This window comes from Streptomyces sp. NPDC046870, from assembly GCF_040704595.1.
GTDB lineage: Bacteria > Actinomycetota > Actinomycetes > Streptomycetales > Streptomycetaceae > Streptomyces > Streptomyces argyrophylli.
Map to the genome: position 1 here is coordinate 384,310 of NZ_JBEYXM010000006.1, position 57,033 is coordinate 441,342.

General features: G+C 73.5%; 50 protein-coding genes and 1 riboswitch (2 of these 51 cut by a window edge). Of the genes, 32 read left to right on the plus strand and 18 right to left on the minus strand.

What is annotated here, in order from left to right; genetic code table 11:
* Positions 1 to 395, minus strand: the 5' end (the start) of a protein-coding gene (locus AB0946_RS17220) for an MFS transporter (protein WP_366761402.1). The gene continues 817 nt to the left of window position 1, outside the view; the window shows 395 of its 1,212 coding nt (coding positions 1-395); the start codon lies at positions 393 to 395; its stop codon lies off the left edge, out of view.
* Between the two features lie 139 nt (positions 396 to 534).
* On the opposite strand from AB0946_RS17220, the gene AB0946_RS17225 reads away from it, so the two are divergent.
* A complete protein-coding gene (locus AB0946_RS17225) occupies positions 535 to 2,031 on the plus strand; it encodes an ROK family transcriptional regulator (RefSeq protein WP_366761403.1) in 1,497 nt (498 codons plus the stop codon).
* Between the two features lie 71 nt (positions 2,032 to 2,102).
* On the opposite strand, the gene AB0946_RS17230 is transcribed toward AB0946_RS17225, so the two are convergent.
* Positions 2,103 to 2,423: a hypothetical protein gene (locus tag AB0946_RS17230; protein WP_366761404.1), complete on the minus strand. Its 321-nt coding sequence runs from the start codon at positions 2,421 to 2,423 to the stop codon at positions 2,103 to 2,105.
* A 202-nt stretch (positions 2,424 to 2,625) separates the two neighbouring features.
* Positions 2,626 to 2,756: riboswitch (FMN riboswitch) on the plus strand.
* 163 nt (positions 2,757 to 2,919) lie between these two features.
* On the opposite strand from AB0946_RS17230, the gene AB0946_RS17235 reads away from it, so the two are divergent.
* The 9 genes from AB0946_RS17235 (at position 2,920) to AB0946_RS17275 (ending at position 10,244) form a co-directional block, all read left to right on the plus strand.
* Entirely contained in the window at positions 2,920 to 3,525 is a 606-nt protein-coding gene (locus AB0946_RS17235; protein ID WP_366761405.1) for a riboflavin synthase, read from the plus strand.
* The gene (locus tag AB0946_RS17240) at positions 3,522 to 4,163 is read left to right on the plus strand and encodes a nicotinamide mononucleotide transporter family protein (protein ID WP_366761406.1); all 642 of its coding nucleotides are present in this window, start codon (positions 3,522 to 3,524) and stop codon (positions 4,161 to 4,163) included. The genes AB0946_RS17235 and AB0946_RS17240 overlap by 4 nt, the downstream gene beginning before the upstream one ends.
* A complete protein-coding gene (locus AB0946_RS17245) occupies positions 4,160 to 5,473 on the plus strand; it encodes a bifunctional 3,4-dihydroxy-2-butanone-4-phosphate synthase/GTP cyclohydrolase II (RefSeq protein ID WP_366761407.1) in 1,314 nt (437 codons plus the stop codon). The genes AB0946_RS17240 and AB0946_RS17245 overlap by 4 nt, the downstream gene beginning before the upstream one ends.
* 23 nt (positions 5,474 to 5,496) lie before the next feature.
* Positions 5,497 to 5,982: a 6,7-dimethyl-8-ribityllumazine synthase gene (ribH, locus tag AB0946_RS17250; protein WP_132786606.1), complete on the plus strand. Its 486-nt coding sequence runs from the start codon at positions 5,497 to 5,499 to the stop codon at positions 5,980 to 5,982.
* A 34-nt stretch (positions 5,983 to 6,016) separates the two neighbouring features.
* Positions 6,017 to 6,289, plus strand: coding sequence for a phosphoribosyl-ATP diphosphatase (locus tag AB0946_RS17255; protein ID WP_023552153.1), 273 nt, complete (start codon positions 6,017 to 6,019; stop codon positions 6,287 to 6,289).
* A 55-nt stretch (positions 6,290 to 6,344) separates the two neighbouring features.
* Complete coding sequence (gene hisG, locus AB0946_RS17260) at positions 6,345 to 7,193, plus strand: ATP phosphoribosyltransferase (RefSeq protein ID WP_366761408.1); 849 nt, start codon at positions 6,345 to 6,347, stop codon at positions 7,191 to 7,193.
* Between the two features lie 14 nt (positions 7,194 to 7,207).
* Positions 7,208 to 7,678, plus strand: coding sequence for a PH domain-containing protein (locus AB0946_RS17265; RefSeq protein WP_366761409.1), 471 nt, complete (start codon positions 7,208 to 7,210; stop codon positions 7,676 to 7,678).
* A 164-nt stretch (positions 7,679 to 7,842) separates the two neighbouring features.
* Positions 7,843 to 9,177, plus strand: coding sequence for a hemolysin family protein (locus AB0946_RS17270; protein WP_366761410.1), 1,335 nt, complete (start codon positions 7,843 to 7,845; stop codon positions 9,175 to 9,177).
* The gene (locus tag AB0946_RS17275) at positions 9,174 to 10,244 is read left to right on the plus strand and encodes a hemolysin family protein (RefSeq protein ID WP_366761411.1); all 1,071 of its coding nucleotides are present in this window, start codon (positions 9,174 to 9,176) and stop codon (positions 10,242 to 10,244) included. Before AB0946_RS17270 ends, AB0946_RS17275 begins: the two co-directional genes overlap by 4 nt.
* Before the next feature lie 298 nt (positions 10,245 to 10,542).
* On the opposite strand, the gene AB0946_RS17280 is transcribed toward AB0946_RS17275, so the two are convergent.
* Together AB0946_RS17280 and AB0946_RS17285 are read right to left on the minus strand one after the other, a co-directional pair.
* Complete coding sequence (locus tag AB0946_RS17280) at positions 10,543 to 12,414, minus strand: AAA family ATPase (RefSeq protein ID WP_366761412.1); 1,872 nt, start codon at positions 12,412 to 12,414, stop codon at positions 10,543 to 10,545.
* Positions 12,415 to 12,844: 430 nt separating this feature from the next.
* A complete protein-coding gene (locus tag AB0946_RS17285) occupies positions 12,845 to 13,465 on the minus strand; it encodes a hypothetical protein (RefSeq protein ID WP_366761470.1) in 621 nt (206 codons plus the stop codon).
* Between the two features lie 240 nt (positions 13,466 to 13,705).
* Between AB0946_RS17285 and AB0946_RS17290 the strand changes: the two genes are divergently transcribed.
* The 5 genes from AB0946_RS17290 to AB0946_RS17310 all read left to right on the plus strand — a co-directional run bounded on the left by AB0946_RS17290 (position 13,706) and on the right by AB0946_RS17310 (position 18,861).
* Positions 13,706 to 14,662, plus strand: coding sequence for a hypothetical protein (locus AB0946_RS17290; RefSeq protein WP_366761413.1), 957 nt, complete (start codon positions 13,706 to 13,708; stop codon positions 14,660 to 14,662).
* A 41-nt stretch (positions 14,663 to 14,703) separates the two neighbouring features.
* Entirely contained in the window at positions 14,704 to 16,242 is a 1,539-nt protein-coding gene (locus tag AB0946_RS17295; protein WP_366761414.1) for an amino acid permease, read from the plus strand.
* A gap of 223 nt (positions 16,243 to 16,465) precedes the next feature.
* Entirely contained in the window at positions 16,466 to 17,833 is a 1,368-nt protein-coding gene (locus AB0946_RS17300; protein WP_366761415.1) for a peptidase C39 family protein, read from the plus strand.
* Between the two features lie 118 nt (positions 17,834 to 17,951).
* Entirely contained in the window at positions 17,952 to 18,092 is a 141-nt protein-coding gene (locus tag AB0946_RS17305; protein ID WP_366761416.1) for an SCO1431 family membrane protein, read from the plus strand.
* Between the two features lie 100 nt (positions 18,093 to 18,192).
* Entirely contained in the window at positions 18,193 to 18,861 is a 669-nt protein-coding gene (locus AB0946_RS17310; protein WP_366761417.1) for a TetR/AcrR family transcriptional regulator, read from the plus strand.
* On the opposite strand, the gene AB0946_RS17315 is transcribed toward AB0946_RS17310, so the two are convergent.
* The gene (locus AB0946_RS17315) at positions 18,854 to 20,086 is read right to left on the minus strand and encodes a glycoside hydrolase family 18 protein (RefSeq protein WP_366761418.1); all 1,233 of its coding nucleotides are present in this window, start codon (positions 20,084 to 20,086) and stop codon (positions 18,854 to 18,856) included. The two genes, AB0946_RS17310 and AB0946_RS17315, sit on opposite strands and share 8 nt — an antisense overlap.
* Positions 20,087 to 20,417: 331 nt before the next feature.
* Here AB0946_RS17315 and AB0946_RS17320 point away from each other — a divergent pair, with 331 nt between their 5' ends.
* Entirely contained in the window at positions 20,418 to 21,590 is a 1,173-nt protein-coding gene (locus AB0946_RS17320; protein WP_366761419.1) for an acyl-CoA dehydrogenase family protein, read from the plus strand.
* A 493-nt stretch (positions 21,591 to 22,083) separates the two neighbouring features.
* Here the strand turns inward: AB0946_RS17320 and AB0946_RS17325 are convergent, their stop codons facing one another.
* Positions 22,084 to 22,518 carry a hypothetical protein gene (locus tag AB0946_RS17325; protein WP_366761420.1) on the minus strand — a complete coding sequence of 145 codons (435 nt, stop codon included), beginning with the start codon at positions 22,516 to 22,518 and terminating at the stop codon, positions 22,084 to 22,086.
* Between the two features lie 237 nt (positions 22,519 to 22,755).
* Between AB0946_RS17325 and AB0946_RS17330 the strand changes: the two genes are divergently transcribed.
* The 4 genes from AB0946_RS17330 to fxsA all read left to right on the plus strand — a co-directional run bounded on the left by AB0946_RS17330 (position 22,756) and on the right by fxsA (position 26,886).
* Positions 22,756 to 23,196: an Lrp/AsnC family transcriptional regulator gene (locus AB0946_RS17330; protein ID WP_366761421.1), complete on the plus strand. Its 441-nt coding sequence runs from the start codon at positions 22,756 to 22,758 to the stop codon at positions 23,194 to 23,196.
* 83 nt (positions 23,197 to 23,279) lie between these two features.
* Entirely contained in the window at positions 23,280 to 24,887 is a 1,608-nt protein-coding gene (locus AB0946_RS17335) for an amidohydrolase (RefSeq protein WP_366761422.1), read from the plus strand.
* A gap of 559 nt (positions 24,888 to 25,446) precedes the next feature.
* Positions 25,447 to 26,241 carry a polyprenol monophosphomannose synthase gene (locus AB0946_RS17340; protein WP_366761423.1) on the plus strand — a complete coding sequence of 265 codons (795 nt, stop codon included), beginning with the start codon at positions 25,447 to 25,449 and terminating at the stop codon, positions 26,239 to 26,241.
* A 93-nt stretch (positions 26,242 to 26,334) separates the two neighbouring features.
* Complete coding sequence (fxsA, locus tag AB0946_RS17345) at positions 26,335 to 26,886, plus strand: FxsA family membrane protein (RefSeq protein WP_366761424.1); 552 nt, start codon at positions 26,335 to 26,337, stop codon at positions 26,884 to 26,886.
* Positions 26,887 to 26,966: 80 nt separating this feature from the next.
* Here the strand turns inward: fxsA and AB0946_RS17350 are convergent, their stop codons facing one another.
* The 4 genes from AB0946_RS17350 to AB0946_RS17365 form a co-directional block, all read right to left on the minus strand.
* Positions 26,967 to 27,341: an RNA polymerase-binding protein RbpA gene (locus tag AB0946_RS17350; RefSeq protein ID WP_003977404.1), complete on the minus strand. Its 375-nt coding sequence runs from the start codon at positions 27,339 to 27,341 to the stop codon at positions 26,967 to 26,969.
* A 278-nt stretch (positions 27,342 to 27,619) separates the two neighbouring features.
* Positions 27,620 to 28,966, minus strand: a complete 1,347-nt coding sequence (locus AB0946_RS17355; RefSeq protein ID WP_366761425.1) for an MFS transporter — start codon at positions 28,964 to 28,966, stop codon at positions 27,620 to 27,622.
* 56 nt (positions 28,967 to 29,022) lie between these two features.
* The gene (locus tag AB0946_RS17360; RefSeq protein WP_366761426.1) at positions 29,023 to 29,799 is read right to left on the minus strand and encodes a glycerophosphodiester phosphodiesterase; all 777 of its coding nucleotides are present in this window, start codon (positions 29,797 to 29,799) and stop codon (positions 29,023 to 29,025) included.
* Positions 29,796 to 30,467, minus strand: a complete 672-nt coding sequence (locus AB0946_RS17365; protein WP_366761427.1) for a hypothetical protein — start codon at positions 30,465 to 30,467, stop codon at positions 29,796 to 29,798. Before AB0946_RS17365 ends, AB0946_RS17360 begins: the two co-directional genes overlap by 4 nt.
* A 103-nt stretch (positions 30,468 to 30,570) precedes the next feature.
* Here AB0946_RS17365 and AB0946_RS17370 point away from each other — a divergent pair, with 103 nt between their 5' ends.
* The gene (locus AB0946_RS17370) at positions 30,571 to 32,076 is read left to right on the plus strand and encodes a PLP-dependent aminotransferase family protein (protein WP_366761428.1); all 1,506 of its coding nucleotides are present in this window, start codon (positions 30,571 to 30,573) and stop codon (positions 32,074 to 32,076) included.
* Positions 32,077 to 32,148: 72 nt separating this feature from the next.
* On the opposite strand, the gene AB0946_RS17375 is transcribed toward AB0946_RS17370, so the two are convergent.
* Positions 32,149 to 33,798, minus strand: a complete 1,650-nt coding sequence (locus AB0946_RS17375; RefSeq protein ID WP_366761429.1) for a hypothetical protein — start codon at positions 33,796 to 33,798, stop codon at positions 32,149 to 32,151.
* A 40-nt stretch (positions 33,799 to 33,838) separates the two neighbouring features.
* The gene (locus tag AB0946_RS17380; RefSeq protein ID WP_014671463.1) at positions 33,839 to 34,033 is read right to left on the minus strand and encodes a hypothetical protein; all 195 of its coding nucleotides are present in this window, start codon (positions 34,031 to 34,033) and stop codon (positions 33,839 to 33,841) included.
* Positions 34,034 to 34,327: 294 nt separating this feature from the next.
* On the opposite strand from AB0946_RS17380, the gene AB0946_RS17385 reads away from it, so the two are divergent.
* From AB0946_RS17385 to AB0946_RS17405, 5 genes are all read left to right on the plus strand, one after another.
* Positions 34,328 to 34,720, plus strand: coding sequence for an ankyrin repeat domain-containing protein (locus tag AB0946_RS17385; RefSeq protein WP_366761430.1), 393 nt, complete (start codon positions 34,328 to 34,330; stop codon positions 34,718 to 34,720).
* 300 nt (positions 34,721 to 35,020) lie between these two features.
* Positions 35,021 to 36,439 (plus strand): HEAT repeat domain-containing protein, encoded by a 1,419-nt coding sequence (locus tag AB0946_RS17390; protein WP_366761431.1) that lies wholly within the window; start codon positions 35,021 to 35,023, stop codon positions 36,437 to 36,439.
* Between the two features lie 230 nt (positions 36,440 to 36,669).
* Positions 36,670 to 37,797 (plus strand): glycosyltransferase family 1 protein, encoded by a 1,128-nt coding sequence (locus AB0946_RS17395; protein ID WP_366761432.1) that lies wholly within the window; start codon positions 36,670 to 36,672, stop codon positions 37,795 to 37,797.
* A complete protein-coding gene (locus AB0946_RS17400) occupies positions 37,794 to 38,969 on the plus strand; it encodes a glycosyltransferase (protein WP_366761433.1) in 1,176 nt (391 codons plus the stop codon). Before AB0946_RS17395 ends, AB0946_RS17400 begins: the two co-directional genes overlap by 4 nt.
* Positions 38,970 to 39,097: 128 nt before the next feature.
* Complete coding sequence (locus tag AB0946_RS17405; RefSeq protein WP_366761471.1) at positions 39,098 to 39,997, plus strand: SGNH/GDSL hydrolase family protein; 900 nt, start codon at positions 39,098 to 39,100, stop codon at positions 39,995 to 39,997.
* 50 nt (positions 39,998 to 40,047) lie between these two features.
* On the opposite strand, the gene AB0946_RS17410 is transcribed toward AB0946_RS17405, so the two are convergent.
* The 5 genes from AB0946_RS17410 to AB0946_RS17430 form a co-directional block, all read right to left on the minus strand.
* Positions 40,048 to 40,917 carry a biotin-dependent carboxyltransferase family protein gene (locus AB0946_RS17410; protein ID WP_366761434.1) on the minus strand — a complete coding sequence of 290 codons (870 nt, stop codon included), beginning with the start codon at positions 40,915 to 40,917 and terminating at the stop codon, positions 40,048 to 40,050.
* Positions 40,918 to 41,107: 190 nt separating this feature from the next.
* Entirely contained in the window at positions 41,108 to 41,725 is a 618-nt protein-coding gene (pxpB, locus tag AB0946_RS17415) for a 5-oxoprolinase subunit PxpB (protein ID WP_366761435.1), read from the minus strand.
* Positions 41,722 to 42,480 (minus strand): 5-oxoprolinase subunit PxpA, encoded by a 759-nt coding sequence (locus tag AB0946_RS17420; RefSeq protein ID WP_366761436.1) that lies wholly within the window; start codon positions 42,478 to 42,480, stop codon positions 41,722 to 41,724. The genes pxpB and AB0946_RS17420 overlap by 4 nt, the downstream gene beginning before the upstream one ends.
* A gap of 75 nt (positions 42,481 to 42,555) precedes the next feature.
* Positions 42,556 to 43,395 (minus strand): putative hydro-lyase, encoded by an 840-nt coding sequence (locus AB0946_RS17425; protein WP_366761437.1) that lies wholly within the window; start codon positions 43,393 to 43,395, stop codon positions 42,556 to 42,558.
* Positions 43,392 to 44,717, minus strand: a complete 1,326-nt coding sequence (locus AB0946_RS17430) for an MFS transporter (RefSeq protein ID WP_366761438.1) — start codon at positions 44,715 to 44,717, stop codon at positions 43,392 to 43,394. Before AB0946_RS17430 ends, AB0946_RS17425 begins: the two co-directional genes overlap by 4 nt.
* 127 nt (positions 44,718 to 44,844) lie before the next feature.
* Between AB0946_RS17430 and AB0946_RS17435 the strand changes: the two genes are divergently transcribed.
* The 4 genes from AB0946_RS17435 to AB0946_RS17450 all read left to right on the plus strand — a co-directional run bounded on the left by AB0946_RS17435 (position 44,845) and on the right by AB0946_RS17450 (position 52,830).
* A complete protein-coding gene (locus AB0946_RS17435; protein WP_366761439.1) occupies positions 44,845 to 45,546 on the plus strand; it encodes a GntR family transcriptional regulator in 702 nt (233 codons plus the stop codon).
* A gap of 120 nt (positions 45,547 to 45,666) precedes the next feature.
* Complete coding sequence (locus AB0946_RS17440) at positions 45,667 to 47,196, plus strand: hypothetical protein (RefSeq protein WP_366761440.1); 1,530 nt, start codon at positions 45,667 to 45,669, stop codon at positions 47,194 to 47,196.
* A gap of 40 nt (positions 47,197 to 47,236) precedes the next feature.
* Positions 47,237 to 48,115, plus strand: coding sequence for a hypothetical protein (locus tag AB0946_RS17445; RefSeq protein ID WP_366761441.1), 879 nt, complete (start codon positions 47,237 to 47,239; stop codon positions 48,113 to 48,115).
* Between the two features lie 71 nt (positions 48,116 to 48,186).
* Positions 48,187 to 52,830, plus strand: a complete 4,644-nt coding sequence (locus AB0946_RS17450; protein ID WP_366761442.1) for a hypothetical protein — start codon at positions 48,187 to 48,189, stop codon at positions 52,828 to 52,830.
* 79 nt (positions 52,831 to 52,909) lie between these two features.
* Here the strand turns inward: AB0946_RS17450 and AB0946_RS17455 are convergent, their stop codons facing one another.
* Positions 52,910 to 53,443: a hypothetical protein gene (locus AB0946_RS17455; RefSeq protein WP_366761443.1), complete on the minus strand. Its 534-nt coding sequence runs from the start codon at positions 53,441 to 53,443 to the stop codon at positions 52,910 to 52,912.
* Positions 53,444 to 53,862: 419 nt separating this feature from the next.
* On the opposite strand from AB0946_RS17455, the gene AB0946_RS17460 reads away from it, so the two are divergent.
* Entirely contained in the window at positions 53,863 to 56,721 is a 2,859-nt protein-coding gene (locus tag AB0946_RS17460) for a nitrate- and nitrite sensing domain-containing protein (RefSeq protein ID WP_366761444.1), read from the plus strand.
* Positions 56,718 to 57,033 carry the 5' portion of a roadblock/LC7 domain-containing protein gene (locus tag AB0946_RS17465; protein WP_366761445.1) on the plus strand. It continues 119 nt past the right edge of the window, so 316 of the gene's 435 nt are visible here — the first part of the coding sequence; it begins with the start codon at positions 56,718 to 56,720; its stop codon lies beyond the right edge, outside the window. The genes AB0946_RS17460 and AB0946_RS17465 overlap by 4 nt, the downstream gene beginning before the upstream one ends.

Here is a 57,033-nt window from a genome sequence, read left to right on the forward strand (position 1 = left end):
CGCCGCTCGACCTCCACGCCGAGCGCGTTCATCGCGACGTCGGCCATGCCCGCGCTCGCGCCGTAGACGAACATCGCCAGGCACAAGGTGACCAGGTTCGGCGCGACCGACGGCAGGATCAGGGACAGCGTCCACAGCGCCAGGAGCCCGCGCAGGGCCGCGCGGCTGCCGAAACGGTGGGTGATCCCGCCCGCCAACGGCATCGCGCAGGAGGCGCCGAGCGCCGTGAAGGCCAGGGCGAACCCCAACTGGCCGGCCCCGAGCGAGGTGTGGTCCTGGACCCACGGCACACGCGTCGCGAACGAGCCGGTCACGGCGCCGTGCACGGCGAAGACGGCCGCCACGGCGAACCGGGCGCGCCTGACCTCGTCGCCCGCACGCGTCACGTCACTCATGATCCTGTCCCCTCCCCGGGAGTGCCCGGCCCCGTGGGCGCCGCTCCAGTACGACGCGCCGTAAACTATCAGGAACCCTGCCTGATAGATAGCGGACATCAAGCCCGGCCACGCCACGCGATCTGGGAGGATCCCCGTCATGCCCGCATCACCCAGCACCGCCCGGGCCCTCAACGACCGGCTGGCCCTGCGGCTGTTGCAGCAGGAAGGCCCGCTCACGGCAGGGCAGTTGAAGCAGCTGACCGGTCTGTCCCGGCCCACGGTCGCCGACCTGGTCGACCGGCTCACGGCCTCCGGGCTGATCACGGTGGTCGGCGAGTCCGGCGAGCAGCGCCGGGGCCCCAACGCCCGGCTCTACGGCATCGTCGCCGACCGCGCCCACCTCGCCGCGCTGGACGTCCGCACCGAGGGCGTCTTCGTCCTCGTCTCCGACCTGGTCGGACGGGTGCTCGCCGAGGCGTCCGTGCCGATCGGCCCCGACGCCGGGACCGGGCCCGCGGTGGAGCAGGCGGTGGCGGCGGTGGAGAGCGCCGTGAAGGAGGCCGATGCCATGGGGGCGCCTTTGCGCGAGGGCGTTCCGGGGTGGGGGAGGCTGCACACCGTCGGCATCGGCGCGCCGGGCCTGATCGACCCGGCGACCGGGGACCTCCGCGACTCGGCCGGGCTGCCCGCCTGGCACCGCAGCCTGGCCGCCACCCTTCAGGACCGGCTGCCCGGCGCGCGGGTGACCGTCGAGAACGAGACCAACCTCGCCGCCCTGGCCGAACAGCGCGAGGGCGCCGCGCGCGACCGGGACACCTTCGTCCTGCTCTGGCTCGGCCACGGCGTCGGCGCCGCGGTCGTCCTGGACGGCCGCCTGCGCCGCGGGGCCTCCGGCGGCACCGGCGAGATCGGCTTCCTGCCGGTCCCGGGAACGGCCACCCTGCCCTCGGGCACCGACTGCGCCGGCGGCTTCCACTCCCTCACCGGCGCGGCGGCGGTCGTGTCGCTGGCCGCCGAGTGCGGCCTCCCGGCCCCTGCCGCACCGGACGGCCCCGGAGCGGCGGAGGTGGTGCGGGCCGCGGTGGCGCAGGCCGAGAAGGCGGGGCAGGCGCTGCCGGGGCTCGTGACGGGGCCGACAAAGGGGTCGGGCGGGGCTATGCCGGTGGCGGGGCCGGTCGTAGGGCCGGGCAGGGTGGCGCCGGACGCGGGTCCTGTGACGGGGTCGCGCCGGGCGGTGCCGGTGGCGCGGCCGGGGGACGTGCGTGCGGAGCGGCCGGCTGGGGCGGACCCGGAGGCGGCCACGCGGCCGGGTGCCGTCACCACGGCTGCCTCGGGGGAGGGGCGTGCGGGCGCCGGGCCGGACTCCGCCGCCCGTTTCCTCCGCGTCCTCGCGGACCGGATCGCCGTCGGTGCCGCATCCGTGGTGGCCGTTCTGGACCCCGGCTGCGTCGTGCTCGGCGGGGAGGTCGGCCAGGCCGGGGGCGCGATGCTCGCCGGTCTGGTGGAGGAGCGGCTGCGCCGGATGTCGCCGCTGGTCACCGAGGTGCGGGCGAGCAGCCTGGGTGGGACGGCCGTACTCCGCGGCGCGCTCCTCACCGCCCGGGAACGGGCCCAGGAGGAACTGTTCGCGCCACCCGAGCGCCCGGGCGGCTGACACCCCGCCGAAGCGGCGGGCCCCCGGCCCCGCGCTGCCGGACATCCGGGCGGTACCGGCTCCCTCCACGGTCACCGCACCCACGTCAGCGCCTCGCGCCGGGCCGGGACGTGCCGGTCCGGGCCGCTCTCGCGGTACTCCACCTGGTGGCTCAGGCCGTCATGGAGACACACCTGTGCGCAGTGGTGCCCGGCAGGCTCCCGGTCGAGCCGCTCGACGATGACGAAGCGCCAGGTCGGGATCAAGTCCGCGAGCGGATCGTGGAGTTGGTCCTCGGAGGGGTCGTCCCGCGCCGTCCCGTCCCACTCGATCGCGCGGATCACCGGTGCCGCCCTGCGGTCGCCCGTACCCGGCGCGGTGGCGGCCCGGCGGCGGGCAAGGGCCGTCGTCACCGCCGCCGGGCCCGACCGCACCCTAAAAGGACTAGACCAGTACGGTCAATGGTCCGTACCTAGGGCAACGCCCCTGGCGCGCCCGCCGGTTGGCGAGGACGGCCGCTGCGCGCAAGGGCGGCGACACGCACTGTGAGCGACCCCACACCCGTCACCCGCTTGGACGCGTGCCGGGCGTGGCACACTGGCCCTGTACCAGAAGCAGCGCACTCCGGGGTCGGTGAAACTCCGAACCGGCGGTTACAGTCCGCGACCCGGTCGCTTCCAGCGGCCGGTTGACCAGGTGAAATTCCTGGACCGACGGTTAAAGTCCGGATGGGAGGCAGTGCGCGGCGGGCGGGCATGCGTCTTCCGTGTGCGCGCCGCCGTCTCCGGACGTGTCCGTGCGCGGACGCGTTCCTTTCGGCGACGCCCCCGGTGTGTGCTCATCCGTCCCTTCCTGTCGTCATCGACAGACCCCGGAGTCCGTGCCCGAAGAGGCAGGAGGACCCGGGAAGTGTTCACCGGAATCGTCGAAGAGCTGGGTGAAGTCACCGCCGTCGAGAACCTCGGCGACTCCTCCCGCTTCCGGCTCCGCGGCCCCGTCGTGACCGAGGGCGCACGCCACGGTGACTCCATCGCCGTGAACGGGGTCTGTCTCACGGTCGTCGAGCACGAGGGCGACGAATTCACCGCCGACGTCATGGCCGAGACGCTGAAGCGCTCCAGCCTGGGCGCGCTGACCCTCGGCTCCCGCGTCAACCTGGAGCGCCCCACTGCCGTCGGCGCCCGCCTCGGCGGACACATCGTGCAGGGGCACGTGGACGGCACCGGCGAGGTCCTGGCCCGCACGCCCTCCGAGAACTGGGAGATCGTGAAGATCTCCCTCCCCGCGGACCTCTCCCGCTACGTCGTGGAGAAGGGCTCCATCACCGTCGACGGCATCAGCCTCACCGTCGTGGAGGCCGGCCCCGACTACTTCACCGTCAGCCTCATCCCGACCACCCTCGCCCTCACCACGCTCGGCGTGAAGCAGCCCGGCGACCCGGTCAACCTCGAAGTCGACGTCATCGCCAAGTACGTGGAGCGGCTGCTCGCGGCCGGACAGGGGGCCGGCAGGTGAACTGGATGAACTCCGAGGCGTTCACCCTCTTCGGCCAGCACATCATCTGGTCCGACATGACCGGCAACATCCTGGGCCTCATCACCCTCGCCCTCGGCTGGCGCCGCTCCCTGTGGACCTGGCCCGTGCAGTTCCTGTCCGGCCTGGTCCTGTTCGCCGCCTTCTACGGCCACCTGACCGGCAGCGCCGGCAAGCAGGTCGTCGTCATGGTCGTGGCGCTGTACGGCTGGTGGCAGTGGCAGCGGACCAAGGACCGCGCCGGCGACGGCCACATCACCCCCCGCTTCGCCACCTGGCGGGAGCGCGCGGTCATGCTCGCCGCGGCCGCCGCCGGCACGGTCGCCGTCGCCCTGCTCTTCACGGCCTACCCGAAGCTCTCCTGGGACCCCTGGCCCGACGCCTACATCTTCGTCGGCACCGTCGTCGCGATGTACGCGCAGGCCAAGGGCATGGTCGAGTTCTGGATCGCCTGGCTGCTCGTCGACGCCGTCGGCGTCCCCCTCAACTTCGCCAACGGCTACGCCTTCTCCGGCTTCGTCTACGTCATCTACGGCGCACTCGTCCTGTGGGGCATGCGCGACTGGTGGCTGCGCTCCCGCCGGGGCCCGCAGCCCGCACTGGAAGGAGCCCCGGCATGACCTCGGCACCGCTGCTGTACGGCACCGACGACATCGAGAACTTCGCCCTCGACCCGGTCGAGCGGGCCATCGCCGACATCGCGGCGGGCCGCCCGGTGGTCGTCGTGGACGACGAGGACCGGGAGAACGAGGGCGACCTCGTCATCGCCGCCGAGAAGGCGACCCCCGAGATCGTCGCCTTCATGATGAGCGAATGCCGGGGCCTGATCTGCGCCCCGATGGAGGGCGAGGAGCTGGACCGGCTGCGGCTGCCGCAGATGGTCCAGGACAACACCGAGTCGATGAGGACCGCGTTCACCATCTCCGTGGACGCCTCCGCCGCCCACGGCGTGACCACCGGCATCTCGGCCGCCGACCGCGCGACGACGCTCCAGCTGCTCGCGAGCGGCACGGCGGAACCCACCGACCTCGTCCGTCCCGGCCACGTGTTCCCGCTGCGCGCCCGGCCCGGCGGCGTCCTCGTGCGCAACGGCCACACCGAGGCCGCCGTCGACCTCGCCCGGCTCGCGGGGCTCCGCCCGGCCGGCGCCATCGTGGAGATCGCCGGTGAGGACGGCCGGATGCTCCGGCTGCCCGAGCTGATCCCGTTCGCCCGCAAGCACGGCCTGACGATCATCTCCATCGCGGACCTGATCGCCTACCGCCGCGGCAGCGAGCCCACCGTCCGCCGCGAGGCCGAGACCCGTCTGCCCACCCGGCACGGCACCTTCACCGCCTACGGCTACCGGTCCACCGTCGACGGCGTCGAACACGTCGCCCTCGTCCACGGCGAGATCGGCGACGGCGAGGACGTCCTGGTCCGCGTCCACTCCGAATGCCTCACCGGCGACGTCTTCGGCTCCCTGCGCTGCGACTGCGGCCCCCAGCTGGACACCGCCCTGGAACGCATCCAGGCCGAGGGCCGGGGCGTCGTCGTGTACCTGCGCGGACACGAGGGACGCGGCATCGGCCTGCTGTCCAAGCTGCGGGCCTACGCGCTCCAGGAGCAGGGCCACGACACCCTGGACGCCAACCTGGAACTCGGCCTGCCCGCCGACGCCCGGGACTACGGCGCCGGCGCGCGGATCCTCACCGACCTCGGCGTCCGGGGCGTCCGGCTGATGACCAACAACCCCGAGAAGACCGAGGCGCTGCTGCGCCACGGCCTGAAGGTCACCGGCCGCGAGCCGATGCCCGTCCAGGCCGGCGAGCACAACCTCCGGTACCTGCGCACCAAGCGGGACCGGATGGGGCACGACCTGCCCTGGCTCGACACGCCCGCCGTGTCGGCTCCGGTGGCCGCGTCCGCGACCACCTGCGGCAACCAGTAAGCACGAAAGCACTGAGGAGAGACGTGAGCGGCAAGGGTGCACCGGAACTGTCCGTACGCAATGTGAGCGACCTCCGGGTCGCCGTCATCGCGGCGCAGTGGCACGAGCAGGTGATGGACGGTCTGGTGAACGGCGCCCTGCGCGCCCTGAGCGACCTGGGCATCGACGAGCCGACCCTGATCCGGGTTCCCGGCAGCTTCGAGCTGCCGGTCGCCGCCAAGGTCCTCGCGGGCCGTGGCTACGACGCCGTGGTCGCCCTCGGCGTCGTCATCCGGGGCGGCACCCCCCACTTCGACTACGTGTGCCAGGGCGTCACCCAGGGCCTCACCCAGGTGTCCGTGGAGACCGGCGTGCCCGTCGGCTTCGGCGTGCTCACCTGCGACACCGAGGAACAGGCCCTGGACCGGGCCGGCCTGGAGGGCTCGAACGAGGACAAGGGCCACGAGGCGGTGACCGCCGCCGTCGCGACCGCGGCCACGCTCCGCTCGGTATCCGAACCCTGGCACTGAGGAGCCGGCCCGACCGCGTAGGGTGGGCAGCACCATGTCCAAGAAGACGTTCGAGGAGCTCTTCACCGAGCTCCAGCAGAAGGCCGCCCACGGCGATCCCGCCACCTCCCGCACCGCCGAGCTGGTCGGCAAGGGTGTCCATGCCATCGGCAAGAAGGTCGTCGAGGAGGCCGCCGAGGTCTGGATGGCCGCCGAGTACGAGGGCAAGGAGGCGGCGGCCGAGGAGATCTCGCAGCTGCTGTACCACGTCCAGGTGATGATGGTCGCCCGCGGGATCTCCCTGGACGACGTCTACGCCCACCTCTGACCCGCCCGCCGCACACACCCGTAGAAATCCCGTTCACGCAAAGGAAGCCGACCTCATGCTGCGCATCGCCGTCCCCAACAAGGGTTCACTGTCCGGCCCTGCGGCGGAGATGCTGCATGAGGCCGGCTACCAGCAGCGCCGCGAGTCCAAGGAACTGCGCATCGTCGACCCGGAGAACGAGGTCGAGTTCTTCTACCTCCGCCCCCGGGACATCGCGATCTACGTCTCCTCCGGCCGCCTCGACATCGGCATCACCGGCCGTGACCTGCTGATCGACTCCGGCGCCGACGCCGAGGAGATCCTGCCGCTCGGCTTCGCCCGCTCCACCTTCCGCTTCGCCGCCAAGCCCGGCACGGCCGACGGCATCGAGGACCTCAAGGGCAAGACGGTCGCCACCTCCTACGAGGGCATCGTCGACAAGCACCTGGCGGACCGCGGGGTCGACGCCTCCGTCGTCCACCTGGACGGCGCTGTGGAGACCGCGATCGAACTGGGTGTCGCCGAGGTCATCGCCGACGTCGTCGAGACCGGCACCAGCCTGCGCAACGCGGGCCTGGAGGTCTTCGGCGAGCCCATCATGAAGTCCGAGGCGATCGTCATCCGCCGCACCGGCGCCGACGCCGGCGAACCGAAGGTCCAGCAGTTCCTGCGCCGCCTCCAGGGCGTCCTGGTGGCCCGCACGTACGTGATGATGGACTACGACTGCCGGGTCGAACAGCTGGAGAAGGCCGTCGCCCTCACCCCCGGCCTGGAGTCCCCGACCGTCTCCCCGCTGCACAACGAGGGATGGGTCGCCGTCCGCGCCATGGTCCCCGCCAAGGAGGCCCAGCGGATCATGGACGACCTCTACGCCATCGGCGCCCGCGCCATCCTGACCACGGCCATCCACGCCTGCCGCCTGTAAGAGGTACGCCCGAGATGTCCGACCTGACCCCTCCGCCCCGCCTCCCCGTCACCTTCCGGCCGGGACACACCCGGGCGATCCTGCTCACCGCCGGGGTCGTGATCTTCCTGGTGATATCCGGTATCGCCATGCTGCTGGAGCATCTCGGCCCGGGCTCGCGGCTCAGCTTCGTCGTCACCGGGGCGCTGATCTTCTGGGCCCTGGCCCAGCTCGCCCGGGTGAAGGTGGTCGCCGACGAGTCCGGCGTCACCGTCGTCAACATCGCCAGCAAGCGCCGCCTGGCCTGGGCGGAGATCCTCCGGGTGAACCTCCGGCCGGGTGACCCCTGGGTGTTCCTCGACCTCAGCGACGGCACCAGCCTGCCCGTGCTCGGCATCCAGCCGGGCATCGCCAGACAGCGTGCCATCGCCGACGCCAAGGCCCTGCGCGCGCTCGCCGAGGCCCACTCGGCGCCGTCCGCCCTGCCGCATGAGCCCAGATCTTGATTAATCTGGTAGGCGGAGGCCGTTTCGCTGCGCCTCCGCCCCTGCGTGCCGCCCGGCGCACAGGGGTTCCTGCTACCCGAGGAGTGACTCCCTCCGGCGATGGACGGATCGTCCTGTAGTACCTGCGCCACCCCTGCCCGACGGAACGGGAAGGCGGTGGCAGCGTGACCATCCCCCTGCTGCTCCTCGGAGCGGCGTTCCTGCTGATTCTCGCCAACGGTTTCTTCGTGGCCGCCGAGTTCGGCCTGGTGACCGTCGAGCGCCCGGAGGCCGAGAAGGCCGCCGCCGACGGCGACACCCGCGCCCGTACGGTCGTGGAGTCGCTGAAGGAGCTGTCCTTCCAGCTCTCCGGCACCCAGCTCGGCATCACCATCACCTCCCTGGTCGTCGGCATGCTCGCCGAACCGGCCCTGGCCGAGCTGCTGCGCGGCCCGTTCGCCGCGCTCGGCATCCCCGAGGGCGCCGCCTCCGGCGTCGCCGTGGTCGTCGGCATGCTGCTGGCCTCCGCGATCCAGATGGTGATCGGCGAACTCGTCCCCAAGAACTGGGCGGTGTCCCGGCCGCTGCAGGTCGCGCGCTTCGTCGCCGGCCCGCAGCACCGCTTCGCCCGTCTGTTCCGCCCGGTGATCTCGGCGCTGAACACGGTCGCCAACCGGCTGGTCCGCGCCCTCGGCGTGGAACCCGCCGACGAGCTGGCCTCCGCCCGCACCCCCGGCGAACTCGTCTCCCTGGCCCGGCACTCCGCCCAGGCCGGGGCCCTGGAGCAGGACACGGCCGACCTGTTCGTCCGCACCCTGTCCCTCGGCGAGCTGACCGCGCAGCACGTCATGACCCCGCGCGTGAAGGTGAGCGCGCTGCAGGACTCGGCCACCGCCGAGGACGTCGTCAACCTCACCAGGGCCACCGGCCTGTCCCGCTTCCCCGTCTACCGGGAGAAGATCGACGAGATCGTCGGCATGGCCCACCTCAAGGACGCGCTGGCGGTCCCCGTGCACGACCGGCTGCGAACGCCGGTCAGCCGGATCGCCCGCAAGGCGCTCCTGGTCCCCGAGACCCTGCCGGTCCAGCCCCTGCTCGCCCGCCTGCGCAGTGAGCAGCCCATCGCGGTCGTCGTCGACGAGTACGGCGGCACGGCCGGTGTGGTCACCCTGGAGGACATCGTCGAGGAACTCGTCGGCGAGGTCCGCGACGAGCACGACGCCAAGGACGTGCCCGAGCTGGCCCCCGCCCCGCCCGAGGACGGCAGGCCCGCCTGGGACGTGGACGGCAGCTGCCGCGTCGACATCCTCCAGCGCATAGGACTCGACGTGCCCGAGGGGCCGTACGAGACCGTCGCCGGCCTGGTCGCCGACCTGCTCGGCCGGATCCCGGCCCCCGGTGACCGGGCCGAGCTGCCCGGCTGGCGGCTCTCGGTCCGCCAGGTCGGCCACTACCGCGCCGAACGGGTCCGCCTGGTCAGGACGGCTCCGGTGGCGAACGTGATGGAGGCCGCCCGATGAGCGTCCTCCAACTGGTCTTCGCGGCGCTGCTCGTGCTCGCCAACGGGTTCTTCGTCGGCGCCGAGTTCGCCCTCGTCTCCGTCCGCCGCAGCCAGATCGAACCGCTCGGCACCGCCCGGGCCCGGCAGGTGCTGTACGGCCTCGAACACCTGCCGCAGATGATGGCCGCCGCACAGTTCGGCATCACCGTCTGCTCGCTGACGCTCGGCGCGGTCGCCGAGCCCACGGTGGCGCACCTGCTGGAGCCGGTGTTCGAGTGGGTTCACCTCCCGGACGGCATGATCCACCCGCTGGGCTACGTGATCGCGCTGGCCGCGGTGGTCTTCTTCCACCTCGTCATCGGCGAGATGGTCCCGAAGAACCTCGCGATGGCCGCCCCGGAGAAGGCCGCGCTCTGGCTCAGCCCGGGCCTGGTCTGGTTCGCCCGCCTCTGCAGGCCGATCACGGTCGCCCTCGGCGCCTGCGCCCAGGGCATCCTGCGGCTGTTCCGGGTCGAGCCGAAGGACGAGGTGGAGGCGGTCGTCACCACCGAGCAGCTCAACCGGCTCCTGGAGGACTCCGGCCAGGCCGGCCTCCTCGACCCGGAGGAGCAGGAGCGCCTGGAGGACGCCCTGGAGCTGGGCTCGCGCCCGGTGACGGACGTCCTGCTGCGCCGGGAGTCCCTGGTCACGGTGACCCCGGCGGTCACCCCGGGCCAGATCGTGGAGCTGACCGCCCGCACGGGCTACTCCCGCTTCCCGGTCGCGGCCGGCGAGAAGGGCCCGTTCATGGGGTACGTGCACGTGAAGGACGTCCTCGACCTGGAGGACTCCGACCGGGCCGTCCCGCAGCACGTGTGGCGCCCGATGGCCACGCTCCGCGCCGAGCTGCCGCTGGACGACGCGCTGACGGTCATGCGCCGGGCGGCCACGCACCTGGCCCAGGTGGCGGACGCGACCGGCAAGGTGCTCGGCCTGGTGGCCCTGGAGGACGTGCTGGAGATGCTGGTGGGCGAGGTCCGGGACCCGGCGCACCGGGAGATGCCGGAGCCGCGGGTGAGCGGGGAGCCGGAGGGAGCGCTCGCCTAGGCCCTCTCGTTCGGATCATGCCGGCCTCGCGGGGTCTGGCACCGCGCCTCGCCGCGTTGTCGTCGGTTGCCATGGCTCCGCCATGGCGCCCTCCTCCGCCTTGCGATGCACGGCACCAGACCCCGCTCCCTGATCCGGCCCGATCCAAACGAAAGACCCCAGGCCCTCTCGTTCGGATCATGCCGGCCTCGCGGGAGCCGCCTGGTCCGAACGGAAGACCCCGGCCCGAGTGGCGGCGGGGAGCTGTGCGGCCGGCTGCGGGCCGGCCGCGCGGTTCCCCGCGCCCCGTCGGGGCGCTTCACATACCCGACGGATCCTGGGGCCCCCGCCCCGACAGCACCTCACCATAGGCCTGCATGAGGTCCGGCAGCCGGAGCGTCGCCAGGTCCTTCCGCGTGAGCGAACCGGCGTACACCGACAACCTCAGGTCCCGGTACGCGCAGCTCTTCTCGTACAGCGTCCGCAGGAACCGCCCGTTGCCCAGTTCGTCGATCCACCCCTGCTCGACCACGTGCCCGGCGATGGACCGCAGCTCGTCCAGCGCCTCCTCGTCCCACAGGTCCCCGTTCTCCGCCGCGAGCACCTTGCCGATCTCGGTCAGCTCCAGCGGCCGGTAGGAGGGGAAGTCCACCCGGGTGGTGAAACGGGAGGACAGGCCGGGGTTGGCGGCGAGCAGGCGGTCCATGCCCTCCGGATAGCCGGCCAGGATCACCACCAGGTGGTCCCGGTTGTCCTCGGCCCGCTTCAGCAGCACCTGCAGGGCCTCGTCGCCGTACGCGTCCCCCTTGCCGTACCCGGAGTTGGACAGCGAGTAGGCCTCGTCCACGAACAGCACCCCGCCGATCGCGGAGTCGATCAGCTCGTTGGCCTTCACGGCCGTCTGCCCCAGGTACTCGCCGACCAGGTCGGCGCGCTGGGCCTCCACGAGGTGGTCCCCGCCCAGCAGCCCCAGCGCGTAGAACACCCGGCCGAGGATCCGCGCGACCGTGGTCTTGCCCGTGCCGGACGGGCCGGAGAAGACGAAGTGCCGCTTGGGCGGCTGGACCGGCAGCCCCTGCCCGGCCCGCAGCCGCGCCATGTTCAACTGCGCCGACAGCGCCTTGACCTGGCGCTTGACCGGTTCGAGCCCCACCATGCGCTCCAGTTCGGCGAGCGCTTCCTCCAGTAACGCGGGGTCGGTGGGCCCGGCCGGGATCGGCGCGGTGGACACGCTGGGCATCCCCGTCCTGGTCCGCACCGAGGGGTCGGTCACCGACGGCAGCGGCCCGGTCGGCAGATCGGGCTCCGGCAGCCGCAGATCGCGGCCGTCCGTGCCGAACAGCGGATCGAACACGTCCGGTCCGTCCACCACGTCCTGTCCCGCGCCGGTGAGCGTGATCGCGGCGTAGTCGGCCGTCTCGTCGTACCCGTCGCCCTCGGAGATCGCGGCGAGCCGGGCGGAGGTGTCCATGAAGGCCGGATCGACCCGGTGCACCGCCCGGTACAGGGGGAGCGCGGCGGCCGAGCGTCCCGTACCCTCGTGCGCCCTCGCCAGCCAGTAGCGCAGCTCCTTGCGCTGCGGCTGCTCGCTGCGGCACCGCATCAGCGCCGTCGACAGCAGCGGCTCGGCCTGGCCGTACATCTCCAGCCGGACCCGGGCCATGCCGCCGAACAGGCCGGCCTCGATGCCGAGCAGGGGGTCGTCCAGCAGGGGATCGGTGTGCCGGACGAGCTGTTCCCAGTCCTTGACCAGATAGGAGCGGCAGGCGTGCAGGAAGCGGACCTGCGGGTCGGCGTCGACCGGGGGCAGTCCGGCGAGGGCGCGGTCCAGCTCGGGCACATGGCGGCCGTCCAGCCAGTGGGAGGCGTGCGCCAGCAGCAGATCGCGCGGGCTCTCCAGCACCGGCTGCACCCACCAGCCCAGCCAGTACCAGGAGTTGAGGCTGCGGCGGTGCCGGGCGCGCTGTTCGCCGAAGCGGTCGCGGTGCCGGAACATCCGCAGCAGCGCGGTGGTCGTGTCGACCCGGAGCGCGTGCAGCCCGAGCCAGGCGTCCGCCATGCCCGGGTCCATCCGCACCGCGGTGCGGAACTCCTCCTCCGCCTGCGGGTAGGCGCCCATCGTGTAGGCGTCCACACCCCGCAGCCAGGCGAGGTCGGCCGGGGCCTCGGGGCCCTGCGTGCCGAAGTCCATCACGTCCCCCCACAGACCGTGTCCCCGTGGTTCACCACCGGGCAGTCGCCCGACGGCCGCCGCGGTCGAACCGCTGTGCCGCGGACCGGAGTTGCAGGTGCGCGAGGCAGCCGCTCGAAGGTCGCACCGAGGGCATCGTACCCGCGGTACCCGCGCGTGCCGAAGGGTGCCGCACGGGGCGTTCGACGAGGTGGGAGCAGACGGGGCGCACGGCGTTTCGTGACCGAGGGTGAGACCGCGGGTGCGCGGGGCGCCGGGAAACGCGCCTGTGCGGGCAGAACGAAGCCCCCGGTCACGGGGGAACAACCGGGGGCTTCGCGTCGGTGGGCGGCTCCGAAAGCCGCACATTGAGAACGTAAGACCTGTACGGCCCCCCGGTCAAGCGGAGTTGGGGCACTGGGAGAAGTTGCCCGCAAGGCCCTTCACGTCTTCACCACATCCGGGTGGGCCGGTCACTCAACGTCATATTCGGCCCGGCTTCGGGAGCCGTCGCGGGTCCCGGCAGCACCTCGTATCCCTCAGGTTTCTGGAGCACCAGCAGGTCGGCATGGGGGCGCGAGGGGTCCTCGGCGAAGTGCGCGCGCTCCGCCGCCACCCAGCCGTCCCAGAAATCGCGTTGCTCCGCGCCGTCCCGTCGCCGGCCGCGCGACCAGGACTCCTCCCGGGGCAGCTCCATCCACAGCAGCCGGGCCAGGTGCGGCCGAAGGGCACGGCGGCCGGCTCCGACGCCCTCGATCAGCACGACGGGTGCGGCCGGCAGCGGGCGCGGGACACCGAAGGCACGGGCCCGCCAGTCGTACGGGGTGTAATGGGCGCTCTCGCCGCGTGCCAGGGGCTCGATCACCTGGGTCATGAGCCGGTCGGTCCACGAGAAGAGCCGCTCGTGGCTGGCGATGTCGTCGAGGTGGAGCACCGGAGCCCCGCCCAGCGCGTGCGCCAGCCGGCCGGCGAAGGTGGACTTGCCCGAGCCGGCGTGCCCGTCGACGGCGACGAGCCGGACCGGTCCCAGGGAGGGCGGGAGCCCGCGCAGCCGGGCGGCGAGGTCGTGAATGGTGATTCCCGGGGTCGTGCCGTGTGTGGGCTGAGATCCGTGTTGTGGGTTTTCCGTGAAACAGTCTAGTGGCGGTCGTCGCGTGTTGAACCATCGGCTGGCGGCCAGTCAATGGTCCTCGATAAATCAGGCCGAATCCGCTGACCGATATGTCGAATTCGGCGTTCCGGGTGTGTCCCACGCTGAGTAAGGTGCCTTCTGCGCAACGTGATGCGTCGAACGGGGACCGGCAGGGGGACCATGGCCGCGGAATTATTCGAAGGGCACTATGTATGGCACCCGGCGGCCGACGACCGGGTCCTGGCGAGCGTATGCGTGGACGTGCGCGCCGGACGGCACCGGTACGCCCACGAGGCGCTCGTCGAGACGCGGACCGACTTCGCCCTGCGGGCCCACCGCTCGCTCGTCCTCGCCTCCGAGGCGGCCGGCACCGACCTCGTGGAACGCTGGCTCGCCGAGGAGCCGACGCCCGAGGCCGCGCTCATGTGGGCGCGGGTCGCGGTGCAGCGCGCCCTGCGGGCCGCCGACGCCCGTGACGAGCGCGCCGAGGCGCTGGAGCGGATCGCGCTGACCGCCTGCGACCGGGCCGCCGAGGCGGCCCCGGCCGATCCCACCCCCTGGGTCGCCCGGCTCTCCATGGCCCGGCTGCACCGGCTCGGCGACCCGGCCCCGCGCGGCCTGCTCACCGCCCCGCCCGGCCCCTGGCGGCTCTTCGCGCACATCCTGTCCCTGGACCCCTGGCACCGCGAGGCCCACCACCGCTTCCTGTCGTGCTTCTTCACGCGCTACGGCGGCTCGGTCACCGCGGCCTGGGACGTGGCCGCCTTCCTCAGTCAGCGGGCGCCCGCCGACTCCGCCCTCCGGCTGCTGCCCCTGGTGGCCCTGGTGGAGAGCTACAACCCCACCCAGCTCCTCGCGGACCGGGTCTGGGAACAGCCCCAGTGGCGCTCCACCGCGCTGGCGATCTACCAGAACTGGCTGCCCACCGTGGCCGGTTACCGCTTCACCCCCGTGCTCGACCTGGCCTACCTCGCGCACGCGCTGGTCATGGGCCAGCGCGCGTTCGAGGCCCGGGCGGTGTTCACGGCGATGGGCCCGTACGCCTCGCGCATGCCCTGGAGTGCCTTCGGCGACCCCGCCGAGCAGCTCTCCCGGGCCCGGCGCGCCTGCGGGCTGCCCGTCCCGGGACCCGCCTGACCCGCTCGTCCCCCGCCCCCCACCCAGAGAAAGGCCGATCTGTGTCGGAACGGATGTCGACCCCCCGGGCCCGCGCCCGTGCGGCGGACCCCGTCGTGCTCGACGACGACGCCACCCTGCACGCGATGGGTTATCCGCGGAAACTCACCCGGCGCTTCCGGGCGTTCGACAATTTCGCGATCTCGTTCACCATCATCAATATCCTCTCGGGTATTTTCTCGTCCTTCGGATTCGGCATGAACGCGGGCGGCCCCCGTATTCTCGTGTTCGGCTGGATCGGCGTCTCGCTCATGGTGCTGCTCATCGGCGCGGCCATGGCGGAAGTCGCCTCCGCCTATCCGACGAGCGGTGCCCTGTATTTCTCCGCCGGTAAACTCGCCAAGCGGCACAAAGGCGCCTGGTCGTGGTTCACCGGCTGGCTGAACTTCGTCGGCCAGATCGGCGGCACCGCCGCCACCGGCTACGCCGCCGCCACCTTCATCCAGGTGTTCGTGCAGCTGCAGTGGCCCTCGTACCGGCCGACCGCCCACCAGACGCTCCTCGTCACCGCCCTGATCATCGTGCTCCAGGGGCTGGCCAACACCTACACCGTCCAGCTCGTCGCCCTGCTGAACCGCATTTCCGTGTGGTGGCTGCTGATCGGACTCGTCGTGATCGTGGGTGCACTCATCGTGATGCCGGATCATCACCAGTCCGCGTCCTTCGTCACCCATTTCGAGAACAACACCGGGTTCACGAGCGGGCTTTACGGCGGCATGCTCGGCCTGCTGGTCACCAGCTGGACCTTCACCGGGTTCGACGGCAGCTTCCACATGTCCGAGGAAACGGTCCACGCGACGGTCAGCGCACCGAAGGGCATCACCCGTGCCATCGGCTGTTCGGCGATCACCGGTCTCGTCCTGATGCTGGCACTGGTCTACAGCATCGGTGACTACGCAGAGGTGGCCGGCGCCGCGGCGCCGCCCGTCCAGATCCTCATCGACGGCCTCGGCCTGACCACCGCCAAGGTGATGCTCCTCATCGTCATCGGCGCGATGCTCTTCTGCGGTCTGGCCAACCTCACCAGCAACACCCGGCAGATCTTCGCGTTCTCCCGGGACGGCGCCATGCCCGGCTCCCGCTGGTGGCACTCGGTCTCGCTGCGCACCCGTACGCCGGTGAAGGCGGTCTGGCTCGCGGTCGCCTGCTCGCTGGCCCTGGTGGTGCCCGGCTGGTGGTCGCACACGGCCTTCACCGCCATCGTCAGCGTCAACGTGGTCGGGCTCTTCCTGGCCTACGCCGTGCCGATCTTCCTGCGGCTGCGGCTCGGCGACGCCTTCCAGCCCGGCCCCTGGCACCTGGGCCGCTGGGGCAGGCCGATCGGGTGGCTCGCGGTGACCTGGATCCTGCTCAGCAGCGTCCTGTTCATGCTGCCGCAGGCCTCCCCGATCACCGTCGACTCCTTCAACTACGCGCCGATCGCGCTCGCCGTCGTCCTGCTGGTGGCGACGGTGTGGTGGTTCGCCGCGGCCCGCCGCCGCTTCCAGGGGCCGGTCAGCTACGGCCGCCCGGACGAGGTCGCCGCGATGGACCTCGTCTGAGCGTGCGGGCGCGGGCGCGGGTGCCGGTGGCTGAGACCGGTCGCACCAGGTGCGGCCGAGCCGCACGGTGACCGCGCCCGCACCCTCCGGGCGCCCCCACCAGTGGTCCAAACCAATATTCGTACGGCGGCATGCGCCGAAGTGCTGGCAGCGAGATCCGGCCTGCTTCATAGTTACCGCACCGGATCAGCCCGTCTCGGACACCCTGGGGGTCATCGCGCCCATGAGCAGAGCCCAACAGCCGTCCCGCAGAACCGTTCTGGCCGTGGCCGTCGCCGCGGCGGTGACCGGCACGGCGGTTCCCGCCGCCGTCGCGGCACCGCGGCCCGCCGGCACCGACGACCCCGGCCAGGCGCAGGCCCGCCCGATCGACTACCACTGCTGGACCACGTTCCGCGACTGGCGCTGCGGCACCCCCGAGGGCGTGCGGGCCGTCTCCGGCAGCCGCCCCGGCGTCGTGATCGGTGCCGCCGCGGGCCGTACCGACTACACCGACCCGCACACCGGGACCACCGCCACCTGGGAGTACGCCACCTGGACCTCCCCGGTGCACCGGCTCACCGTGCCCGCGACCGAGGTCATCGCCTCCTGGAACGCGCACACCCCCGCAGGTACCTGGCTCCAGGTCGAACTGCACGGAACGTACTCCGACGGCACGGAAACACCCTGGTACGTGATGGGGCGCTGGGCCGCGGGCGACCAGGACATCAAGCGGACCTCCGTGGACGACCAGACCGACGGCAAGAGCACCATCTGGACGGACACCTTCGCCATCGACGACGCGAGCACCGGTCTGCGCCTGGCGTCGTACCGGCTGCGCCTCACCCTGTACCGCCGGCCCGGCACGCGCCTGACCCCGACGGTCTGGCGGCTCGGCGCGATGGGCTCCGACATCCCCGACCGCTTCACCGTGCCGGCCTCCACCCCCGGCCTCGCCCAGGAACTCGCCGTCCCGCGGTACTCGCAGGAGATCCACAAGGGCCAGTACCCCGAGTACGACAACGGCGGCGAGGCCTGGTGCAGCCCCACCTCCTCGCAGATGATCATCGAGTACTGGGGCGGCCGGCTCACGCCGGAGCAGCTGTCCTGGGTCGACCCGTCCTACGCGGACCCGCAGGTCTGCCACGCGGCCCGGTCCACCTACGACCACCAGTACCAGGGCTGCGGCAACTGGCCGTTCAACGCCGCCTACGCGGCCACCTTCGACGGTCTGCAGGGCGTGGTCACCCGGCTCGCCTCCCTCACCGACCTGGAGACGCTGATCGCGGCCGGCATTCCGGCCATAACGTCCCAGTCGTTCCTGAAGGAAGAGCTGACGGGGGCGGGTTACGGCACCTCCGGCCATCTGATGACCGTCATCGGCTTCACCGCGGACGGGGACGTGATCGCCAACGACCCCGCCTCGCCGAGCGACGAGGCGGTGCGGCGCGTCTACAAGCGGCGCGAGTGGGAGAACATCTGGCTGCGGACCAAGCGGTACAACGCCTCCGGCAAGGTGGTCTCCGGCACCGGAGGGGTCTGCTACCTCTACTTCCCGGCCCACCCGACCCCGCGCCAGCGCAAGGCGCTCGCCGCGGTGGGCGTGTACTGAGCCCCGGTGTGCGCGGCGTGTGACCAAGCTCATCGCCGCGCACACCGTCGCGGGTGGCATGGTGGACGGATGGGTGGGGGAGTTCCGCCGTACACGTCCGACCTCTGCGAGTGACACCATGACCGCACAACCGGCCACCGCCCCCCGCGCCGTCACCGGCGGCCCGCAGGAAGACGGCCCGAAGATCGTCGAGCACGTCCTGGGCTGGGTCCTCGTCGCGGTGTTCGCGATGCTCGTGACCCAGCTCGGCCTGCTCTGAGCCGCTGCGCACCCGCCTTCGGACAGACCGCTCGCGCGAGCGGCTTGCTCTGACATACTGCGGCTGTCCCGTCGTCCCCCCATCAGGGCCGGTCTTGAACATGCCGCAGCAGCGTGCCGTCGTCCAGCCGCGCGGCACCGAGCGCTCTGCGGCGCGTCGCGCCGAACTCATCGCCATCGGGCGGAAGTTGTTCGCCGACACGGCCTACGACGCGCTGTCCATGGATGACATCGCCCGCCAGGCGCAGGTGGCCAAGGGCCTCATCTACTACTACTTCCGGTCCAAGCGCGGCTACTACCTGGCGATCATCCAGGACTCCGTCGCCGACCTGGTCACCTCCGCCGCCGGCGGGCTCCGGCTCCCCGCCGTGGACCGCGTGCAGCGCACGATCGACGGCTATCTGCGCTATGCCGAGCACCACCAGGCGGCCTACCGCACCATCGTCAGCGGCGGCGTCGGCTTCGACACCGAGGTGCAGGCGATCCGGGACGGTGTGCGCGAGGCGATCGTCAGCACGATCGCCGAGGGGGCCTACGGCCGTGCCGACATCTCCCCGGTGGCCCGGATGGGCCTGCTCTCCTGGGTGTGCAGCGTGGAGGGCGCCACCCTGGACTGGATCGGCCGTCCCCGGCTGTCCCGCGAGACCATGTGCGCGCTGCTGGTGAAGACACTGGGCGGGGCCCTGCGCGCCATCGAGGAGCTGGACCCCGCCCACCCGGCCCCGCCGCCCGCCCGCCGGGACGGCCGACCGGGACGAACCGTCAGTTGATGGCCTTGATCAGCTCACCGTTCGCGGTGTCGCCGCTCAGCTCCCAGAAGAAGGTGCCGCCGAGGCCCTGCTGGTTCTTGTACGTCATCTTCGTGGCGATGGTGGCCGGGGTGTCGTAACTCCACCAGTCGCTGCCGCACTTGGCGTAGGCGGTGCCGCCGACGGTACCGGTCGCCGGGCACTTGGTCTTGAGCACCTTGTAGTCGTCGATGCCCTGCTCGTACGTCCCTGCCGCCGGGCCCGTGGCGGTGCCGCCGGGTGCCGCCTGGGTGACGCCGGTCCAGCCGCGCCCGTAGAAGCCGATGCCGAGCAGGAGCTTCGAGGCCGGGACGCCGAGACCCCTGAGCTTGGCGATCGTCGCCGACGTGTAGTAGTTCGCCTTGGGGATGCCCGAGTAGGAGTTCAGCGGCGAGTGCGGGGCGGTCGGCCCGGTCGCGTCCCAGGCGCCGAAGTAGTCGTACGTCATCGGGTTGTACCAGTCGACGTACTGGGCGGCGCCGGCGTAGTTCGCCGCGTCGATCTTCCCGCCGCTGGTGGCGTCCGCGGTGATCGCCGCCGTCACCAGGTTGCCCGAGCCGAACTTCGAGCGCAGGGCGGCCATCAGGTTCTTGAACGCCTCGCGCCCGCTGGTGTCACAGGTGTTGCCGCAGGCGTTCGGGTACTCCCAGTCGATGTCGATGCCGTCGAAGACCCCCGCCCACTTGGAGTTCTTCACCAGGTCGTAGCAGGACTGGGCGAAGGCGGCCGGGTTCTTCGCGGCCTCGCCGAAGCCGCCGGACCAGGTCCAGCCGCCGAAGGACCACAGCACCTTCAGGCCGGGGTGCTTCTTCTTCAGCTTCAGCAGCTGGTTGAAGTTGCCGCGCAGCGGCTGGTCCCAGGTGTCGGCGACGCCGTCGACGGACTCGGCCGCGGTGTAGGCCCGGTCGGTGGCCGCGTAGGAGTCGCCCATGGCGCACTTGCCGCCGGTGACGTTGCCGAAGGCGTAGTTGATGTGGGTCAGCTTGGCGGCGGAGCCGGAGGTCTCGATGTTCTTGACGTAGTACTTGCGGTCGTAGGTGCCCCATTCGGTGAAGTAGCCGACGACCTTGGATCCGGCCGCCAGCCGCGGGGCGCTCGGTGCCGCCGCGGTCGCCGTGCCCGTCCCGGCCAGCAGTCCGGCGCCCAGGGCGGCGGTACACGCGGCCGAGACGAGGGCCCGGACGAGGGAGCGGTGGGGAGTGTGCATTCGGGTGTCTCCTCGTGGGGGTGAGGGGGACGCGCGCCGATTGGCATGAACGCGGTAAAGCGTTGGTCATGCACCCTAGGAGGACTAGACCACTAGGTCAATGGTTCGGACCAATCTCGGCCCCCGCGCGGGCCCCGGCTGGACTCCTGAAGTAAGCGGTCGTTAACTGGTGACGGGAGGTCGCTGATCGGGCATACTCACTGCGCATGCCGCTGGTCAGCAGCTTCCGAGACCCGGGAGCGGGCACCTTCGGCACAGCGCGATCACCAGCCGGAGCCGCCCCCACCCCGGGCCGGACCGCCGGTGTCCCAACAGGGAGGAGCCCGACGCCATGTCCGACCGCGACCCGCAGCCGGTGGAGCGTCAACTGCCGACGGAAGAGGCGAGGGATCTGCTCGCCCTCGTCCGGGAGATCGCCCAGCGCGAGATCGCGCCCAGGGCCGCCGAGGAGGAGGACGCGGGACGCTTCCCGCGCGAGATCTTCACTCTGCTCTCCGAATCAGGCCTGCTGGGCCTGCCGTACCCGTCCGAGCACGGCGGCGGCGACCAGCCCTACGAGGTCTACCTCCAGGTCCTGGAGGAACTGGCCGCGGCCCGGCTCACCGTCGGTCTGGGCGTCAGCGTGCACACGCTCGCGTCCTACGCCCTCGCCACCTATGGCACCAAGCAGCAGCAGGTCGAGCACCTGCCCGCGATGCTGGGCGGCGGTCTGCTCGGCGCGTACTGCCTGTCCGAGCCGTCCTCCGGTTCGGACGCCGCCTCCCTGCGCACCAAGGCCGTCCGCGAGGGCGACGGCTGGGTGATCGACGGCACCAAGGCATGGATCACCCACGGCGGGATCGCCGACTTCTACACCGTGATGGCGCGCACCGGGGAGGACGGCCCGCGCGGGATCACCGCCTTCCTCGTGCCCGGCGACGCCCCCGGCCTGAGCGGCGCCGCGCCGGAGAAGAAGATGGGCCTGAAGGGCTCGCCCACCGCGCAGGTGCACTTCGACGGCGTCCGCGTCCCCGACGACCGGCGCATCGGCGAGGAGGGCCAGGGCTTCTCCATCGCCCTGGCGGCGCTCGACTCCGGCCGGCTCGGCATCGCGGCCTGCGCCATCGGCCTCGCCCAGGCCGCACTGGACGAGGCGGTCCGCTACGCCACCCAGCGCCGCCAGTTCGGCCGGACCATCGCCGACTTCCAGGGCCTGCGCTTCATGATCGCCGACATGGCCACCCAGATCGAGGCGGGCCGCGCGCTGTACCTCGCCGCGGCCCGGCTGCGGGACGCGGGCAGGCCGTTCGCCAAGCAGGCCGCCATGGCCAAGCTGCACTGCACCGACACCGCCATGAAGGTCACCACGGACGCGGTGCAGATACTGGGCGGCTACGGCTACACCGCCGACTTCCCGGCCGAGCGCTATATGCGCGAGGCCAAGGTCCTGCAGATCGTCGAGGGCACCAACCAGATCCAGCGGATGGTCATCGCCCGTCACGTGGCGGGGCCAGAAGGTCGCTGAACTGGCCCGTGAGCACCGTCGGGGCCGCCAGCCTGATCCACTCCGGGTCGTGGCGGCCCGGCAGGGTGCGGCCGCGGTCGGCCCAGGTCCGCATGAGGTCGCGGTAGATGGGCGGGTCCGGCGGCGCGGCCGGCGGAACCGCTTCTCCGGGGCGGGGGACGAAGATACGGCGCTGACGCCCGGGTGCCGAGTACGTGGGGGTCATACCCGGGCAACGCGGCGCCGGCCGGACAGGTCACCCTTCCACGGAATCGAGCTTCAGTTCATCCCCGTCCGGTTCCCCCTCGGGTTTCCCCGCGCAAGCCTGACCGCCCGTCGGGCACCTCGGGGTACGCCGCCCGGCGGCACGCGCTCGCCACGCCGCGCGTCCTGTGCTGCCGGGCGTGCTGCGGGGAAGGCCGCCGTGCCCGGGCAACCCGGACCCGCCGGCCCCGCGCCACGGCACCGTGCGCGCCCGGTCCAGGGCGCGTCGGGTGGGCGTCGGTGAGCCGGCTCAGGCGGCCTGGCGGCGCATTGACGGCACGCGCATCGGGCGTGAGCCCGGGCCGCCGACGTGCGAGAAGGGCTGCGTCCGCCAGTCCAGACCCTGGGGAAGCGTGAGCAGCAGGGCGGTGTCCTGCTCCTGCGGCTCGAAGGACTCGTCCGCGGGGCGGGCGTCGGCCGCCGCACGGCCCGTGCCCGCGCAGACCGTGAGCCCGAACGGGTTCCACGGCGAGGCGCACAGCGCGTGCTCCGGCAGGACCTCCTCGTCCGCCAGCAGCGCGATCGGCTGCGCGCAGTCCGGGCAGATCACCCGGTACATCTCGAACGTGTCGTAGGCGTCCGGCTCCTCGTCGAAGGCGTCGGCTTCGACGCCCTCCGGCTCGGGTTCGGCGACCGACTGCCGGTGCGTGGACGCGGATCGACCAGGGCGATGGGCACTCTGCATGGGATTCTCCCCCTAAGGCTGGGCCGTGAAGGCGCTGCGGCCTCGACCACAGCAAGCACTTCCCGTCCGGTCTCGGCGGTAATCACGAGGACATCACGGAGCCTGTGCCCGAGGTGTGTGGTCTTCGTCACATGCCGTGCGCGGGTGCCCGTCCCGGTGCATTTTCTGCCGAAACAGGGAATGACCTGCACCTCTGAGGTATCCGTGGAGATCAGGCGCACTGTAGGTTTTGGCGGCATGGAGGAGCTGGACCGTCAGATCGTGCAGCTGCTCGTCAAGGACGGGCGGATGAGCTACACAGACCTGGGCAAGGCCACGGGCCTGTCCACGTCGGCCGTGCACCAGCGGGTGCGCAGGCTGGAGCAGCGTGGCGTCATCCGCGGCTACGCCGCGGTGGTCGACCCCGAGGCCGTCGGGCTGCCGCTGACCGCGTTCATCTCGGTGAAACCGTTCGATCCCAGCGCCCCCGACGACATCGCCGACCGCCTCGCCTGCGTCCCCGAGATCGAGGCGTGCCACAGCGTGGCGGGCGACGAGAACTACATCCTCAAGGTGCGCGTGTCCACCCCGCACGAGCTGGAGGAACTGCTGGCCCGGCTGCGCTCGCTGGCGGGGGTCTCGACACGCACGACGGTGGTCCTCTCGACACCGTACGAGGCCCGGCCGCCGAAGATCTGACCGTCCCCGCGCCGACGGCGCGCGGGCGCCTTCCGGACGCCCCGGGTGCGGCGCCCGCCCGGCGCCGGGAGAAACTGTCGGCTATGAGCAACCGCACCGCCGAGCCCCCCAAGACCGTCCTGCTGCGCCGCGGCGAGGTCCACAGCCCCGCGGACCCCTTCGCCACGGCCATGGTCGTCGAGGCGGGCCACGTCGCCTGGGTCGGCTCCGAGGGCGCGGCCGACGCCTTCGCCGACGGCGTGGACGAGGTGGTCGATCTCGACGGCGCCCTGGTCACCCCGGCCTTCACCGACGCCCATGTGCACACCACCGCCACCGGCCTCGCCCTGACCGGTCTCGACCTGTCCGGCGCCCCCTCCCTGGAGGCCGCCCTCGCCCGGGTCCGCGAGTTCGCCGCCGCCCGCCCCGACGACCGGGTCCTGCTGGGCCACGGCTGGGACGCCGCCCGCTGGCCCGGCGGCCGGCCGCCGACCCGCGCGGAGCTGGACGAGGCCACCGGCGGACGCCCGCTGTACCTGTCCCGCATCGACGTGCACTCGGCGGTCGTCAGCACCGCTCTGCTGGACCTGGTCCCCGGCGACCTCCCGCGCGAGGACGCCCCGCTCACCAAGGACGCCCACCACGCCGTCCGCGAGGCCGCCCTCGCCGCCATCACCCCCGCCCAGCGCGCCGAGGCCCAGCGCACCGCCCTGGAGCACGCGGCCTCCCTCGGCATCGGCACCGTGCACGAGTGCGGCGGCCCGCGGATCTCCTCCGAGGACGACTTCACCGGCCTGCTGCGGCTCGCCGCCGGGATCCCGGGCCCCCGGGTGGTGGGCTACTGGGCGGAAGAGGACACCGCCAAGGCCCGCGAGCTGGGTGCCACCGGCGCCGCGGGCGATCTCTTCGCCGACGGCGCCCTCGGCTCCCACACCGCCTGCCTGCACGAGCCGTACGCCGACGCCGGCCACAGCGGCACCCCCTACCTGGACGCCGACGCCGTCGCCGCCCACGTCGTGGCCTGCACCGAGGCGGGCCTCCAGGCCGGCTTCCACGCCATCGGCGACGCCGCCGTCGCCGCCGTGGTGGACGGCGTGCGCGCCGCCGCCGAGAAGGTGGGCCTCGCCCGGATCAGGGCCGCCCGGCACCGCGTCGAGCACGCCGAGATGCTCACCCCCGACACCATCGCGGGCTTCGCCGAACTGGGCCTGATCGCCTCCGTCCAGCCCGCCTTCGACGCGCTGTGGGGCGGCGAGGACGGCATGTACGCCCGGCGCCTGGGGGTGGAGCGGGCCCGCACCCTCAACCCGTTCGCCGCCCTGCTCCGCTCCGGTGTACCGCTCGCGTTCGGCTCCGACAGCCCGGTCACGCCGCTGGACCCCTGGGGCACGGTCCGTGCCGCCGCCTTCCACCGCACGCCCGGGCACCGGATCTCCGTCCGCGCCGCCTTCACCGCGCACACCCGCGGCGGCTGGCGGGCCGTCGGCCGCGACGACGCGGGTGTCCTGGTACCGGGCGCTCCCGCCGACTACGCCGTCTGGCGGACCGACGAACTGGTCGTGCAGGCCCCCGACGACCGGGTCGCCCGCTGGTCCACCGATCCGCGCTCCGGCACGCCCGGCCTGCCCGACCTCAGCCCGGGCCGTGACCTGCCGGTCTGTCTGCGGACCGTGGTCGGCGGGCGGACGGTGTTCGTACGGCCGGGCGAGTGATCTCCCGGGGTGGTGTGGGCCGCCCCGGCCGCCGGGGCCCCGCCGCCCGACCTGCGCATCCTCCCCACCGGCCGCGCCGCCGGTGCCGGCCGCCCGGTTCGCGGGGCTGTTGACAGTCGGCGGCCAGGGGCCGGTAGGTTCGTGCGAGTCCACCACCGGACGCCCGACCGGGGGACGTTCAGCCGACTCGTCGCAGCGCCGCTGGGTCAGGGACGGTGTGCCGCACCGGAGCACCGTCGCTGGGAGCCAGGCTCAGCGCCCGCGCCGACGAGGGGGACGTTCCCGCGGGTCGGCCAGGTGTGACCCGGGTGGGGCCCGGGCGCTCAGTAGACAACGGCTTTTGGTCGACCCGCAGCCGGCGGGTCCCGGGTCGGACCGAAGGGCGCCGGGCCCCCATCCGTCGTGGTGCGAAGGTGTCCAGCACCTGGCGGGAAGGTACCGAAAAGTACTTTCTTACCCCGCTCTTGTGGAACCGACACCACCGTAGGCACGCGCTGTCACGTCCCGCCGGGGCGCGGCCACTATGGTGGACCCCTGTGTACGACATGAAGGGGCAGCAGTGAACGACGGCGACGGGACCCTCGCGGCTCAGGCCCAGGGGAGGCAGTTCGGTCCGCTCGGCACGGCCTTGGTGATCATCCCGACCTACAACGAGGCGGAGAACATCAAGTCCATCGTCGGCCGGGTGCGCAAGGCCGTCCCCGAGGCGCACGTACTGATCGCGGACGACAACAGCCCCGACGGCACCGGCAAGCTCGCCGACGAACTGGCCGCCGAGGACGAGCACGTCCACGTGCTGCACCGCAGGGGCAAGGAGGGTCTGGGCGCCGCCTACCTCGCGGGTTTCCGCTGGGGCCTGGAGCGGGACTACGGCGTGCTGATCGAGATGGACGCCGACGGCTCCCACCAGCCCGAGGAACTGCCCCGGCTGCTCACCGCCCTCAAGGGCGCCGACCTGGTCCTCGGCTCCCGCTGGGTGCCCGGCGGCCGGGTGGTGAACTGGCCGAAGTCCCGGGAGTTCCTCTCGCGGGGCGGCTCCACGTACTCGCGGCTCATGCTCGACGTGCCCATCCGGGACGTGACCGGCGGCTTCCGGGCCTTCCGCCGCGGGACGCTGGAGGGCCTCGGCCTGGGCGAGGTCGCCTCGCAGGGCTACTGCTTCCAGGTCGACCTGGCCCGCCGCGCGGTGAAGGCCGGCTACCACGTCGTCGAGGTCCCCATCACCTTCGTCGAGCGGGAACTGGGCGACTCCAAGATGAGCCGGGACATCGTGGTCGAGGCGCTGTGGCGGGTCACCTCCTGGGGCGTCGGGGACCGCCTCGGCAAGCTCACCGGCAAGGGCAAGCAGGCGTAGCGGCGGTTCGCGGACCGGTCGCGCGGCCGGTCCGTGCCCCGGGCCGATCACCCCCTTATCCCGCACTGAGGCGCACCCAGGCACACTGGGACCATGACGACTGGCGCTCCGACCTCTCCGTACACCGCCCGCCGCCGGCGCTCCCGGCTGCGCAGGTACCTGCCGCTGGGCCTCGCCGCGTGGCTGGTGCTGGAGATCTGGCTGCTGACCCTGGTCGCGGGCGCCGTGGGCGGCCTCACGGTGTTCCTGCTGCTGGTCGCGGGTCTCGTGGCGGGGTCCGTGGTCATCAAGCGGGCCGGCCGCCGCGCCTTCCAGAGCCTGAACGAGGCGTTGCAGCGGGGCGGCTCACCGGCGCGCGGCGGCGGCAACGGCCTGATGATGCTCGGCGGTCTGCTGCTGATGATCCCCGGCCTGCTCTCGGACGCGGCGGGCCTGCTCCTGCTGCTCCCGCCGGTCCAGAAGGCGGTGAGCCGCTTCGCGGAGAACGCGGTGGAACGGAGTCTGCGCAAGGTTGCCCCGGGCAGCCTGGGCGACGCGTTCCAGCAGGTCCGCATCCACCGGCCCGACGGCAGGGTGGTGCAGGGCGAGGTCATCAGGGAGGACCGGCCCGAGCCGGGGGAGCACAGGCCTCCGCTCACGCGCTGAGCGCCCCGAGCACGCACAACGACCGCGGGCGCCGTACGTCTCTCACGTACGGCGCCCGCGGTCGTTGTGCTCTGTGCGCGTTACGCGCTCTTGCGGCTGTCCCGGGGGTGGACCGCGATGTTCATCGCCCCCGAGCGCAGTACCGCCAGACGCTCCTCAAGGACCTCTTCGAGTTCCTCACGGGTGCGTCGCTCCATCAGCATGTCCCAGTGGGTACGCGCGGGCTTGGCCTTCTTCTCCTCAGGGCCGTCGCCGTCCACGAGGAGTGCCTGGGCACCACAGACCTTGCACTCCCACTCCGGCGGGATCTCCGCCTCGACCGAGAAGGGCATCTCGAACCGGTGCCCCTTCTCGCATGCGTACTCCACGGCCTGGCGCGGGGCCAGGTCGATACCGCGGTCCGTCTCGTAGCTGGTCACCACGAGGCGCGTACCGCGAAGAGCTCGCTCACTCATGAATCGTGCCTCCCGGGCTTGTCGCCCACAGGACAGGTGTCGCTGTCGTCGTCATCCGGTCAACGTCCGGTCGGCGGTAAAGATTCCCGTTCCGAGTCCCGTTCCGGGTCATGCGTCGCCGTCGTAGCCGCCCCTTGTTCTACCCACAGGCGCCCGGTTTGTCACATCTGCTAGCAGATGTCACCCAGCGTTTCGGCATCTTTGACGCGCAGTAACGGTACGCCTGGCAGGCCAAACGCGTACACTACCGCCCTTTCACGCCGAGTGCTAAATCGGCGCTAGATCCTCTCGGGAACCGGGTTCCCCGCCTCGGCGACCGCACGCCCGACCGGGACCCGCGCGAGCAGGACGAAGCCGAGGACGAAGAACGCCACCAGCGAGAAGATCGCCGACCGGTAGCTGCCGGTCAGCTGATAGGTGAGCCCGAACAGCAGCGGCCCGAGCCAGCTCATCCCGCGGTCGCTCATCTCGTACGCCGAGAAGTACTCGGCCTCCTTGCCCGGCGGCACCAGGTGGGAGAACAGCGACCGGGACAGCGCCTGGCTGCCGCCGAGGACCAGGCCGATCGCGGCGGCCAGCGCGAAGAACCACACCGGCGACCGCGCGGGCAGGAACCAGCCGGCCGCCAGCGTGAGCGTCCACGCCACCAGCGAACCGAGGATCGTCCGCCGCGCGCCGTACGCCCGCGCCAGCCGCCCCATCGCCAGCGCCCCGGCCACGGCCAGCACCTGCACCAGCAGGACCGCACCGATCAGCGTCGACTGGCCGAGACCCAGCTCCTCGGAGCCGTAGACCGAGGCCTGCGTGATCACCGTCTGGATGCCGTCGTTGTAGACGAGGTACGCGAGCAGGAACGCCAGGGTCAGCGGGTACCCGCGCATCTCCCGGACCGTCGCGGCCAGCTGCCGCGGCCCCGGCGCGGTGGCCCGCCCCACACGGGCGCGGCGGTCACGCAGCCTGCGCAGCGGTACGAGCGTGAACGCGCCCCACCACAGTCCGGCCGAGGCGAGACAGACCCGGACGGCGGCGGTCTCGGAGAGGCCGAAGGAGTCGTGCGCCGAGTACAGCACCAGGTCGGCGACGAGGACGAGGGACCCCGCCGCGTAGCCCAAGGCCCAGCCGCGGGAGGAGACCGCGTCGCGCTGTGCGGGCGGGGCGATCTGCGGCAGATAGGAGTTGTAGAGCATCATCCCGACGGACTGCGCCGCGTTCGCCACGACGAGCAGCACCCCGCCGAGCAGGTACCGGTCGCCGTCCAGGAAGAACATCCCGGTGGTCGCCGCCGCTCCGGTGTACGCGGCCGCCGCGAGCAGTGGCTTCCTGCGGCCCGTGCGATCGGCCGCACCGCCCACCAGCGGCATCACGACGACGGCCAGGACCACCGACAGGGACACGGAGTACGCGAAGAAGGAGCCCGCCCGGACCGGGACGCCCAGCGGGTGCACATAGCCGTCGGTGTCCGCCGCGTGCTCGGCGACCGCGGTGAGGTACGGACCGAGGAAGACGGTCAGGACACTCGTCGAATAGACGGAGCACGCCCAGTCGTAGACGTACCAGCCGCGCTGCTCGCGCCTGAGGGCGGCGTCGTCGTCCGCCGCCTGGGCCCGCACGGTGCCGGTGCTCACCCGTGCCCTCGCTTCCCCGCTCCACCGCGACGGCCCGGGCCGGGGCGGCCGGGAAGTCAGACCCAGACGCCCCGGTCCTCCATGACCTTGCGCAACGTGTCGATGTGATCGGTCATGATGCCATCCACGCCCAGGTCCAGGAGCCGGTGCATCCGTTCGGGTTCGTTGATCGTCCACACGTGCACCTGGAGCCCGACGGCGTGGGCGGCGCGGACGAAGCGGTGGTCGACGACGGGCACGCCCGACCGGGCCTCCGGCACCTGCGCGGCCACCGCCGACCGGCGCACGGCGGCCGGCAGCCCCCACGAACGCAGCCGCAGGCTCAGTACCCCGCGCGTGCCGAACGAGGTGGCCAGTCGTGGCCCCGCCAGCCGCTGGGCCCGCAGCACGCGCGCCTCGGAGAAGGAGCCCACGCAGACCCGGTCCCAGGCGTCCGTGCGCTCGATCACCTCCAGCAGGGGCCACAGCGCGGGCTCCGCCTTGACGTCGACGTTCCAGCGCACCCCGGGGAAGGTCTCCAGCAGCTCCTCGAACAGCGGCACCGGTTCCCGGCCGCCCACGCGCGCGTGCCGTATCTGCGCCCACGGCAGGTCGGCGATCCGGCCCGCGCCGTCGGTGACCCGGTCCAGGGTCGTGTCGTGGAAGGCGACGAGCCGGCCGTCCGCCGTGGCGTGCACATCGGTCTCGATGTACCGGTAGCCCAGCTCCACGGCGCGCCGGAACTGGGCCACGGTGTTCTCCAGGCCGTCGGCGGCCCCGCCCCGGTGGGCGAAGGCGATCGGCCCCGGGTGGTCCAGGAACGGGTGGCGCGGGCGCGGTGTGGTGAGGCTCACGGTCGCAGTATCGCGCGCCGGGGTGTCGCCGCGGCAACGACCGTGCTGCCCGCCGGTGCCGACGGAACGGCGAACACCCGCAGGAAGGCCTGCGCCAGCGGTCCGATGGACACGGCGTAGAGCACGGTGCCCACGCCGATGGTGCCGCCCAGCACGAATCCGGTGACCACCACCGCGACCTCCACCGCCGTCCGCATCAGCCGGATCGACCGGCCGGTGCGCCGGTGCAGCCCCGTCATCAGACCGTCGCGCGGGCCCGGCCCGAAGCGCGCCGCGATGTAGAGGCCGGTCGCCGCGCCGTTCAGCACGATCCCCGCGAGCAGCAGCGGGACGCGGGCGGTCAGGGAGTGCGCCGCCGGGAGCAGGGCGAGCGTGCCGTCCATGGCGAGGCCGACCACGAAGACGTTGGAGACGGTGCCCAGCCCGGGGCGCTGGCGCAGGGGGATCCACAGGAGCAGCACCGCCGCGCCCACGATGATCGACACCACCCCGATGCTCAGCCCGGTCAGCTCCGCGAGCCCCTGGTGCAGCACGTTCCACGGCTCCAGGCCCAGCCCCGCCGCCACGAGCAGCGCCGAGCTCGCACCGTAGAGCGCGAGCCCCGCGTACAGCTGGACCAGCCGCCGTCCGAGGTGGCGGGCGGGAGCGGACGGGCCGGGAGTGGACATGGAATTACCCCCCTGGGTGGTGGCGGTGGCCTGACGCATGACACTCTGTGGCTTGGGACCAATCGTCATCCATGGCCAATTCGGGGAAGGTGGACTGATCTTCATGGCGCAGTGGACCTCGGCCGTGGGAGCCGCGCAGCTCGCCCGGCTCCTCAACTCCCAGCAGGACCGTCCGGCCGGCCCCGGCACCCGCCGTCCCCCCGCCTATCGCGCCCTCGCCGACGGCGTCCGGCTGCTCGTGCTGGAGGGCCGGGTCCCGGTGGCCGCCCGCCTGCCCGCCGAACGCGAACTGGCCCTGGCCCTCTCCGTCAGCCGCACCACCGTCGCGGCGGCCTACGAGGCGCTGCGCGGCGAGGGCTTCCTGGAGTCCCGGCGCGGCGCCGGGAGCTGGACCGCCGTACCGGCCGGCAACCCCATCCCCGCCCGTGGCCTGGAACCCCTGCCGCCGGAGGCCCTGGGTTCGGTGATCGACCTCGGCTGCGCCTCGCTCCCGGCGCCCGAGCCGTGGCTCACCCGGGCCGTGCAGGGCGCCCTGGAGGAACTCCCGCCGTACGCCCACACCCACGGCGACTACCCGGCCGGACTGCCCGCGCTGCGCTCGATGATCGCCGAGCGGTACACCGCGCGCGGGATCCCCACCATGCCGGAGCAGATCATGGTCACGACCGGCGCCATGGGTGCCATCGACGCCATCTGCCACCTCTTCGGAGGGCGGGGCGAGCGGATCGCCGTGGAGTCCCCGTCCTACGCCAACATCCTGCAGCTGATGCGCGAGGCGGGCGCCCGGCTGGTGCCCGTCGCGATGGCCGAGGGCCTGTCCGGCTGGGACCTGGACCGCTGGCGCCAGGTGCTGCGCGAGGCCGCGCCGCGGATCGCCTACGTGGTCGCCGACTTCCACAACCCCACCGGGGCGCTCGCCGACGAGGACCAGCGGCGCCGCCTGGTGGACGCGGCCCGCTCGGCCGGCACGGTGCTCGTCGCCGACGAGACGATGAGCGAGCTCTGGCTCGACGAGGACGTCCGGGACGGCATGCCCCGCCCGGTGTGCGGCTTCGACCCGGCCGGCTCCACGGTGATCACGGTCGGCTCGGCCAGCAAGGCGTTCTGGGCGGGGATGCGGATCGGCTGGGTGCGGGCGGCGCCGGACGTCATCCGCAGCCTGGTCGCCGCGCGGGCCTACGCCGACCTCGGCACACCGGTGCTGGAGCAGCTGGCCGTGAACTGGCTCTTCAGCACCGGGGGCTGGGAGCAGGCGGTCGAGCTGCGCCGGGCGCAGGCCCGGGAGAACCGGGACGCCCTGGTGGCCGCGCTGCGCCGGGAACTGCCCGACTGGGAGTTCGAGGTGCCCCGGGGCGGCCTGACCCTCTGGGTGCGCGCGGGCGGACTCTCCGGTTCCCGCCTCGCGGAAGCGGGCGAACGGACGGGCGTGCGTGTCCCGTCCGGTCCTCGCTTCGGTGTCGACGGCGCGTTCGAGGGGTACGTGCGGCTTCCGTTCACCGTCGGGGGAGCGGTGGCGGACGAGGCGGCGCTACGGCTCGCCGCCGCGGCCCGGCTGGTGGAGTCGGGGGCGACGGGGGCGGGCGAGGCGCCGAGGACGTTCGTGGCGTAGGCGGGGGCGTGGGGCCCTGCGCTCCGGGGGCACCGGAGGAACCCTGCGGCCCGGGGGCACCGGATCAGGGCGCTACGAAGGCTCCGCCGCCAGGGCCTCCGCGGGAACCGGTGCCTTCCTCGCCGCCGGCTTCGAGACATCCGCCGGTTCCGAGACCTCCGCCGGCTTCGAGAGTGCCGTCGGCTCCTCCTCCACCGCGGTGGTCCGCGGCGGCAGCAGCTCCAGTACCGCCTGCCGGTCGGCGTCGCTCGTGGCGTCGTCGTACGGGTCCGGCGTCCGCGGGACCTGGAGCCGGTGCACCGGTCCGGACCCCAGCCGGGCGTACCCCCGCCCGGGCGGCACCTGCGTCGTCGACGTCGTGTGCGGCGGCGCCCCCAGCACCGCCTCCACCTGCTCCGGCGCGGCGGACCCGAGCACGACACGCGCGCGCGTGTGCTGCCGTACCGCGTCGGTCAGCGCCTCCGCGCTGTCGAACTGCTCGGCCACGACCACGGTCACGTTCGCCGCGCGGCCGTGCCGCAATGGCACCTGGAGCAGCACTTGCGGGTCCTTGCGGCCGTCGGCCGGCCCGAGGTGCGCGAAGACGCTGGGGCGGTCCAGCAGGATCCACAGCGGACGCCGGGTGTCCGGGGGCGGCGGGTCGCCCGCCTGCCGTGCCAGGTTGATGGCGATGAGCCGCCGCTCGGTCTCCTGCGCGGCCCACTCCAGGCTGGCCAGCGCCCCGGGCAGCGCGCACTCCACGGCCAGGACGCCGCTGCGTCCGGTCAGGCAGGCGTACTCGCCGGTGCCGCCGCCGTCGACGATCAGCACATCGCCGTACTGGAGGGCCTGGATGGCGACGGAGCGCAACAGGGTGGAGGTGCCGCTGCCGGGGTGGCCCATGGCCAGCAGGTGCGGCTCGGTGGAGCGGATGCCGGTGCGCCAGACGACCGGCGGCACGTCGACCCGTTCCTCCCCGTAGGACAGGGGGAGCGTGCGCTGGACCTCGCTGGGGTCGGTGAAGCCGAGGACGGTCTCGCCGGGCGCGGTGACGAAGCGCTGGGCGGGGATGTCGGCGGGCAGCGGGGGGAGGGCGGTGACGGTGAGCTGGTTGCCCTCCTCCTCCCACGCGAAGTGGTACTCACGGCTCCGCCCGGCCTTCGCGGTGAGCAGCTGCTCGATCCGCGCGCGGGCCGCGGGCTCGCCGTCCGGGAAGTAGGCGGGGTAGCGGATCACGAGGTGGCCGATGCGCCCGGCGTCGTCGAACTCGTGCGCCGCGTAGGCCTTCTCCCACTCCCCGCCGTGCGCGTACAGCGGCGTCGGGTCCTCGGAGCTGGAGAAGTACGGCACCAGGGCCTCGTACAGCGCCTGGAGGCGTTGGGTCTGGGACTCGTCGGGCCCCTCGGGCGCCGCCGGGGTGCGGTCGCGGCCGTGCCAGGCCGCCGCCGCCATCACGGCGATGACGGCGAGCAGCGGCCCGTACGGCATCAGGGCCACGACCAGGACCATGGAAGCCACGAAGAACAGCAGTGGTCCGCGCTTGTCCTTGGGCGTGTCCGCCCACCTGCGCCGGCCGGCCGAGGCCAGCAGGCGCAGCCCGCGCGACACGGTGATCAGCGGCTGGAGGACGTCGGTGGCGCTGTCGGCCGCCGTCCGGGCCAGCTCCTTGCTCCGGGCGATCTGCGTCCGGGCGATCTGGGCGCTGTCCTTGCTCAGGATGCGGGGGAGGGGGCGCCGGGCCACTGCTGTCTCCTGAGGGTGCGTGCGGGCGGTACGGGAGGGGTCAGAACTTGATGCCGCCCAGGAGGCTGGCCAGGCTCTCTCCTCCGGCTTTGATGCTCGGGGCGATGCCTGTGGTCGACAGGTAGAAGCCGAAGAGCGCCGACACCGTGGCGTGCGATCCCTTCAGTCCGTCCTTGCGGAAGAACAGGAAGACGACGACGCCGAGCAGCAGCACGCCTGAGAGCGAGAGGATCATTTGGGGCCTCCTGGTGTCGATGGTGGGGGACAGTCACCATGAGTTCTTCCAGGATCACAGGATGTATCCATACGATTAAAGGTGCAACTGGGTGAAAAGCGGGGGATTTCGCTCACTCGGGCGAGTGTGTCGGACCGTGGTTGACCAGGTGTGTTGTCGGTGCGGCGCCACCTGCGGGCGCTGCCGTGGATCTTTACCTCGGGCAGATCGGGTCATGTGCCGCGCGAGCCAGTACGCTGGCGATTCACTCGTACGAAGCAGTCCCCGAATCAGCATGGAGAGGCGGTCCGGCCGATGAGTGAAGTTCCCGACCCCGAGGTCGTGGAGCTGGCGACCAAGATCTTCGATCTGGCCCGGCGGGGGCAGACCGAGGCGCTCGTGGCGTACGTCGACGCGGGTGTTCCGGCCAGCCTCACCAACGACCGCGGCGACTCCCTGGTGATGCTCGCCGCCTACCACGGTCACGCCGACGCGGTACGCGCGCTGCTCGCCCGCGGCGCGGCGGCGGACCAGGTCAACGACCGGGGCCAGACCCCGCTCGCGGGTGCCGTCTTCAAGGGTGAGACGGACGTCATCAAGGCCCTCCTGGAGGGCGGAGCCGATCCTTCCGCAGGCACGCCGTCGGCCGTCGACACGGCCCGGATGTTCGACAAGAAGGAGCTCCTGGAACTGTTCGGCGTCCACTGACGTTGACGCACTGACCAGGTACGACACGGAAAACGGGGGAGGCGGTACAGGGCCGCCGGAAATACGGTCGCGGCAGCACACACCGCGGGTCATCATGACGTCGTGATTCACGGACGCGATGGCTGGGCAGGTGTTGCCGCACCGCGCGGGCCGTGATGCGGTCCGCATGGGCCACCGACGAGAGGCAGAGAGAGATGGTCTACAGCAAGCAAGAGACGGCGGGCGCTCCGACGTTGTGTCACGCGGCCAGGTAATGCGTGTTTCCCGGTTGCGTCGACGCTTGATGTGAGGCTGTTTCCCATGTTCGATCCGGTCATAGCGCCCAGCGGTACGCTGCTCGGCCTGCTTCAGCGGGGCCGCGGCGACGGCACGCTGCACGCGCTCACGGCCCCGCGCGCCGAGGCGCTCGCGGCCCTGAACCACTGTGTGCTGCGCGACCCCCGCCACGACTGGCAGGTGGAGAACCGCTCCCTGTACTACGCCCGGCTCTACCTCGACCTGAACGGCGAGCTGGACGCCGTGGAGGCACACCTCTTCGACCCCGAGGACGTCGTCGACGCCGACGAGTCCCGCACCGGCCTGGCCCTCGCCGTTCTCGGCCACCTCGCCTCCTACGGCAGGCGGGACGCCCTGGAACTGCTGCGCAGGTACGCCGCGCACGGCTCCAACTGGGCCTGGGCCCTGGACGAGCTGGCCCTCAGGGACGACGACGCGGGCCTGCGCGCCCTCGCCGCCCCCGTCCTGGCCCGCTTCGCCACCGATCCCGAGGGCGAGGCCGAGCTGGCCGCCGCCGTACGCGACGCCTTCGAACCACGGCCCTGGCGGCTGTGGGCCGAGGATCCGCGCGCGTCGATCGCCACGCGGGTGCGCGCCGCCCAGGAGACCGGCTGTTTCGACCGCTGGCAGCGGCAGATGCGGCCCGCCGGCCCCCGCCCCGACTGGAGCGTCCGCGCCGTCTTCGAGTGGGCCCAGCAGGGCATGGAGCGCGGTGCCGCCCTCCATGTGCCCGCCGCCCGCTGCCTGGTCGCCGTGGCCGGCCCGGAGGACCGGCCCGAGATCCTCCAGGCCGCCCGCACCGGCACCGACGGCGCCCGCTGCACCGCGCTGCGCTACCTCGCCGACAGCAACGACCGTGACGCGCTCGGCCTGATCGAGGCAGCCGTCGCCGACGGCACGGCACCCGTCGTGGAGGCCGCCGTCGACGCCTTCGAACGCATGCGCAGCGTCGCCGCCGTCGACCGCGCGCGCGGCTGGGCCCAGCGCCCCGACGCGCTCGGTGCCGCCGCCGGACGCGTGCTCGCCTGCCGCGGCGGCACACGGGACCGCGACCTGGTCCTCGGCGCCCTGCGCGAGGCCGTGCGCGGCGAGGGACCCGACGCCCCCACCCTGTGGACGCTCGTCGACGGCGCCGGACGCCTCGGCATCGTCTGCGCCGCCCCCGTCCTGCGCCATGTCTACCGCGAGACGGCCTCCTCCCATCTCCGCGGCCGCGCCGCCCGCGCGCTGGCCGCCACCGATCCCTCCTTCGCCACCGGTTTCGCCGTCGAATGCCTGTGGGACTGCGAGGAGACCACCCGCGAACTGGCCGCCCGGCACGCCGAGACCGGCGACGCCCGGGTCGTGGAACGCCTGCGCCGCCTGGCCGCCGATCCGGCGGAGGAGGACGAGGTGCAGACCGCGGTACGCAGCCGCTTCGGACCGGACGCGGCTCTCGGCTGAGCCGCTGTGGACCCGGAGGGAGCCTCGGCTGAGGCGCGTGCGCCGGCACCCGGCGTACAGCTGCCCCGGGGGACGAGCGCCCGCCGGGTGAACACCGGATGACCCGCGGGTCAGGTGGCCATGACGGCCGCCTGACCCGCTCGGGTGTGCAGCCCAACGCTCATGGGACGTTCCCCGCACCGAAAGATCGAAGTTGACGCGGGCACGTCCGGCGCGGCGACAACACCCGTATGCGTGTCGTCATCGTGACCGAATCCTTTCCCCCCGATGTGAACGGCGTGGCCCACTGCGCGCTCCAGACCGCCCGGCACCTCGTGGACCGCGGTCACCTCCCCCTCGTCGTCGCCCCCGCTCCCGCGCCCGGCAGCAGCCCGGACACGGACGCCCCGTGCCCGGTCGTCCGGATCCCCTCCCTCCCGCTCCCCGGCTACCCCCAGGTCCGCGTCGCCCTCCCCAGCCGGCGTCTCGCCGCCGCCCTGGTCGCGCACCGCCCCGACGTGATCCACCTGGCCAGCCCCTTCGTCCTCGGTGTCCGCGGCATGGCCGCCGCCGCCCGGCTCGGCGTCCCCGCCGTCGCCGTCTACCAGACCGACCTGGCCGGCTACGCCCGTACCTACGTGGGCGCCGGAGAGGCCGCGGCCTGGCGGCGCATCCGCTCCGTGCACGGTGCCGCCGACCGCACCCTGGCCCCCTCCAGCGCGGCCCGGTCCGACCTGGAGGAGCACGGCGTACCCCGGGTACGGCTCTGGCCGCGCGGGGTGGACACCGTACGTTTCCGGCCACAGCACCGGGACGAGACGCTGCGCCGCGGCCTCGCCCCGAACGGCGAACTGATCGTCGGTTACGTCGGCCGGCTCGCCCCGGAGAAGCACGTCGAACTCCTCTCCGGAGTCTGCGGGCTGGCCGGGGTGCGGGTCGTGGTCGTCGGCGACGGACCGAGCCAGGCCCACCTGACCGAGGCCCTGCCCGGCGCCGTCTTCCTCGGCCGCCGCACCGGCGACGAACTGGCCCGGATCTTCGCCTCACTGGACCTGTTCGTGCACACCGGCCCCTTCGAGACGTTCTGCCAGACCGTCCAGGAGGCCATGGCCAGCGGAGTCCCGGTCGTCGCACCGGCCGCCGGCGGCCCGCTCGACCTGGTCGACCACGGCCGTACCGGCCTGCTGGTCCCGCCGCGCGACGCCGAAGCCCTCCGGGAGGCGGTCCGCGCCCTGGCCGCCGACCCCGCGCGGCGCGCCGCGTACGGCGCCACCGCCCGCGCGACGGTCGAGGGCCGCACCTGGGCCGCCGTCGGCGACCGGTTGATCGCCCACTACGACGACGTCCTCGCGGACCGGAAGACGGCGGTGGCGGCATGACCGGGCAGTCCCTGCGCATCGTCCGCCTCGCCAACTTCGTCGCCCCCGCCTCCGGCGGGCTGCGCACCGCCCTGCGGGAACTCGGCAAGGGCTTCAGGGCCGCGGGCCACGAACCGGTACTGGTCGTGCCCGGCGAACGGCACACCGACCGCGACACCGAGCAGGGCCGGGTCATCACCCTGCCCGGCCCGCTGCTGCCCGGCACCGGCGGCTACCGCGTCCTCACCGACAAGCGGCGCGTGGCCGCACTCCTGGAGGAACTCGCCCCGGACCGCCTGGAGGTCTCCGACCGGACCACCCTGCGCTGGACCGGCCGCTGGGCCCGCCGCGCGCGCGTGCCCGCCGTGATGGTCTCCCACGAGACCGCCGACGGCGTGCTGCGCACCTGGGGCCTGCCCGAGCGCCTGGCGCGGCGCGCCGCCGACTCCCTCAACACCCGGACCGCGCACGCCTACTCGCGGGTGGTGTGCACCACCGAGTTCGCCGAGCGCGAGTTCGTACGCATCGGCGCGCGCAACGTCGTACGCGCTCCCCTGGGGGTCGACCTGATGGAACGGCACCCCGTGCTGCGCGACCCCGGGCTGCGTGACCGCCACGCGCGCGGGGACGAGGCACTGCTCGTGATGGCGTCCCGGCTGTCCGTCGAGAAGCGCCCCGGCACGGCCCTGGACGCCCTGGAGGCGCTGCTGCGGCGCGGGCGGCGGGCGGTGCTCGTGGTCGCCGGGGACGGGCCGCTGCGGGCCCGGCTGGAGCAGCGCGCGCGGGACCGCGGGCTCCCGGTGACCTTCCTCGGGCACGTCTCCGACCGGACGTCCCTCGGCGCGCTCCAGGCGTCCGCCGACGTGTGCCTCGCGCCCGGGCCCGCCGAGACCTTCGGACTGGCGGCGCTGGAGGCCCTGGCCTGCGGCACGCCCGTGGTGGCGAGCGCGTCCTCCGCCCTGCCCGAGGTCATCGGATCGGCGGGGGCCACCGCGGTGGGCGGCGGCGAGGCGTTCGCGGACGCCGTGGAACTGCTGCTGGACCGCGCCGAGCCCGAGCGGCGCGAAGCGGCACGCGCGCGTGCGGAGTGCTTCGGCTGGGCAACGGCCGTGGAGGCCTTCCTGGCGGCCCACGACACGGAGGTGCTGCGCCCCGCCGACGCCCGGCCCGCCGTACCGGAGGGTGTGGCATGAGCGCCGATGCCGCGATGCGGCCAAGTGGCTCCGCGCGCGCGTGCGGGCGTGGCTCGCGAGCCGATGCCGCGACCGGGCGCGGCGGCCCGTTGCGTTTCGTCGCGCTCGGGGACTCGCTGACCGAGGGTGTGGGCGACCCGGTCGGTGCCGGATGGCGGGGCTGGGCGGCGCTGCTGGCCGCCTCCCTCGCCGGGGACGGCGAAGAGGTGCTGTTCACCAACCTCGCGGTCAGCGGGGCGCAGACGCGGGACGTGCTGGAGAAGCAGACGCCGGCCGCCCTGGAGCTGCGCCCCGACCTGGTGTCCGTGGTCGTCGGCGTCAACGACACGCTGCGCCGCACCTTCGACGTCCACGCCGTGGCCGCCCGCCTCGACCAGGTGTACGGCTCCCTCACCCGTCGGGGCGCCACCCTGCTCACCGCCTGCCTGCCCGACCCCGGCGCCATGCTCCGGCTCCCGGACGCCCTGGCCCTGCCGCTGGCCCGGCGGCAACGGGCGGTCAACGCGGTCGTCCACGCGCTGTCCGAGCGGTACGGCGCCCTCCACCTGCACGCGGCGGACGAGCGCTGGACCAGCGACCGGAGCCTGTGGAGCGCGGACCGCCTGCACCCCGCGGAGCGCGGTCACCGGCGGTTCGCCGTCCGCTGCCACGCCCTGCTCGCCGAGGCGGGCCGCGCGACCGGGGAACCTCCCTCGCCCGAACCGGAGTTCCCCGCGCCGTCCCGCACGGCGAGCCTGTGGTGGCTGGCCACGGCGGGAACCGCCTGGGTGCTCCGGCGCTGCGACGACCTGCTGCCGCAGCTGCTGCTCCTGGCCGCCGGCGAACTGCGCCACCGCGCCCGGGGCACCGCAACCCACCTGGACCTCCGCGCGTCGGCAGCGCTGGCGGCCCTGCCGGACGCCTCCGCCGTGGAGGCAGGGGCTCGGTGGCGCGGCGACGGCAGGGACGGGGCGGTCGAGGTGGTCGGCCCCGGGGCGACGGCGGTCGTGGAGACGGCCGCCTCCGCGGGGGCCGTTCCGGCCGGTTGAGGCCGGCAGCGCCGCCCGCCGGCCTCAACCGGGGCGGCGGCCGCGGGGGCTCAGCGGCGGCGCACCGGTACGAAGCGGACCGGGGTGCCGGGGAGCGCCTGGGCGGCGGACGGGAGGTCGGCGGCGCGCACGACCGCGATCACCGGATAGCCGCCGGTGGTGGGATGGTCCGCGAGGAAGACCACCGGGCGCCCGTCCGGCGGGACCTGGACCGCGCCCAGGACCATGCCCTCGCTGGGCAGTTCACCGGTCCGGGCCCGCTCCAGCGGGGGCCCCTCGGTGCGCAGGCCGATGCGGTTGCTCGCCGCGGAGACCCGGTACGCGCGCGTGGTGAGCTCCCGCACCGCCCGCGCCGTGAACCAGTCGTCGCGCGGGCCGAGCGTCACCCGGAGCACGAGCTCGGCCGGCGGACCCGGCTGCGGCACCACGTCCACGGGCGCGGGAGGGCCGGCCGGGGCGCCCAGCGGTAGCACCGTGCCGTCCGTCAGCGGTGCCGGACCGAGACCGGACAGCAGGTCGGTGGCGCGGCTGCCGAGGACCGGCTCCACGGTGATGCCGCCGCCGACCGCGACGTAGCCGCGCACGCCGGCCGTGGCCGTGCCCACGTCCAGCAGTTCGCCCGCCGGTACCACGACCGGCGCGCCCCACGCGGCCGGGCGACCGCCCACCGTCACCGGACAGGGCGCACCGCCGACCGCGACGGTCACCGTCGAGCGCGGGCGCAGCGCGCAGCCGTTGAGGGTGGTCTCCAGGACGGCGGCGTCCGGCGGGTTGCCGACCAGCCGGTTCACCAGCGCGGCGGCGGGCGCGTCGAGCGCTCCGGAGCGGGGCACGCCGAGGTGCGCGTGGCCCGGCCGCCCGCGGTCCTGCACGGTGGTCAGCGCCCCGGCGCGCACGACGACCAGCGCACGGTCGGTCATGGGGCCTCCCCGGCCACGGCTCGGGCAGCCGGCGGGCACGCGCGCGCGTGGGCTGCCGTCCGCCGCCCGGCCACACGGTTCTCCCCGGCGCGCACGACTGCCGGTGCGGCTGCTTCTCGGGTGCGCACCGCCACCGGTACGGCCGTCCCCCCGGTGTGCACCCCTGCCGGTACGCCCCCGCGCTGCCCGCTCACGCGTCCCCCACCGGCACGAACCGCACGCGCGTGCCCGGCTCCAGCAGGGCCGCCGGGAGGCGTGCCGGGTCCCACAGCACCGCGTCCGTCGTGCCGATCAGCTGCCAGCCACCGGGGGAGGAACGCGGGTAGACGCCGGTGTACGGGCCGGCCAGGGCCACGGCACCGGCCGGAACCGCCGTGCGCGGCGTGGCGCGGCGCGGCACGTGGTAGTGCTCCGGGAGCCCGGTGAGATAGCCGAAGCCGGGGGCGAAGCCGCAGAAGGCCACCGTGAACTCGGTGCCGGCGTGGACGCGGGCCACCTCCCGTCGCGGTACCTGCCAGTGCGCGGCGACCGCCGCCAGGTCCGGGCCGTCGTACCGCACGGGGAGTTCGACCAGATCGCGCGCGCGGGCGGGCACCTCCGGCACCCGCGCCCCGGTCAGTTCAGCCGCCCAGCGGGCCGGCTCGGCCAGCCCGTCGAGCAGGACGGTACGGGCCGCCGGGACGATCTCGCGCACGGTGAGCGAGCCCTCCGCGCGGCGCCGCAGCAGCTCCGCGTGCACGGCCTGTGCCTCCTGCCCGGAGGCGACCTCGACGAGCAGCGCGTCGTCGCCGACGGGAAGCGCCCTCACGCGAACGCCTCCACCCGCACGCCCGCCGCCACCAGCCGTTCCCGCACCCGCCGGGCCAGGCCGACCGCGCCCGGAGTGTCGCCGTGCAGGCACAGCGACCGGGCGCGCACCTGGATCCGCGCGCCGGAGTGCGCGATGACCGCACCGGAGCGCGCGAGGCTCACCGAGCGCTCCACGACGGTGTCCGGGTCGGTCACGACGGCACCCGCGTGCCCGCGCGGCACCAGCGTGCCCTCGTCGGTGTACGCGCGGTCCGCGAAGGCCTCCGTGACGGCCGGAAGACCCGCCTCGGCCGCCAGCCATAGGAACCGCGAGCCGGGCAGGCCCAGCACCGGCAGCGAGGCGTCCGCGAGGCGCACGCCCTCGATCACCGCGCGGGCCTGTTCCTCGTCGCGCACGACCCGGTTGTAGAGCGCGCCGTGCGGTTTGACGTACGCCACGCGCGCGCCCGCCGCCCGTGCGAACACCTCCAAGGCGCCGATCTGATAGGCCACTTCGGCAGCCAGCTCGGCGGGCGGCACATCCATCGCGCGCCGCCCGAAGCCGGCCAGGTCCCGGTAGGAGACCTGCGCGCCGATCGTCACCCCGCGCTCGGCCGCCCGTTCGCACACCCGGCGCATGGTGGCCGCGTCCCCTGCGTGGAAGCCGCAGGCCACGTTGGCGCTGGTGACGACGGACAGGAGCTGGTCGTCGTCGGTCAGCCGCCAGCGGCCGAAGCCCTCGCCCAGGTCGGCGTTCAGATCGATCGCGGTCATGGTGGTCTCGCACCTCCGGTTCTCGTGGCGCACTCTCGTGCGCGGGTTCGGGTCTCCGGCCCTCACGGCCGCGGCTCAGTCGACGCCGACCAGCCGGTACTGCTCGTCCCGGGCGTCGGTCAGGAACATCTGGCCCGGCGCGTGGGTGATCGCGAACGGCGGCCGGGACGCCATCACGGCCGCCTGCGGGGTCACCCCGCAGGCCCAGAACACCGGGATGTCGCCCTCGGCGACGGTCACCGGGTCGCCGAAGTCGGGCCGGCCGAGGTCCTCGATGCCGAGGGCCGCGGGATCCCCGCAGTGCACCGGACCGCCGTGCACGGCCGGCAGCAGGCTGCTCTCCCGGATGGCCGCGCCCAGACGCTCGGGCGGCACCGGCCGCATGGAGACCACCATCGGCCCGCGCAGCCGGCCCGCCTCCCGGCAGGCCCTGCTGGTCACGTACATCGGCACGTTCCGGCCCTGCTCGACGTGCCGGATCGGCACGCCCGCGCGGGCCAGCGCCCACTCGAAGGTGAAGCTGCACCCGAGCAGGAACGACACCAGGTCGTCCCGCCAGTACGCGCGCGCGTCCGTGGGTTCGTCCACCAGCTCGCCGTCCTGCCACACCCGGTAGCGCGGCAGATCGGTGCGCAGGTCGGCGCCCTCGGCGAGAACGGTCGTCGGGGAACCGGCGTCCGTGACGTCGAGGACGGGGCACGGCTTGGGGTTGCGCTGGCAGAACAGCAGCATGTCGTAGGCCCAGTCGGCGGGCACCGCGATCAGGTTGGCCTGGGTGTGGCCCGCCGCGACCCCGGCGGTCGGCCCGGCGAGGCCGTCGCGGAAGCGGGCCCGCGCGGTTTCCGGGCTCCACGCGTGCGCGTGCGCGTCGACGGTGGTGACGGGGCGGTCCTCGGTACGGTTGACCCGCGTCATGCCAGCTCCTTCCCGCGCGTCTCCGGCAGCCCGAGCAGGGCCAGCGCAGCGAGGCCGTAACCGATCGCGCCGAAGACCAGCGCGCCGCCGACGCCCCAGCTGTCCGCGAGGAAGCCCACCAGGGTCGGGAACACCGCGCCCACCGCGCGGCCCGTGTTGTAGGTGAAGCCCTGCCCGGTGCCGCGTACCGCCGTCGGGTACAGCTCGCTCAGGTAGGAGCCGAAGCCGCTGAAGATGGCCGACATGCAGAAGCCGAGCGGGAAACCGAGCACCAGCAGCAGGGTGTTGGCGCCGTGTGGGATGTTCGCGTACGCCAGGATGCACACCGCCGACAGCAGCGCGAACAGCCAGATGTTGTTCCGCCGGCCGAGCCGGTCGGTGAGGTGGCCGCCGGTCAGGTAGCCGAGGAAGGCGCCGGAGATGAGGAAGGCCAGGTAGCCGCCGGTGCCGACGACCGACAGACCGCGGTCGGACTTCAGATACGTCGGCACCCAGGTCGCCAGCGTGTAGTAGCCGCCCTGCACGCCCGTGGAGAGCAGGCTCGCGAAGACCGTGGTGCGCAGCAGGCCGGGGCCGCCGTCCGCGCGGGCCGGCCGGAAGATCGCGGCGAACGAGCCCCGGCCCGGGTCCTGTTCACGGGCCGCCGTCGCCGTGGGGGCGTCGTGCACCGAGCGGCGCAGCCAGACCACGAGCAGCGCGGGCAGCGCGCCGGTCCAGAACATCACCCGCCAGGCCAGGTCGTCGCCGGCGAAGGAGAACACCAGGGTGTAGACGATCGCCGCGAGTCCCCAGCCGACCGCCCAGGAGCTCTGGATCGCGCCGAGCGTACGGCCCCGGTGGCGCGCGCTCGCGTACTCGGCGACCAGGATGGCGCCGACCGCCCACTCGCCGCCGAAGCCGAGGCCCTGGAGGGCGCGGAAGACCAGCAGGGTCTCGTAGGTGGGCGCGAAGCCGCAGGCGACGGTGAAGACGGCGTACGTGACCACCGTGATCATCAGGGCCCGGACGCGGCCTACCCGGTCCGCGATCACGCCCGCGGCGGCGCCTCCGACCGCCGAGACCACCAGGGTGACGGTGGTGAACAGGCCGGTCTGGCCGCTGCTGAGGCCGAAGTACGCCGAGAGCGCCACCATGCTCAGCGGCAGGGTGAAGTAGTCGTACGAATCCAGGGCATAGCCGCCGAAAGCTCCGGCGAACGCGCGCCGGCCGCGCGGGCCGAGGGCGCGCAGCCAGGCGAACGCGCCGTCCTCGGCGGTGTGTTCGGCCGCTCCCGGTCGGAGGTCGGTGGAGGGTGCGGAACGTGGCGGTGGGGTCGTGCTCATGGGCACCTCGCAGAAGAGGGACGGAGGGTGCTGGGAAGTGAGCCGTGCGGAGCACCGTAGAGGATCGTTCAACGATCCTTCAATACCCGTGTTGTTTCGTCCTGGTGTCTGCGATTGAATTCCGGGCATGGCAGAGGAGCTGACGGGACTGGCCGGCGACCGGGTCCTTCTGGGCCGCACGAGCACCGCGGAGCGCGTTTCGGACATCCTCAGAAGCCGCATCTCCGAGGGCTACTTCCCGCCCGGCACCCGACTGTCCGAGGACGGCATCGGCGGGGCGCTCGGCGTCTCCCGCAACACCCTGCGCGAGGCGTTCCGGCTGCTCACCCACGAGCGCCTGCTGATCCACGAACTCAACCGGGGCGTGTTCGTCCGGGTCCTGACCGTCGAGGACGTGGAGGACATCTACCGCACGCGCTCCCTCGTCGAGTGCGCCGTCGTCCGCGGGATGGGCGAGCCGCCGTACCGGCTGGACGGGCTGGTCGCGGCGGTCGAGGAGGGGCGCGCGGCGGCCGCGGAGAATGACTGGAAAGGGCTGGGCACGGCCAACATCCACTTCCACCGGGAACTGGTCGCCCTCGCCGGCAGCGAACGCACCGACGAGCTGATGCGCAGCGTCTTCGCCGAGCTGCGCCTGGCCTTCCACGTCGTGGACGACCCGCGCCGGCTGCACGAGCCGTACCTCACCCGCAACGCCCAGATCCTCCAGGCGCTCCAGGCCGGCGACCGGCGCGGCGCCGAACGGCTCCTGGAGACCTATCTCACGGACTCGCTGGAACGGGTCGTCGAGGTGTACCGGCGCAGGGTGGGCGAGGAGGGTGCCCCGTAGCGGCGCGGGAGCGGTGCGGCCGGCCGCACCGCGTGCCGGCAGCGGCCCACGGCCGTGCCGGCGAACCGGCGGAACCGCTCGTTTGGGCCGATGTCAGACCCAGGACCTAGTCTGTGCACCGTGACTTCGCCTGCATCGACGGACCGTGTTCCGCCCCAGCTCAGCGCGGGGCCGCGCCCGGCTCCGGGCCCGGCCGCCGACGAGGGGCTGGCGCGTCGGCTGCGCGCCCTCGCCTGCACCGCGCCGCTGCACGACCTGGACGCGCGCAAGGCCAACCTGGCCGGCGAGTACTCGGTGTACGGGATGGCCGAGGTGGCGCTGGCCGCCATCGACCTGGTCACCCTGAACATGGACTTCGACACCGGCGCCGACCACGAGCAGATCGTGGCCCGGCTCGTCCCGCGCATCGCCGCCCAGGCCCCGGACAGGCCCGCCGCCGAGCACGAGCGCGTGGCCCGCTGGGTGCTGGAGAACCTGATCAACGTCGGCAGCGTGGACCGCGGCTTCCGCGCGGTCTACGGCACCTTCGCGCCCGACGGCACGTACGTCCGCCGCGACTACGACTTCAAGCTGGTCGAGGAGGTCCCCGGCCCCGGCGGCACGGTCTACCTGCGGACGACGGACGAGGCGGTCAACGTCCTGGTCGGCGCCCTCGACACCGACGTCACCAGCGCCCAGATCGCCGCCGAGGTCAAGCTCGAGGTGCTGATCAGCCGCGGCCGGCTCGCCGACGCCCAGCTCGCCGCCGAGCAGGCCCGCTACCGCACCGTCCAGTACTCCGAGACGCTGCGGCGGGCCCTGGAGGCCACCCGGCGCAACGTCCGCGCGGTCGACTGGCTCAACGCCGTCCCCGACATGATCGCCGAGGCACTGGACCACGTGGCCGAGCGCTACCGCCACGAGAACGCGATCCTCACCAACATCCGCAAGGCCCGCGACGAGACCGAGGACCCCGAGCACAAGCGCCGCGCCGCCGAACTCGTCGACATCGTCAAGGACTGCATCCGGCGCCACACCCAGCTCCAGTCGCGTCTGCTGGAGGCGGGCCCGCTGTTCCGCGCCGAACAGGACCGGCAGGCCTTCGCCACGCCGGCGACGGCGTCCGGGATCGACCTCTACGGCCATCTCGTCGCCCCCGTCCTGCCGCTGCCGCTGGAGCAGGCGATCCGGGTCACCGACGCCTTCTTCGCGCGCGGCACGGGACTGCGCACCCCGGTGTCCGTCCGGGTCGGCGATCTCGTGGACATACTGCTGACCCCGCCGGTGGAGCGGGAGCACCTGGGCGCGGAGATGCCCGAGCCCGACCTGATCGCGACGCCGGACGACAGCCGCTTCAGCGAGGAACAGCTGGCCGCGGCCAGGGAGCTGCTGGACCTGCCGGCGGACGCCCCGAGGAGACTGTCCGGGCTGCTGGCCGAGGCCCGGCGGACCGGGGACCCCGACCTCGCCTACCTGGTGGCGCTGCTGGCGGTCCACGCGGCCAGCCCGCCCGTCGGCACCGCCTACCGGCAGGGCGAGGAGAAGCTGCTGTTCGCCGTGGACGACGGCACCGAGCTGGACGATCCGGAGTTCGGCGGGGCGGACCTGATCGTGGGGACCGCCCTGCTGGACGCGGCCGGGATGGCCGCGGACCGGACGGAAGCGGCATGAGCGGCATGAGTGGACAAGAGCACGACAAGGAGCCGAACCCGTGACCGAGCACGTCGACCGGAGTGAACCCGAGCCTGCCGCCACCCCGGCGGGCTCCGCCGTCACCCCCGCCGACGCCGCCGACGCGGCGCGGCTCGTCGCCTTCGGACTCCAGCCCAAGCTGGCGCCCGCCCGCGACCAGGAGTACACCGAACTGCTGCGCCGCTACCGCGAGGACCCGGCGTTCGCCCGGCTCGCCGACGCCGTCGCGGCCGGTCTGGGGCTGGTCGTGCTGGAGGTGTCCCCGCGCGCGGGGATGGCCGTGACCGCCGCCGAGGACTCGGTGTTCGCCGTCCGCATGGGCGACTACGCGCGTCGCACCGCCGCCGACTCCGGCGACCGCTTCCTGCACGGACTCGCCCATCTCGCGGTCGCCGCGCTGGCGTTCCCCCGTCCCGAGGACCTGGCCGACGACTCCTACATCGGCCGGGTCACCGTCAACGGCGTCGACGCCTTCGTCCGGCAGGCCTGCCGCCGCCTGGAGGAGCGCGCCGAGGAGCAGGGCGAGAACACCGACCCGGCCACCGACGCGCCCGGCCTGGAGGCGGCCTGGCGGATCTGGGCCAGACGCAGTGCCACGGGCGCCACCAAGGACGCCCGCCGGCCGGCCGCCTCCACCACCGGCATCGTGGCGAAGGCCATGGCCTTTCTCACCGACTCGGGGTTCCTGCAGCGCACCGGCGACGACAACGGCGGCACCTACCGCACCACGGCCCGCTACCAGCTCCAGGTCCGCGACCTGGCCGGCAGCGCCGCCCTGGCCGAACTGGTGGAGCTGGGCATCGTCCCGGTCACCGACGGCACGGCCACCCTGCTGCCCGCCCAGGACACCGACGACCTGGACCTGGTGGCCGACGCCGGACTGCCGTTCCACTCCTGACGCGCTGCGGCTCCCGCAGCTCCAGACCTTTCGAACCACCGCACCTTTCACCAGACTTACGAGAGTCCGCCATGTACGAGCTGTCCCGGGTCCGCCTCTACTCCATCGGTCCCGCCGGTGCGCGCTACGCCGACACCGTGCTGGACCTGCGGGGTGTCGGCGAGCCCGTGCCCGACCCGGCGCCCGCGCAGGCGGAGTTCTTCGAGGAGGAGCCGTCCGGTCCACCGCGCCGGCCCGCGCCCGCGGGCGTGCTGTTCCTGGAGAACGGCGGCGGCAAGTCCGTCCTGCTCAAGCTGATCTTCTCGGTGATGCTGCCGGGCCACCGCAACACCCTCGGCGGCGCCAGCTCCGGCGTGCTGCGCAAGTTCCTGCTCGCCGACGACTGCGGCCACGTGGCCCTGGAGTGGCAGCACGTGCTGACCGGCGAGTGCGTCGTCGTCGGCAAGGTCAGCGAGTGGCGCGGCCGGCAGGTCTCCAACGACCCGCGCAAGTTCGCCGAGGCCTGGTACTCCTTCCGGCCCGGCCCCGGCCTCAGCCTGGACAACCTGCCCGTCGCCGAGTCCACCGCCGTACGGCCGCCCGCCGAGGGCACCTCGGGCGCGCACGGCCGCCGCCGCACCATGAAGGGCTTCCGCGACGCCCTCATGGAGGCCGGCAAGGTCTACCCGCACCTGGAGGTGCACTGGGAGGAGATCCACGAGCGCTGGACCGAGCACCTCGGCGACCTCGGCCTCGACCCCGAACTCTTCCGCTACCAGCGCGAGATGAACGCCGACGAGGGCGAGGCGGCCGGCCTCTTCGCGGTCAAGAAGGACTCCGACTTCACCGACCTGCTGCTGCGCGCGGTCACCGACACCCGGGACACCGACGGCCTCGCCGACCTCGTCAGCGGCTTCGGCAACAAGCTCGGGCGGCGCGCCGAGCTGATCGCCGAACGGGACTTCACCGCCGGCTCGGTCGACCTGCTCGGCCGGATCGTCGAGGCCGCCGAGACGCGCTCACGCGCGCGTGACGTCCACGCGGGCGCCGAGCGCCGCACCCGCACACTGGCCAGGCGGCTGTCCGCGCGAGCCGTGCGGGAGCGGATCCGGGCCGCCGACCTCGCCCAGCGCGTGACGGCCGCCGCGTACGCCGTCACGCACTCCGAGGGCGCCCGCGAACGCAGCGCCCTCGTCGCCGCCGAACTCGCCTACCGGCACGCCTCCCTGGCGCTGGCCGCCGCCGAGAAGTCCGCCGCCGCGCAGAAGCGCGAGCTGGCCGACGCCCGCACCCTGCACTCCGCCTGGCAGGCCGCCGAGGCCGTGCTGCGCCACCGCGCCGCCGCCGACCGCGTCGCGCGCGTGTCCGCCGCCATCCAGGAGGCCGAGCGGGACGCGGCCCCCGCCCTCGCCGCCCGCGCCAAGGCCGCCGTGGACCTCGTACGGGCGCTGCACGCCGCCGCCGGGAGCGCCGAGGCCCTCGCCAACGAGGAGGAGGAGCGCTCCGGGGCCCTCCAGGAGGTCAGCGACACCGCCTACCGGGACTCCACCGCCGCCGCCACCGAGGCGCAACGGGCCCGCAGCGAGGCCGGGCACCTGCGCCAGCGGCTCGCCGAGGTCGAGCAGGAGACCGCCGAGGCCGTCCGCGCGGGCTGGCTGGACGACAGCGCCCCGGACGCCGACCCGGCGCGGGCCGCGCTCGCCGCCAGCGACGCCGAGAAGACCGCCGTGGCCGCCTGGGACGCGGCCCGCGAGGCCGCCCGCAAGGCCACCGAGCACGCGCGCGAGGCGGCCTCCGCCGAATCGCGCGCGGAGCTGACGGCGGCCCGCGCGGCGGACGCGGCCACCGCCGCCGAACGCGCCCACGAGGCCGAGCGGCGCCTCGCCGAGTCGCTGGCCGCCGAGGAACGGCTCGCGGAGCTGCTGAGCCTGCCGGGCGCGCCGAGCGCGGCCCGGGTGCCCGCGCCCAGGACGGAGGAGGCCGGCACCACCCGCGCGCCGGCCGCCGTGGCCACCGGCAGCACCCTCACCCCCGAGGAACTCGACCGCTACGCCGACGAGTTGCGCGAACTCCTCGACGGCGCCGTGTCCACCGCCGAACGGCACCTGTTCGACCTGCGGACGGCCGCCGCCGACGACGCCCGCATCCTCGGCGCCCTCGGCGACGGCGGGCTGCTGCCGCCCGGCCCGGACGTGCTGGCCACCGTCGAGTTCCTCGGCGAACACGGCATCCCGGCACTGCCCGGCTGGCGCTACCTGGCACAGGCCGTCGACCCCGCCGACCACGCGCGCGTGCTCGCCGCCCGCCCCGAACTGGTCGACGGCGTGATCATCACCGACCCGGACACGCACGCGCGGGCCCGCGAGGCACTCGGCGACGCCGCCCTGCTGCCCCGCTCCGCCGTCGCCGTCGGCACCGCCGCCGCGCTGCTCGCCCCGCCCCCCGCCCAGGGCACCACCTCCGGCGACGTGTTCCTCGTGCCGCCGAACCCGGCCATGCACGACGAGCACGCCGCCGACGAGGAACGCCAGGCACTGCGCGCCCGGGCCACCGCACGCGACGAGGAGATCCGCGCCCTCGCCGCCCGCCTCGGCAAGGACCGCGAACTGGCCGCGCGGCTCGCCTCCTGGCGCACCGGCTGCCCCGCCGGGCGCCTCACCGAGCTGGCCCGGGCCGCCGAGGAGGCCCGGACCTTCGCCGAGGAGGCCGAAGCGGAACTCGCCGAGGCACGCACGGTACGGGCGGAGGCCGACGAGTCCGCCGCCGAGGCCGCCCGGATCCGCGACGAACGGCAGGAGGCCGCGCAGAAGGCCCGGCGCGCCGCCGACGCCCTCGCCGGCCTCGCCTTCCGGCTCCGTGAACGCGCCGGCTGGCAGGTGAGGCTGCGCGAACTCGCCGACGAGGCCACCGAGTCCGAGGCCCGCGCCCAGACCTGCCTCGACCGCGCCCGCGCCGCCGACGAGGACCGCCGCGCCGCCCAGCGCGCCGCCGACGACGCCCGCCGCACCGCGCGCGCCCTGCGCGCCGAGCGCGCCGAGATCGCCGGCGCCCCCGACGACGTACCCGTAGCCGACGACGACGCCCCGAAGGCGTCCCTGCCCGCCCTCCGTGAGGCCTACCGGGCCGCCTCCCAGGTGTACGAGAAGGTCGGCGTCGGCGCCGACCTGCGCGCCGAGCAGGCTCGCGCCGAGAGCGACGAGAGCGCCGCCCGGGCCGAACTGGACCGGCTCAGCAACAAGGTCCGCACCCGGGCCGAACAACTGCTGCAGTCGCCCGACGGCGCCGACGGACCCTCCCGGCAGGCCGCCGCCGCACGCGCGGAGGAGCTGGTGCAGCTCCTGGAGACCCGGATGTCGACGGCGAGCGAGCAGCTCGGCCGGCTGCGCGGCGAGGCCGAGCGGCACGCGCCCGAGGACGGCGAGGCGCACACCGAGCTGCCCGGGGAACTCGTCCCGCGCGACGCCGAGCACGCCCAGGCGCTGCTGCGCACCGCCACGGCCGAACTCGCCGCGCGTACCGAGGCGCTGGCCGAGGCCCGCGAGGCGCACGCGGAACTGCTGGACGCCCACCGCGCCGCCGAGGACGCGGCCGGCGGCTTCGACGAGATCGCCGCGATGCTCCGCGACCTGCTGCGCGAACACGCCCCCGAGGAGGAGCAGGAGGACCCGGAGCCGTACCCGGGCACGCTGGAGGAGGCCCGGCACTCCGCCGCCGAGGCCCGCCGTTCGCTGCGCGGCTGCGCCGCCGACCTGTCGGCCGCCGAGGCGGCCGTGCGCGAGGCGAGCGACGTCCTGGTCCGGCACGCCAACTCCACGCGCTACGAGCAGGTCCGCACCCCCGCCCGGCAGCAGATCCGCGAACTGCCCGCCTCCGCGCTGCCCGAGCACGCCCAGAAGTGGGCGGACGCCTTCGCGCCCCGGCTGCGCGTCCTGACGGACGAACTGGCCCAGCTGGAACGCAACCGCGACTCGATCGTGGACCGCCTGCGCGGTCTCGTGGAGTCGGCACTGGCCACCCTGCGCTCCGCCCAGCGGCTGTCCCGGCTGCCGGAGGGGCTCGGCGAGTGGTCCGGCCAGGAGTTCCTGCGCATCCGCTTCGAGGAGCCCGACCACGCCACGCTCACGGAACGGCTCGGCGAGGTCATCGACGAGGCCACCCGCGCGGCCGTCAGGAAGAACTCCGACCTGCGCCGTGACGGCATGTCCCTGCTGCTGCGCGGCGTCGCGGCCGCCCTCCAGCCGAAGGGCGTGGCCGTCGAGATCCTCAAGCCCGACGCCGTGCTGCGCGCCGAGCGCGTCCCCGTCGGCCAGATGGGAGACGTCTTCTCCGGCGGTCAGCTGCTCACGGCGGCCATCGCCCTGTACTGCACGATGGCCGCGCTGCGCTCGAACGACCGGGGCCGGGACAAGCACCGGTACGCCGGCACGCTCTTCCTGGACAACCCGATCGGCCGGGCCAACGCGACCTACCTGCTGGAACTCCAGCGAGCGGTGTCCGACGCGCTGGGCGTCCAGCTGCTCTACACCACCGGTCTGTTCGACACCACCGCCCTCGCCGAGTTCCCCCTGGTCATCCGCCTGCGCAACGACGCCGACCTCAGGGCGGGCCTGAAGTACATCAGCGTGGAGGAACACCTCCGGCCCGGTCTTCCCCAGCCGCCGCAGGCCGGAGAGACGGTGCACAGCGAGATCACGGCGACGCGGATGTTCAAGAAGCCCGCGCCGAGCGTCCCGTAGGCGCGCGGCAACCGGGCTCACGGCATCCAGGACGTCGGTGAGACCGGCCGCCGGCGGTTCTCGCGCCGTCCGTCAGGCGTCAGGAGTGCGACAGCCGCCCCGCGCCGCCGGTGCGGCGTATCCGGTCCTGTTCCCGCGCGCTCACCCGCTCCTGGCGCCGGCGGGCTCGCCGCTCCCGGCGCAGGGCCCGGGCCGTGCTGCTCGGTTCGGAGACCACGCCGTACCGCTGGTTCCACACCTGGCGGGTGACCCACACGTCGACCACGGCCCAGGTGGCCACCACCGTGCTGACCACCCCGCTGATCACCATGGGGAACGCCAGCCAGGACCCGGCCAGCGTGCACAGGAACGCCACCATCGCCTGGATCAGCGTCACGGCTATGACGAGGACCGCCCGCACCGCCGCCGTACGTACCGGATCGGGCAACGGATGCCGGCGCGCGGGCTCCTCGATCCACAACGGGCGGTAGTCCTGCCGCGGTTCGTCACCGCCACGCCCCCCGGCCCGCCCCGTCCCTGATATGTCCCGATCCGGCGCCTGCTCGTGCCGCCGCGCCTGTGACCGCTCCGCCACGCTCTCCCCGGGCGCCCCGCGCCGCTCAGCCGTGCCCATCACCGTGTCACTCCCCACCGCCGGCCAACCGTTCGCCCCGGCATCCGAAGACCCCGACTCCCCAGTGGCTGCCCGGCTTGCGCTGTTTTACGCCGCCGGAGTGCGGGATGCGGCTCCTGTGGCCCATTCCGCCCCCATCTCCCATGGAGAAGGACGCACGAGATCCCCCGAAGATTCCCGACTGGCGAAAAATTCCGGCCAACCGCCCGGTCGTGCGCCGGTCACGGGCACCGCGTGGGTGTCCGGATCGCGGTGGCGATCTCCCCCCATGCCCGGACAACTCGCCATGTCCGGCAGCCGGTACGGAAGTTCGCCCTCCGGACATGTCTTCGAGTTAACTGTGAGGCGGTAGTAGGCTCGCGCCGTTTGCTGACGGACATGAGCACCCCCGGCCGGCGGGGGTCGAGCTGGGGGAGGCCATGCGCTTTCGCGGGAAGTCGATCCGCCGGAAGATCGTGGCGCTGCTTCTCGTGCCGCTGGTGTCCCTGACCGCCGTCTGGGGCTTCGCCACGGTGCTCACAGGACGCGAGGTCACCCAGCTGTTCCGCGTGACCGACATCGTCGAGGACGTCGGCTACCCCACCGAGGATACCGTTCGCGTCCTGCAGCAGGAGCGCCGCCAGACCCTCGTCTACCTCGCCGACCCGCGCGCCTCCGAGGCCCTTTCGGCGCTGCGCCGCACCCGCACCGCGACCGACCGGGTGATCGCCACCATCCGCCGGAACGCCGGGGACCAGGACGTCCGGGCCGGCCTGGACGCGGACGACGGTGAACACCTCACCGCCGTTCTGGACGCCTTGGACGGTATCGGTCCCCTGCGCCGCAGCGTCGAGGGAGGCACCCTCACCCGCGCCCAGGCGCTCGACCTCTACAACCGTCTCGTGGACCCCTGCTTCGCGCTCCTCGCGTCCCTCGACGGCCTGGACGACGTCGAACTCGACAAGCAGGCCCGCGCCCTGGTGAACGTCACCCGCGCCCGCGAGCTGCTCTCCCGCGAGGACGCCCTGCTCGGCTCCTCCCTCGTCGTCGGCCGGCTCACCCGCGACGAGACCCATGACATCTCCGACCTCGTCGCCCAGCGCACCCTCCTGTACGACATCAGCCTCCCCCTGCTGCCCGCGGCGGAGCGCGACCGCTACGAACGCTTCTGGAAGAACGCCACCACCGCCACGCTGCGGGAGGCCGAACGGACCGTCATCGCCTCGGACTCCGGCACCTTTGGCGATGTCACCGCCAAGAGCTGGGACTCCTCCGCGGCGACCGTCCTGGACGAACTCGGCGCCCTGGACGACCAGGTGGGCGACCGCTCGCAGGACCGTATGCGCCCGGTGGCCGTCGGCGTCATCGTGCAGGCGGCGGTCGCCGGCGCCCTCGGCCTGGTCGCGTTCCTGCTCTCCGTCGTGCTCTCCATCCGGGTCGGCCGCGCCCTCATCCGCGACCTGCGCCAGCTGCGTCTGGAGGCGCACGAGGCGTCCGGTGTCCGGCTGCCCAGTGTGATGCGCCGGCTGTCGGCGGGCGAACAGGTCGACGTCGAGACCGAGGTCCCGCGCCTGGAGTACGACAAGAACGAGATCGGCGAGGTCGGTCAGGCCCTCAACACCCTGCAGCGCGCGGCGGTCGAGGCCGCCGTCAAACAGGCCGAGCTGCGGGCCGGCGTCTCCGAGGTCTTCGTCAACCTCGCCCGACGCAGCCAGGTGCTGCTGCACAAGCAGCTCACCCTGCTCGACAGCATGGAGCGCCGGACCGAGGACACCGACGAACTCGCCGACCTGTTCCGCCTGGACCACCTCACCACCCGCATGCGCCGGCACGCCGAGGGCCTCGTGATCCTCTCCGGCGCCGCGCCCTCCCGGCAGTGGCGCCGGCCCGTACAGCTGATGGACGTGGTCCGCGCCGCCGTCGCCGAGGTCGAGGACTACGAGCGCATCGAGGTCCGGCGCCTGCCGCGGGTGGCCGTCACCGGGCCGGCCGTCGCCGACCTCACCCACCTCGTGGCCGAACTCCTGGAGAACGCAACCGTCTTCTCGCCCCCGCACACCGCCGTCCAGGTCCTCGGCGAGCGGGTCGCCAACGGCTTCACCCTGGAGATCCACGACCGGGGTCTCGGCATGACGGCCGAGGCACTTCTGGACGCCAATCTGCGTCTCGCCGAGACACCCGAATTCGAACTGTCCGACACCGACCGGCTCGGCCTCTTCGTGGTCAGCCGTCTCGCCCAGCGCCAGAACGTCCGGGTCTCCCTCCAGCCGTCGCCGTACGGCGGCACCACCGCCGTGGTGTTCATCCCCGACGCGCTGCTCACCGACGACGTCCCGGACACCAACGGCGTCGGCTTCCGGCTCGACCGGGAACGTCCGGCGAAGGGCGCCGAGCAGGCGCTGGGCCGCGGTGCCGGACCGTCCCCCGCCCCGCTGCAACTGTCCGGCCTGCCGACCTCCCTGCTGGACGGCCCGGTCGAGCTGGAGGCGCCCGTCGATCTCGACGCGCTGGACGACTTCCCTGGCGCCCTCCCGGACGAGGACAGCGAGCGCGGCGGTCTGTTCCGCCCCCGCAGGATCCGCCCGGGCGACGAGGAGCAGACGGCCACCCCGCCGGCCGACCACCCGCAGCACGGCGGGACCCATGAGCACGGGGCCGTACCGCTGCCCCGGCGGCAGACACCCAAGCTCGTCAGCTCGCACGGCAAGCCCGTCACCGACCAGCGGCCCCGCCGCGGCGAACCGGATCCCGCGCCCCCGGCCGTCACGCGCCGCTCCGACACGGACGGGCCGGCCCCGCTGCCCACCCGCCGCCGCACGTCCTCCCGGCGGCCCGCCGGACGCACCGACCGTGCCGAGGACGGCACCGCGACGCCGGCCGGGAGCACCGCGGCGGCTCCCGGGGCTCCGGCGCTGCCCAGGCGCACCCGGACCGAGACCGCGTCCGGCACGGGCGGCCCGGAGGACACCGCACCTCCCCGCCTCGGCACGGGCGGCCCGAAGGACACGGCCCCGCCCCCCTCCGGTACCACCGCACCCGGCGACGACCCGGCGCCGGAGCCGGGCAACGGGCCGCTGCCCCGGCGCGTACGCCAGGCGAGCCTGGCGCCCCAGCTCAAGCACGGCACCGACCGGGGTGCCGAGCGCGCTACGGATCCCGCCGACCGCGACGCCGAGGAGGTCCGCAGCCGGATGGCCTCGCTCCAGCGCGGCTGGCAGCGCGGCCGAGAGGAGAACGCCGCGGGTGACGAGGCCCGGAACGGCACAGCACAAGGAACGACTAAGGGGGACGGTCGATGACCGCACCGAAGGCGACCGGCCACACGGCGACGGACAAGGGGGAGCTGAACTGGCTCCTGGACGATCTGGTCGACCGCGTCGCCAGCATCCGCAAGGCCGTCATCCTGTCCGGCGACGGGCTGCCCACGGGGGTGTCCAAGGAACTGACCAGGGAGGACAGCGAGCATCTGGCCGCCGTGGCGTCCGGCTTCCACAGCCTCGCCAAGGGCGTCGGCCGCCATTTCGAGGCGGGCAGTGTCCGGCAGACGGTGGTCGAGCTGGACGACGCCTTCCTCTTCGTCACCGCCGCCGGTGACGGCAGCTGCCTCGCCG

Coding starts and splice junctions, on each gene's coding strand:
- AB0946_RS17225 (WP_366761403.1), top strand. CDS start 535: ATGCCCGCATCACCCAGCACCGCCCGGGCCCTCAACGACCGGCTGGCC.
- AB0946_RS17245 (WP_366761407.1), top strand. CDS start 4,160: ATGACCTCGGCACCGCTGCTGTACGGCACCGACGACATCGAGAACTTC.
- AB0946_RS17255 (WP_023552153.1), top strand. CDS start 6,017: ATGTCCAAGAAGACGTTCGAGGAGCTCTTCACCGAGCTCCAGCAGAAG.
- hisG (WP_366761408.1), top strand. CDS start 6,345: ATGCTGCGCATCGCCGTCCCCAACAAGGGTTCACTGTCCGGCCCTGCG.
- AB0946_RS17265 (WP_366761409.1), top strand. CDS start 7,208: ATGTCCGACCTGACCCCTCCGCCCCGCCTCCCCGTCACCTTCCGGCCG.
- AB0946_RS17275 (WP_366761411.1), top strand. CDS start 9,174: ATGAGCGTCCTCCAACTGGTCTTCGCGGCGCTGCTCGTGCTCGCCAAC.
- AB0946_RS17280 (WP_366761412.1), bottom strand. CDS start 12,414: ATGGACTTCGGCACGCAGGGCCCCGAGGCCCCGGCCGACCTCGCCTGG.
- AB0946_RS17290 (WP_366761413.1), top strand. CDS start 13,706: ATGGCCGCGGAATTATTCGAAGGGCACTATGTATGGCACCCGGCGGCC.
- AB0946_RS17300 (WP_366761415.1), top strand. CDS start 16,466: ATGAGCAGAGCCCAACAGCCGTCCCGCAGAACCGTTCTGGCCGTGGCC.
- AB0946_RS17305 (WP_366761416.1), top strand. CDS start 17,952: ATGACCGCACAACCGGCCACCGCCCCCCGCGCCGTCACCGGCGGCCCG.
- AB0946_RS17310 (WP_366761417.1), top strand. CDS start 18,193: ATGCCGCAGCAGCGTGCCGTCGTCCAGCCGCGCGGCACCGAGCGCTCT.
- AB0946_RS17315 (WP_366761418.1), bottom strand. CDS start 20,086: ATGCACACTCCCCACCGCTCCCTCGTCCGGGCCCTCGTCTCGGCCGCG.
- AB0946_RS17320 (WP_366761419.1), top strand. CDS start 20,418: ATGTCCGACCGCGACCCGCAGCCGGTGGAGCGTCAACTGCCGACGGAA.
- AB0946_RS17325 (WP_366761420.1), bottom strand. CDS start 22,518: ATGCAGAGTGCCCATCGCCCTGGTCGATCCGCGTCCACGCACCGGCAG.
- AB0946_RS17330 (WP_366761421.1), top strand. CDS start 22,756: ATGGAGGAGCTGGACCGTCAGATCGTGCAGCTGCTCGTCAAGGACGGG.
- AB0946_RS17335 (WP_366761422.1), top strand. CDS start 23,280: ATGAGCAACCGCACCGCCGAGCCCCCCAAGACCGTCCTGCTGCGCCGC.
- fxsA (WP_366761424.1), top strand. CDS start 26,335: ATGACGACTGGCGCTCCGACCTCTCCGTACACCGCCCGCCGCCGGCGC.
- AB0946_RS17350 (WP_003977404.1), bottom strand. CDS start 27,341: ATGAGTGAGCGAGCTCTTCGCGGTACGCGCCTCGTGGTGACCAGCTAC.
- AB0946_RS17365 (WP_366761427.1), bottom strand. CDS start 30,467: ATGTCCACTCCCGGCCCGTCCGCTCCCGCCCGCCACCTCGGACGGCGG.
- AB0946_RS17370 (WP_366761428.1), top strand. CDS start 30,571: ATGGCGCAGTGGACCTCGGCCGTGGGAGCCGCGCAGCTCGCCCGGCTC.
- AB0946_RS17380 (WP_014671463.1), bottom strand. CDS start 34,033: ATGATCCTCTCGCTCTCAGGCGTGCTGCTGCTCGGCGTCGTCGTCTTC.
- AB0946_RS17385 (WP_366761430.1), top strand. CDS start 34,328: ATGAGTGAAGTTCCCGACCCCGAGGTCGTGGAGCTGGCGACCAAGATC.
- AB0946_RS17390 (WP_366761431.1), top strand. CDS start 35,021: ATGTTCGATCCGGTCATAGCGCCCAGCGGTACGCTGCTCGGCCTGCTT.
- AB0946_RS17395 (WP_366761432.1), top strand. CDS start 36,670: ATGCGTGTCGTCATCGTGACCGAATCCTTTCCCCCCGATGTGAACGGC.
- AB0946_RS17400 (WP_366761433.1), top strand. CDS start 37,794: ATGACCGGGCAGTCCCTGCGCATCGTCCGCCTCGCCAACTTCGTCGCC.
- AB0946_RS17410 (WP_366761434.1), bottom strand. CDS start 40,917: ATGACCGACCGTGCGCTGGTCGTCGTGCGCGCCGGGGCGCTGACCACC.
- AB0946_RS17420 (WP_366761436.1), bottom strand. CDS start 42,480: ATGACCGCGATCGATCTGAACGCCGACCTGGGCGAGGGCTTCGGCCGC.
- AB0946_RS17425 (WP_366761437.1), bottom strand. CDS start 43,395: ATGACGCGGGTCAACCGTACCGAGGACCGCCCCGTCACCACCGTCGAC.
- AB0946_RS17430 (WP_366761438.1), bottom strand. CDS start 44,717: ATGAGCACGACCCCACCGCCACGTTCCGCACCCTCCACCGACCTCCGA.
- AB0946_RS17435 (WP_366761439.1), top strand. CDS start 44,845: ATGGCAGAGGAGCTGACGGGACTGGCCGGCGACCGGGTCCTTCTGGGC.
- AB0946_RS17450 (WP_366761442.1), top strand. CDS start 48,187: ATGTACGAGCTGTCCCGGGTCCGCCTCTACTCCATCGGTCCCGCCGGT.
- AB0946_RS17455 (WP_366761443.1), bottom strand. CDS start 53,443: ATGGGCACGGCTGAGCGGCGCGGGGCGCCCGGGGAGAGCGTGGCGGAG.
- AB0946_RS17460 (WP_366761444.1), top strand. CDS start 53,863: ATGCGCTTTCGCGGGAAGTCGATCCGCCGGAAGATCGTGGCGCTGCTT.